This is a genomic window from Lysobacter antibioticus, from assembly GCF_001442535.1.
GTDB lineage: Bacteria > Pseudomonadota > Gammaproteobacteria > Xanthomonadales > Xanthomonadaceae > Lysobacter > Lysobacter antibioticus.
In genome coordinates this window covers 2825574-2883244 of the sequence record NZ_CP013141.1, presented here as the reverse complement: position 1 = coordinate 2883244, position 57671 = coordinate 2825574, and the positions used below count along the sequence as shown (strand labels likewise).

Annotated in this window: 51 protein-coding genes (1 of these 51 only partly in view); 15 read left to right on the top strand and 36 right to left on the bottom strand. The window is 63.2% G+C overall.

All coding sequences use genetic code 11. The features are described from left to right. A protein-coding gene (locus GLA29479_RS11650; protein ID WP_057916493.1) for a class I SAM-dependent methyltransferase crosses the window boundary here: on the top strand, positions 1–489 show its 3' portion. It extends 189 nt beyond the left edge of the window; 489 of the gene's 678 nt are visible here — the last part of the coding sequence; its start codon lies beyond the left edge, outside the window; its stop codon occupies positions 487–489. Between the two features lie 28 nt (positions 490–517). Here GLA29479_RS11650 and GLA29479_RS11645 read toward each other — a convergent pair whose 3' ends face one another. The 5 genes from GLA29479_RS11645 to GLA29479_RS11625 all read right to left on the bottom strand — a co-directional run bounded on the left by GLA29479_RS11645 (position 518) and on the right by GLA29479_RS11625 (position 4737). Continuing rightward, positions 518–910: an acyl-CoA thioesterase gene (locus tag GLA29479_RS11645; RefSeq protein WP_211265058.1), complete on the bottom strand. Its 393-nt coding sequence runs from the start codon at positions 908–910 to the stop codon at positions 518–520. 173 nt (positions 911–1083) lie between these two features. Next, positions 1084–1809, bottom strand: coding sequence for a LytR/AlgR family response regulator transcription factor (locus GLA29479_RS11640; RefSeq protein WP_057971678.1), 726 nt, complete (start codon positions 1807–1809; stop codon positions 1084–1086). Next, the gene (locus GLA29479_RS11635) at positions 1806–2945 is read right to left on the bottom strand and encodes a sensor histidine kinase (protein ID WP_144436475.1); all 1140 of its coding nucleotides are present in this window, start codon (positions 2943–2945) and stop codon (positions 1806–1808) included. Before GLA29479_RS11635 ends, GLA29479_RS11640 begins: the two co-directional genes overlap by 4 nt. Positions 2946–3316: 371 nt before the next feature. Next, positions 3317–3946 carry an outer membrane beta-barrel protein gene (locus tag GLA29479_RS11630; protein ID WP_057971676.1) on the bottom strand — a complete coding sequence of 210 codons (630 nt, stop codon included), beginning with the start codon at positions 3944–3946 and terminating at the stop codon, positions 3317–3319. A gap of 281 nt (positions 3947–4227) precedes the next feature. After that, positions 4228–4737 (bottom strand): lipocalin-like domain-containing protein, encoded by a 510-nt coding sequence (locus GLA29479_RS11625; RefSeq protein WP_057971675.1) that lies wholly within the window; start codon positions 4735–4737, stop codon positions 4228–4230. A gap of 375 nt (positions 4738–5112) precedes the next feature. On the opposite strand from GLA29479_RS11625, the gene GLA29479_RS11620 reads away from it, so the two are divergent. Both GLA29479_RS11620 and GLA29479_RS11615 read left to right on the top strand, forming a co-directional pair. Continuing rightward, positions 5113–5508 (top strand): nuclear transport factor 2 family protein, encoded by a 396-nt coding sequence (locus tag GLA29479_RS11620; RefSeq protein WP_057916487.1) that lies wholly within the window; start codon positions 5113–5115, stop codon positions 5506–5508. 121 nt (positions 5509–5629) lie between these two features. After that, positions 5630–6592: an NmrA family NAD(P)-binding protein gene (locus GLA29479_RS11615; RefSeq protein ID WP_211265057.1), complete on the top strand. Its 963-nt coding sequence runs from the start codon at positions 5630–5632 to the stop codon at positions 6590–6592. Between the two features lie 92 nt (positions 6593–6684). Here GLA29479_RS11615 and GLA29479_RS11610 read toward each other — a convergent pair whose 3' ends face one another. Continuing rightward, positions 6685–8148 (bottom strand): HD domain-containing phosphohydrolase, encoded by a 1464-nt coding sequence (locus tag GLA29479_RS11610; RefSeq protein ID WP_248842836.1) that lies wholly within the window; start codon positions 8146–8148, stop codon positions 6685–6687. Here GLA29479_RS11610 and GLA29479_RS11605 point away from each other — a divergent pair, their 5' ends adjacent. Then, positions 8149–9093 (top strand): alpha/beta hydrolase, encoded by a 945-nt coding sequence (locus tag GLA29479_RS11605; RefSeq protein ID WP_248842835.1) that lies wholly within the window; start codon positions 8149–8151, stop codon positions 9091–9093. It abuts the gene before it with no gap. 117 nt (positions 9094–9210) lie between these two features. Here GLA29479_RS11605 and GLA29479_RS11600 read toward each other — a convergent pair whose 3' ends face one another. The 6 genes from GLA29479_RS11600 to GLA29479_RS11575 form a co-directional block, all read right to left on the bottom strand. Next, positions 9211–9591 carry a VOC family protein gene (locus GLA29479_RS11600; RefSeq protein WP_057971673.1) on the bottom strand — a complete coding sequence of 127 codons (381 nt, stop codon included), beginning with the start codon at positions 9589–9591 and terminating at the stop codon, positions 9211–9213. Between the two features lie 347 nt (positions 9592–9938). Continuing rightward, positions 9939–10409 carry an HAD family hydrolase gene (locus GLA29479_RS11595; RefSeq protein ID WP_057916484.1) on the bottom strand — a complete coding sequence of 157 codons (471 nt, stop codon included), beginning with the start codon at positions 10407–10409 and terminating at the stop codon, positions 9939–9941. Positions 10410–10591: 182 nt separating this feature from the next. Then, positions 10592–11206: a hypothetical protein gene (locus tag GLA29479_RS11590; protein ID WP_057971671.1), complete on the bottom strand. Its 615-nt coding sequence runs from the start codon at positions 11204–11206 to the stop codon at positions 10592–10594. Further along, entirely contained in the window at positions 11203–11634 is a 432-nt protein-coding gene (locus tag GLA29479_RS11585) for a hypothetical protein (protein ID WP_057916482.1), read from the bottom strand. Before GLA29479_RS11585 ends, GLA29479_RS11590 begins: the two co-directional genes overlap by 4 nt. 67 nt (positions 11635–11701) lie before the next feature. Further along, positions 11702–11998 carry a hypothetical protein gene (locus GLA29479_RS11580; RefSeq protein ID WP_057916481.1) on the bottom strand — a complete coding sequence of 99 codons (297 nt, stop codon included), beginning with the start codon at positions 11996–11998 and terminating at the stop codon, positions 11702–11704. Between the two features lie 21 nt (positions 11999–12019). Continuing rightward, positions 12020–12328 carry a hypothetical protein gene (locus tag GLA29479_RS11575; protein ID WP_057916480.1) on the bottom strand — a complete coding sequence of 103 codons (309 nt, stop codon included), beginning with the start codon at positions 12326–12328 and terminating at the stop codon, positions 12020–12022. Between the two features lie 374 nt (positions 12329–12702). Here GLA29479_RS11575 and GLA29479_RS11570 point away from each other — a divergent pair, with 374 nt between their 5' ends. Then, positions 12703–13182 carry a VOC family protein gene (locus GLA29479_RS11570; protein WP_057971670.1) on the top strand — a complete coding sequence of 160 codons (480 nt, stop codon included), beginning with the start codon at positions 12703–12705 and terminating at the stop codon, positions 13180–13182. A gap of 101 nt (positions 13183–13283) precedes the next feature. On the opposite strand, the gene GLA29479_RS11565 is transcribed toward GLA29479_RS11570, so the two are convergent. Beyond that, positions 13284–14360 (bottom strand): TolB-like translocation protein, encoded by a 1077-nt coding sequence (locus GLA29479_RS11565; protein ID WP_082638567.1) that lies wholly within the window; start codon positions 14358–14360, stop codon positions 13284–13286. 51 nt (positions 14361–14411) lie between these two features. Beyond that, positions 14412–14825 carry a nuclear transport factor 2 family protein gene (locus GLA29479_RS11560; protein WP_425478918.1) on the bottom strand — a complete coding sequence of 138 codons (414 nt, stop codon included), beginning with the start codon at positions 14823–14825 and terminating at the stop codon, positions 14412–14414. A 199-nt stretch (positions 14826–15024) separates the two neighbouring features. Between GLA29479_RS11560 and GLA29479_RS11555 the strand changes: the two genes are divergently transcribed. Both GLA29479_RS11555 and GLA29479_RS11550 read left to right on the top strand, forming a co-directional pair. Continuing rightward, positions 15025–16107 carry a sensor histidine kinase gene (locus GLA29479_RS11555; protein ID WP_057971668.1) on the top strand — a complete coding sequence of 361 codons (1083 nt, stop codon included), beginning with the start codon at positions 15025–15027 and terminating at the stop codon, positions 16105–16107. Positions 16108–16123: 16 nt separating this feature from the next. Next, complete coding sequence (locus tag GLA29479_RS11550) at positions 16124–16921, top strand: LytR/AlgR family response regulator transcription factor (RefSeq protein ID WP_057973170.1); 798 nt, start codon at positions 16124–16126, stop codon at positions 16919–16921. 283 nt (positions 16922–17204) lie between these two features. Here the strand turns inward: GLA29479_RS11550 and GLA29479_RS11545 are convergent, their stop codons facing one another. From GLA29479_RS11545 to GLA29479_RS25255, 4 genes are all read right to left on the bottom strand, one after another. Next, positions 17205–18215 carry a hypothetical protein gene (locus GLA29479_RS11545; protein WP_144436474.1) on the bottom strand — a complete coding sequence of 337 codons (1011 nt, stop codon included), beginning with the start codon at positions 18213–18215 and terminating at the stop codon, positions 17205–17207. 23 nt (positions 18216–18238) lie between these two features. After that, positions 18239–18973 carry an SEL1-like repeat protein gene (locus tag GLA29479_RS11540; protein WP_057971666.1) on the bottom strand — a complete coding sequence of 245 codons (735 nt, stop codon included), beginning with the start codon at positions 18971–18973 and terminating at the stop codon, positions 18239–18241. A 466-nt stretch (positions 18974–19439) separates the two neighbouring features. Continuing rightward, positions 19440–20204: a hypothetical protein gene (locus GLA29479_RS11535; RefSeq protein WP_211265056.1), complete on the bottom strand. Its 765-nt coding sequence runs from the start codon at positions 20202–20204 to the stop codon at positions 19440–19442. Positions 20205–20320: 116 nt separating this feature from the next. Next, the gene (locus GLA29479_RS25255) at positions 20321–20482 is read right to left on the bottom strand and encodes a hypothetical protein (RefSeq protein ID WP_169795648.1); all 162 of its coding nucleotides are present in this window, start codon (positions 20480–20482) and stop codon (positions 20321–20323) included. A 221-nt stretch (positions 20483–20703) separates the two neighbouring features. Here GLA29479_RS25255 and GLA29479_RS11530 point away from each other — a divergent pair, with 221 nt between their 5' ends. Continuing rightward, positions 20704–21045, top strand: a complete 342-nt coding sequence (locus GLA29479_RS11530; RefSeq protein ID WP_057971665.1) for a hypothetical protein — start codon at positions 20704–20706, stop codon at positions 21043–21045. Positions 21046–21929: 884 nt separating this feature from the next. Here GLA29479_RS11530 and GLA29479_RS11520 read toward each other — a convergent pair. From GLA29479_RS11520 to GLA29479_RS26235, 5 genes are all read right to left on the bottom strand, one after another. Next, positions 21930–23690, bottom strand: a complete 1761-nt coding sequence (locus GLA29479_RS11520) for a putative bifunctional diguanylate cyclase/phosphodiesterase (RefSeq protein ID WP_144436473.1) — start codon at positions 23688–23690, stop codon at positions 21930–21932. 599 nt (positions 23691–24289) lie between these two features. After that, a complete protein-coding gene (locus GLA29479_RS11515; protein ID WP_057916470.1) occupies positions 24290–24502 on the bottom strand; it encodes a DUF6289 family protein in 213 nt (70 codons plus the stop codon). Positions 24503–24927: 425 nt separating this feature from the next. Further along, positions 24928–25308, bottom strand: a complete 381-nt coding sequence (locus GLA29479_RS11510) for a hypothetical protein (RefSeq protein WP_057971662.1) — start codon at positions 25306–25308, stop codon at positions 24928–24930. Positions 25309–25401: 93 nt separating this feature from the next. Then, positions 25402–26037, bottom strand: coding sequence for a dioxygenase family protein (locus GLA29479_RS11505; protein WP_144436472.1), 636 nt, complete (start codon positions 26035–26037; stop codon positions 25402–25404). A gap of 67 nt (positions 26038–26104) precedes the next feature. Beyond that, positions 26105–26506 carry a YbbD-related protein gene (locus GLA29479_RS26235; RefSeq protein WP_486624444.1) on the bottom strand — a complete coding sequence of 134 codons (402 nt, stop codon included), beginning with the start codon at positions 26504–26506 and terminating at the stop codon, positions 26105–26107. A 430-nt stretch (positions 26507–26936) separates the two neighbouring features. Between GLA29479_RS26235 and GLA29479_RS11495 the strand changes: the two genes are divergently transcribed. From GLA29479_RS11495 to GLA29479_RS11475, 5 genes are all read left to right on the top strand, one after another. Further along, complete coding sequence (locus GLA29479_RS11495; protein ID WP_057916466.1) at positions 26937–27347, top strand: SRPBCC family protein; 411 nt, start codon at positions 26937–26939, stop codon at positions 27345–27347. Positions 27348–27643: 296 nt separating this feature from the next. Next, complete coding sequence (locus tag GLA29479_RS11490) at positions 27644–27958, top strand: winged helix-turn-helix domain-containing protein (protein WP_057971659.1); 315 nt, start codon at positions 27644–27646, stop codon at positions 27956–27958. A 367-nt stretch (positions 27959–28325) separates the two neighbouring features. Next, complete coding sequence (locus tag GLA29479_RS11485) at positions 28326–30449, top strand: M13 family metallopeptidase (RefSeq protein ID WP_082638563.1); 2124 nt, start codon at positions 28326–28328, stop codon at positions 30447–30449. 63 nt (positions 30450–30512) lie between these two features. Continuing rightward, positions 30513–30764 carry a hypothetical protein gene (locus tag GLA29479_RS11480; protein WP_057971658.1) on the top strand — a complete coding sequence of 84 codons (252 nt, stop codon included), beginning with the start codon at positions 30513–30515 and terminating at the stop codon, positions 30762–30764. Positions 30765–31392: 628 nt separating this feature from the next. After that, on the top strand, positions 31393–36135 hold the full coding sequence (locus tag GLA29479_RS11475; RefSeq protein WP_082638561.1) for an ATP-binding protein: 4743 nt from the start codon (positions 31393–31395) through the stop codon (positions 36133–36135). Between the two features lie 147 nt (positions 36136–36282). Here GLA29479_RS11475 and GLA29479_RS11470 read toward each other — a convergent pair whose 3' ends face one another. From GLA29479_RS11470 to GLA29479_RS24520, 4 genes are all read right to left on the bottom strand, one after another. Beyond that, entirely contained in the window at positions 36283–36738 is a 456-nt protein-coding gene (locus tag GLA29479_RS11470; protein ID WP_144436471.1) for a hypothetical protein, read from the bottom strand. 276 nt (positions 36739–37014) lie between these two features. Continuing rightward, positions 37015–39234: a hypothetical protein gene (locus GLA29479_RS11465; RefSeq protein WP_144436470.1), complete on the bottom strand. Its 2220-nt coding sequence runs from the start codon at positions 39232–39234 to the stop codon at positions 37015–37017. Positions 39235–39571: 337 nt separating this feature from the next. Continuing rightward, complete coding sequence (locus GLA29479_RS11460) at positions 39572–42136, bottom strand: M9 family metallopeptidase (RefSeq protein ID WP_169795647.1); 2565 nt, start codon at positions 42134–42136, stop codon at positions 39572–39574. Between the two features lie 639 nt (positions 42137–42775). Continuing rightward, positions 42776–43063, bottom strand: coding sequence for a hypothetical protein (locus tag GLA29479_RS24520; protein ID WP_144436469.1), 288 nt, complete (start codon positions 43061–43063; stop codon positions 42776–42778). Between the two features lie 23 nt (positions 43064–43086). Here GLA29479_RS24520 and GLA29479_RS11455 point away from each other — a divergent pair, with 23 nt between their 5' ends. Then, a complete protein-coding gene (locus GLA29479_RS11455; protein ID WP_082638559.1) occupies positions 43087–44757 on the top strand; it encodes a S8 family peptidase in 1671 nt (556 codons plus the stop codon). Positions 44758–45471: 714 nt separating this feature from the next. Here GLA29479_RS11455 and GLA29479_RS11450 read toward each other — a convergent pair. The 6 genes from GLA29479_RS11450 to GLA29479_RS11425 form a co-directional block, all read right to left on the bottom strand. Then, positions 45472–45978, bottom strand: coding sequence for an SgcJ/EcaC family oxidoreductase (locus GLA29479_RS11450; RefSeq protein WP_057971653.1), 507 nt, complete (start codon positions 45976–45978; stop codon positions 45472–45474). 260 nt (positions 45979–46238) lie between these two features. Further along, positions 46239–46847: a superoxide dismutase family protein gene (locus GLA29479_RS11445; RefSeq protein ID WP_248842834.1), complete on the bottom strand. Its 609-nt coding sequence runs from the start codon at positions 46845–46847 to the stop codon at positions 46239–46241. 2 nt (positions 46848–46849) lie between these two features. Then, entirely contained in the window at positions 46850–47218 is a 369-nt protein-coding gene (locus GLA29479_RS11440) for a YcgJ family protein (RefSeq protein WP_057916458.1), read from the bottom strand. Between the two features lie 484 nt (positions 47219–47702). Next, on the bottom strand, positions 47703–48293 hold the full coding sequence (locus tag GLA29479_RS11435; RefSeq protein ID WP_057916457.1) for an ankyrin repeat domain-containing protein: 591 nt from the start codon (positions 48291–48293) through the stop codon (positions 47703–47705). Between the two features lie 46 nt (positions 48294–48339). Beyond that, positions 48340–49863: a catalase gene (locus GLA29479_RS11430; RefSeq protein WP_057971652.1), complete on the bottom strand. Its 1524-nt coding sequence runs from the start codon at positions 49861–49863 to the stop codon at positions 48340–48342. Between the two features lie 252 nt (positions 49864–50115). Next, complete coding sequence (locus GLA29479_RS11425) at positions 50116–51081, bottom strand: LysR family transcriptional regulator (RefSeq protein WP_169795646.1); 966 nt, start codon at positions 51079–51081, stop codon at positions 50116–50118. Between the two features lie 960 nt (positions 51082–52041). Here GLA29479_RS11425 and GLA29479_RS11420 point away from each other — a divergent pair. Then, positions 52042–52689 carry a response regulator transcription factor gene (locus GLA29479_RS11420; RefSeq protein WP_057971650.1) on the top strand — a complete coding sequence of 216 codons (648 nt, stop codon included), beginning with the start codon at positions 52042–52044 and terminating at the stop codon, positions 52687–52689. Positions 52690–52805: 116 nt separating this feature from the next. Here the strand turns inward: GLA29479_RS11420 and GLA29479_RS11415 are convergent, their stop codons facing one another. The 3 genes from GLA29479_RS11415 to GLA29479_RS11405 all read right to left on the bottom strand — a co-directional run bounded on the left by GLA29479_RS11415 (position 52806) and on the right by GLA29479_RS11405 (position 57628). Continuing rightward, positions 52806–53204, bottom strand: a complete 399-nt coding sequence (locus GLA29479_RS11415; RefSeq protein ID WP_057971649.1) for a transposase — start codon at positions 53202–53204, stop codon at positions 52806–52808. A 182-nt stretch (positions 53205–53386) separates the two neighbouring features. Then, the gene (locus GLA29479_RS11410; protein WP_057971648.1) at positions 53387–56956 is read right to left on the bottom strand and encodes a BamA/TamA family outer membrane protein; all 3570 of its coding nucleotides are present in this window, start codon (positions 56954–56956) and stop codon (positions 53387–53389) included. Between the two features lie 168 nt (positions 56957–57124). Then, positions 57125–57628: an OmpA family protein gene (locus GLA29479_RS11405; protein ID WP_425599982.1), complete on the bottom strand. Its 504-nt coding sequence runs from the start codon at positions 57626–57628 to the stop codon at positions 57125–57127. Positions 57629–57671: the final 43 nt, after the last annotated feature.

Here is a 57671-nt window from a genome sequence, read left to right as displayed (position 1 = left end):
CCCGAGTGGCGTTTCGTCGGCGTGGACCCGTCGGCCGAGATGCTGAAACTCGCGAGCGCCACCTTGGGTCCGCTCGCACCGCGCGTCGAACTCGTCGAGGGTTACATCGACACCGCGTCGGAGGGACCTTACGACGGCGCCACCTGCCTGCTGACCTTGCATTTTCTGCCCGCCGAACAACGCCTGCATACCTTGACCGAGCTCAGGCGACGCCTGAAACCCGGCGCTCCACTGATCGTGGCCCACCACAGCTTTCCCCAAGGCGAACAGCAAAAGGCGCGTTGGCTGAATCGCTACGCGGCCTTCGCGGTAGCGTCCGGCATTCCCGCCGCGGATGCCGGCAACGCCATCGCCGCGATCGGCAGCCGACTGCCGGCGCTTTCACCCGAACAGGACCTGGCCTTGCTGCGAGAGGCGGGGTTCGACGAGGTCGAGTTGTTCTATGCCGGTTTTACCTTCAAGGGCTGGGTTGCGTACAACCCGTCCTGATGGCGTCATCCGGCTGACACGGGACCCGTCAGCCGTCGCGCGTCCCGTCGAGCGCGGCCCTCAGTTCCGCAGGCAGCGGTACCGGCCATCGCGTCTCGGGCGATATCGTGACCTGCGTGATGGTCGCGCGGAAGCAGTTGTCGCCGGCGGCATTGAACGCGCTGACCAGCAGAGCGAACGAGTGCTCGCCGACCTTGTCGACCGAGACCTCGATATCGATCGCATCGTCCCAGGCCATCGGATGCAGAAACTCGATCGAAAGGGCGCGCGCGGGCGGCAGGATGCCCATGGCGAACAAACGCCTGGCTGCGGGTCCGCCGAGCGCATGCGACAGAAAATCGAGCCCCGCTTCGACGACGAAGTGAGCGATACGCGGCGTGTACACGACCCCACCCGGGTCGCAGTCGCCGAACAGGATCACTCGGCGCATTCGGAAGGCCATCGGCAGTCCTCCATGGAGGGGTATGACAGCGCCAAAAAAATTTATGCGTGTCCGTACACCTTATCCCAGCCAGCGCCATGGCACGAACGATACGCGCAGGTGCCCACTCGTAAGCTCGACCGGCTTCTGCAGGCGGACTTCCTGGGCTCGCGCTATGCCAGCAGCTCGTCTACCTTGCTGCGGAACTGGCGCCCGGAGAACAGATGCTGACCGGAATCGAGCACGATCCGGAACCTGGCCGAACCGGCAGGAACGATCTGGCGAATAGCCGCGATGCGTACAACGGCAGACCGGTGCAGCCGGGCGAACTCGGCGCAGCCGAGGCGCGAATGAAAATCCGTCAAGGTTTCACGCACGGTATAGACGGCCCCGTCCGCGTGAACTTCAAGATAATTCCCTATCGAAACGACAAGATCGATCTTGTTCCTTTGCACAAGATGAACCCGGCTTCCGACCTTCAGCGGAATGCGATCGGCGTCGCTGACGGCTTCGTTGACCACGCCATCTTTCGTCCGAGCCCCACTCAGTCTTTCGAGCGTATCCCGCAAACGCTCGCCCGAAACCGGCTTGATCAAATAATCGACGGCACGCACGTCGAAGGCCCGGGCGCCGTGCTGCGGGTACGCCGTCACGAACACCACGTGCGGCCGGGGCCCTGGCCATCGAGCCAGAGCCTGGAATCCATCTCCACCTGGCATCTCGATATCCAGAAAGAGAACGTCAATGTCCAAATTCGCCGCAACGGCCGATAGCTCTCCGATGTCGACACACTCGGCCACGACGGATACCAGGTCCCGACCTACTCTCTCCAACAGACGACGCAGCCTGGCACGCGCCATCGGCTCGTCATCGATGATCGCAGCGCGCAGCGAGGTCATGCCGGAGACTCACCGGGAAGACTGGCAGCCCCATACTTTCCCGTCGGAACGGTTATTCGAACGAGGTATCTCCCGGATTCCGTCGAGCATTGCCGGATGGTCGCCCGCCCCCCGTACAAGAGCTGCAGGCGGCTGCGCGCACTTCCCAAGCCGATGCCCGAACCATGAGGCGCCGCCCCATCGGGAGACACACAATTAGACACTTCGACGACCAAGGTCTCGCCACGCAATTCACAGCCGATGCCTAACACGCTCGGAGCTCGCCGTCGCGAAATACCGTGCACCACGGCATTTTCGACCAAGGGTTGCAGAATCAGCGCCGGCACCGAAACATCCAGAGCTGCCGTTTCGACGCTCCATTCGACCTTTAGCCGATCGCTCAAACGAACCTTCTCGATCATCAAGTAGCTGTTGATTAGCTCGATCTCCTCGCGGAGCGGCCGGAATTGAACTCTATCGACGGATAGCCCCTCCTGAAGCAGGAGCGAAAGCGAAACCAGCATCCGATCAGCCAGCTCCGGATCCCGATGCACCATTTCGGCGACGGAGTTGAGCGCATTGAAAAGGAAATGAGGGTTCATTTGTGCACGCAATGCTTCCAGCTTTGCCGTGGTGAGGCCCTCTTGCAGCCTCGCGATCTGCCTGCCCCTGTCCATGCTCCTGTGATAGAAAACGAGCGCGTGCGCCATTCCAATCACGACCCAGGCAAGCATCAGGTTGTAACTCAGGCTACCGGTCAGAACCTCCATGAATCCCGGACGAGGATGATGACCGAACCAATGGAAGACGGAGCTTGTCGCATAGACATAGGCCGCCCGGAGCAACACCGTCAGAAGGGAGGCACCGAGCAGGATCGCCAAAGAACGCAGTATCCGGCCGCGCTCGATCGGACTGCGCCGCACCAGCCAGTACAGCCCCAAGGTCACCGGCACCCACATCATCCAACTGCCGAAGCCGAAGTGAAGCGCCTGTGGCCAAGACATCGACATGCCTTCCGGGCCGCTCATGCGAACGATCTGGGCGGCAAACACAATTGCGTAGCCCGTCCACCAGATGATGACCATCCAGAAGACCGCTGGTATTCGCTTCAGAACCGCTCCCGCAGTGACGAGCATATTGAGTGTCTGGCGGAACAATTGCCTCCAAGGCAGCGAGCACTTTGTACAGTGCTCGCACCATCGGCATCCTACCGGCAGGCACTATCCACCAGAACCCCCAGTACCGGCGATACCAGCAGGACCCGGCTTCACCGCGGCCGGTGACCGCAACGGACAAGCTCTCCGGCAGCCCCCTGCCACACGATTGCGCTGATCGCAGCCGGGAAGATGGCGCAAGGAATAATGAGCTCCCGGCCCCGGCTACTCGCTCAAGCGTCCGCCTCCGGACGAACGCCTGAGCCTTGAGCAGATATCAACGATCCCAACCGCAAGACTGGCCCGCTGCTTCCTGAATAGGCCAAGACAGCTGGGGCACCGCTTGGATACTCGTCCAGCATTGAAGGCCTGGCTCAGAAAGAAGCGCGAACCCCGAGCGTGTACTGGCGATTGCCCGCGCCCGCCCCGGCTTCGGCGGTCAAGCCCCACAGCTCGTTGAACTTCAGCAAAGCGCCTACCGCGCCGCTGACCTCGCCGTCGTAGGTATCGCCGTCGGTGTACCTGAGCTTGCCCCAGGCCTCCAGGCGTTCGCTCAGGTTGCCGCGCAGGCCGACCGATGCGCGGGCATCGTCGCCATCCTGTTTCTCGGTGAACGCCAGGGCGCGGTTCTCGTACTCGAAGCGGGCGTTGAGATAACCCAGCTCCGCGGTCCAATCGAGGCGCTCGTTGATCTCGTAGTGGTAGCCCAGGCCGAGCGCGACTTGCTGCACGTCCACGTCCAAGCGGGTCAGCACCTGCGATCCGGAGCTCACGTCGACATCGCCATTGCCCCGGTGGAAGGCGCCGGTCAGAAACATCCCGCGCCCCAGCTCGACCGAGCCGCCGACATAGCCGCCGTCGGCATCGATATCGCCCAGGCGCAGCAAGGGATCGGAGTCGGCCGACTCGATCGTCTGCTTTCCATAGCCCGCATCCAGATAGGTGTAGCTGCGCGATGCGGCAAGCGCCGTGACCGGAGACAGTGCCGCTGCCGCGAGGAGCATTGCAAAACAGTGATTTTTCATGGTGCTTACTACGCTTTACTTCTTGACAGTGGAGGGGAGTGCGCTGCGTCGATGCAGGATCGATGCGGAAGCAAACAGCGCATACGTTGCCCCGTGCGCACGGCTTTGGCAACCGGGACCGGCCTTGCCCATGCCCCCTACCCCATCGAATGCCGGCGCCGTCGGCAAAGCGCGCAGGCAATCACGAATCGGCATGCACGACTCGGCGCGAAGCCCGCATTCGCTGCAGGGATGGCGACAGAGCCGACCGGGCCTGCGACTTACTTGACTCTGCGGAACCGCCGGTAGAAACCGCCTTCCTGGGTTTTCCCTTCGATGATCAGCTCATCCCCGCTGAGCTTGAATGGACGGGGTTGGTCGGTGCCGGTGTAGCTCGGCATCAGGCTGCCCTGCACCTCATGAATCACCTTGCTCTGCGCTTCATCGACCCGGTAGGTGCCGAAGTAGGCCACATAGCCGTCGTAAGCGGCCCGGACTTCCCGCTCGCTGCCCTTCTGATCGCCCTCGGCGAACGGCGGCGTCGCCGGCGTCCGCATGAGCTGCACATGCAGATGACCGGTCGGGTCGTAGACGATGTATCCCGTGGGGCGCTCGCCATAAGGATGCTGAATCTTTCCGGCGGGGTCGGTGTCGACCACCTCCATGACTTGCCAGGTACCCACGAGCCGGGAACGCAAGGGTTCCGCCTCGCCCTTGGCGGCCGGCGGCGCTGCGACGGCGCAGCCGATCGACAGGCCGGTCAAGGCCAGAAATAAAATACCGGTTTTCATCAGGATCTCCTCTGCTGGACGTCGAAGGCTGCGGCAGGTCGCCCGCCCGGGTTCATCCGAAGATCCGCATGCCCAAGCCGCAACACCAGTTCCATCCGTCATGCCTGGCGCATGATAGGCCGTGCAGCGACTCGGCCTGGCTGCAATAGCGACGTTCGCACCACACCGCTCGCACCGTCCTGCGCCATAAGCCGGCCAGAAACGTGACGACCCTCGGGTTTGGCGGCGCCCGGAGCGGCGCATTCATTGTTCGCAGCCAGCAAGCCGCAATGCGGTTGGAACGAATTGTTATACGACGACCGCATCCCTCTCACGACGGGATAACGCGTTCGCACTTATCCCTGTGCACTCCTGGCCCGACTAGGGAGCAATGCCATGAGCACGACGAAACAGAAAGGCGAGATCGAGCGACTGGAAAAAGCGTTCTGGCAGTCGATACTGGAGGGATCGCCGCAAGTGGCCACCGAAATGCTGACCGAGCCCGCCCTCATGGTCAGCGGACATGGTGCGCACAAGTTCGACCATGCCACCTACACCAAGATGGCGAACGACGACCGAGTCAAGCTGCTCGACTACAAGATATCCGCGATGGACGTCCTGCTGCCGACGGACGATGTGGCCGTCGCCAGCTATCGCGTGTTGCAGAAGGTGGCGATGGAAGGCAAGACCACGGAGATGGACGTCTACGACACCTCGACCTGGGTCAAGGTGGGCGATCAGTGGCGTTGCGTGATGCACACGGAAAGTCCGGCGGATTCGAAGAAGCACTGACGAAGAAGCGCTGACCGCTTCGGCTTGCGGCCGCATCGTCGGCAAGCAATCTTCATCCAGGCCATGCGGCCGCCCGGTCGGCCGGAATCTCCAGGCACGAGCGCGCGCCTGGAGAAGGCCATTGCGACTGCGCGATCCGGCTCTGAGATCTCATCCCCGGCGACCGCAGGCAGGCCGCCGCAATCATCGGCGCGCAGGCGCCAGGGAGGAACGCCGCGTGTACGTCATCATGGGCGGTACCGGACATGCAGGGTCGGCCACGGCCGACTGCCTGCTCGCACGCGGAGAATCGGTCACCATCGTGACCCGCTCTGCCGCGCGTGCCGATGAGTGGCGCGCGAAGGGCGCCGGGATCGCCGAGGCGGACGTAGAGGACGTGGCGTCCTTGCGCGCGGCGCTGCGCCTCGGGCGCCGCGCTTTCCTGCTCAACCCACCCGCGGACACGAGCACCGATACCGATGCGGTCGAACGGCGCACGGTCGCCAATATTCTCGCCGCGCTCGATGGCTCGCGGCTGGAGAAAGTGGTCGCCGAATCCACCGGCGGCGCGCAGCCCGGCGAGCGCATCGGCGACCTCAATGTCTTGTGGGAACTCGAACAAGGCCTGCGCGGCGGACCGATTCCCGCCGCCATCAACCGTGCGGCTTACTACATGAGCAACTGGGACGGGCAGCTCGATGCCATCCGCAGCACCGGCGAGCTGTCCACCCTGTTTCCGGCCGATCTCGCCCTTCCGATGGTCGCACCGCGCGACTTGGGCGAAGCGGCCGCGGCGAGGCTGTTGTCGCCACTGGACGACACCGGCGTGCGTTACGTGGAAGGCCCACGCCTGTATTCCTCGAACGATGTCGCCGAGGCCTTCTCGAAAGCGCTCGGCCAGCCGGTAAAGGTGAAGGTCACGCCGCGCGACCAGTGGAAGCAGGCCTTCCTGGGCCTCGGCTTTTCCGAAGCCGCTGCCGATTCCTATGCGCGAATGACCGCCGTCAGCATCGACGACGGCTTCGACCTATCCGACGACCCGCTGCGGGGCACGACGACGCTCGACGACTACATCAGCGACCTGGTGGCCAGGCAGGACGACTAGCGACCAGCGTTTTTTGTCGGTCCGGACCGATCGCCGAACGCCGTCGGCTTTGCTTCGGGCCCATCGCGAGTGCTGTTTCGCCGGGCCAGGCATTACAACAAGCCCAGTTGCGTCGCCTTCAATGTCGCTGCCGCGCGCGTCGAGCATTCCAGCTTGCGGAACGCGTTCTCCACGTGAGTGCGCACGGTGCTGGGACTGATCGCCAGCTTCTGAGCCACGACCTTGTTGCTCGCCCCAAGGCTGATCCAGCGCAGCACATCGCGTTCGCGATCCGTGAGGAGACCCGACGACAGCGCCACCGGCGGTCGAATCGCCGCAGGTCGCCGCCTGTCCATAAGGGCTTCAACGACATCGGGGTCGTAGCGTCCTGCGGTAGCATCGGCCAACAGAACGGCGGTTGCCGCGTCCTCTGCGAACGCGTCGCGCCATGGGCGCGGACAACGTAGCGCCACCCACGCAGCCGCGGCCGCGAGGATCCGGCCCTCGATCGGAATCATCTCCGTCTTGAACTCTCGGTAATAGCCGGACCCATCTTGTCGTTCATAGGCATACGAAGCGATCTCCGCTTCGCTTGCCAAGGAACCTATCTGTCGCGCCGCGCGGTTGGTCCAGTACGGAACCAGCCGGACTCGTTCCCAGGCCGATTCGGCGAGCCTCCCGGGCGTATCCCAGATCATGTTCGGAACCGCGGCGCGTCCCATTCCGTGGATTAGCCCCGCGCGATAGACCTTTTGCTGACTGGCCGAATCCAGGCCGAGCCCCGACGCTGCATTGCGCGCCAGTTGCGCGACTTGCAAGGAGTAGCCAGTCATCCAAGGCAACTTCAGGTCGACGACATGCGCGAGTATCTCCAAGGGCGTAAAGCGCTCCGAGAACGACTTGGCTAACGAGCATCGGCCCGACAACGCAGGGTCGTCGTCGAGCGCTGCCAGCCATTGCGAAGCTTGAGCCACGAGCAGCTTGGCCAAGTGACCAGGATAGAGAACGTCCGCGCGTTGACCGACGAGCTTGCATGCCTGCTCCAGGCCATACAGCCGATTGAAGATATCGAGGTCGCCCGCCAGCGAAGCCATATAGACCGATTGCGGGACCTGCGCACCCTGCAGCCCATCCGGAGCGCCCGAGCCGTCGTAGCTTTCGAACAAGTGGCGAAGTGCGAACTGGGTCGCGTCGTCCAAACCCAGCTGTGACGCAATGTCTCCGGAGACCTCGCAATGGATGCGCGACAACGAGAGGAACGCAGATCCCTTTTTGCGCGTACCGGCCCGAAACCCACTGCCGGAGGATGGAGTGGCGAGCAATGCTTTCCGCCCGCCGACGTCGTCGCCGAACAACTGCGCGAATTCGGGCGCGTTGGCGGTGCAGCCCGACCAGCGCAACAGCGCGACGGCCGAAGCCTGCGCGCAGGCGGCGTCATCGGCGCCGCTGGCCCTCGCCAGCTCCCCTGCCATCCAAGCGGCTCGCGGCGAGTGGTCGGTGGGCTGCCCCATCGACAGATCGCCCACGAATGCGAGCGAGCGCATGACATCCAGCAGGGCTACGGAAGCGAGGTCCACTTGAACAGATCCCTGTGCAGAGGCGGGAAGTCTAATGCCGCCGCCCTCGCTCCGGCCTCGGTCATTCAACCGATGGTGCGTCTAGAACCGGCCGCGCAAGCTATGTCTCACGGATGGGCCGACCCATCCGCCTCCCAAGTGATGCAGGTCCCTACCCTCTGGAGAACCATCATGAACCTCAAGACTCTCGCCCTCGCTACGACCGCCGCCCTGTCCCTCGCCTCGACGGCCGACGCCGCCTCGGCCAAGAACGCCCCTCAGGAAGTGAAGAACGTCGTGCTCGTGCACGGCGGTTTCGTCGACGGATCCGGCTGGCAAAAAGTCCACGACCTGCTGAAGAAGGATGGCTACCGCGTCACCATCGTCCAGAACCCGACCACGTCGCTCGCCGACGATGTCGCCTTCACCAAGCGCGCCATCGCACAGCAGGACGGGTCGGTCGTTCTGGTCGGCCACTCCTACGGCGGCGTGGTGATCTCGGAAGCCGGCATGGACCCCAAGGTGCAGCGCCTCGTCTACATCGCCGCCTTCGCTCCCGACCAGGGCGAGTCGGTGCAGACCTTGATCGCCAACCCGCCCCCGGGCGCGGCGGTCCCGCCGATTCTGCCGCCGCAGGATGGCTTCCTGTTCCTCGACCGCGAGAAGTTCGCCGCCTCGTTCGCCGGCGACGTTTCGGCCGAAGAAGCGGAGTTTATGGCGGCTTCGCAGGTGCCGTGGGGCGTCGGTGCGTTGGGCGGCGCGGTCACCGTACCGGCATGGAAGTCGAAGCCGAGCTGGTACTTGGTCGCGACCGACGATCGCATGATTCCGCCCCCGGCTCAGCAAATGATGGCCAAGCGCGCGGGCGCCACCGTGGTCGAGACAGCGGGCAGCCATGCGATCTACGTCTCCAAGCCGGAAGCGGTCGCGAAGATCATTCAACAAGCCGCGCGCGGGAACAAGTAATCGCGCGATGGCGCGGGGCGCTCGGATGGAGCGCTCCGCATCCATCGCAAACTGCCGGCGGACCATTCCAGATGAATTTGAAGTTGCCACCGAGGACGACCGGGAGGCGGCACTTCCTCAGAGCTCGCTGACCATAACGTAATAGCCGTCGGGGTCGCGCAGCGCGAATTCCTGCGTCCCGGTGCTGGGATTGAAACCAGGCTCTTCCTCCAGCTTCGTCACGAGCGTGCGTGCCCGGGCCAAGGCCTGCTCGAAATCATCGACACGGAAAAACAACAGCAGGCCGTTACCGGGCTGGGCGTGCTCGGGACTGGCCAGGGACGGATGGTCGTGCGCGCCCCATTGATGGAAGCAGATCAACACGGTTCCATCCGTATCCAGGATTTGCCCGAAGAAATCGTGCGCGGGCGCGGTTTTGGCCTGACCGAACAAGGATTGATACCAGCCGAAGCTGCGAGCGACGTCGGCGACGCCGATGATGGTCCAGGTGCGTTTCATAGGATGCTCCTGCGATTCGAGGATTGATTAAGCCGAACCTCGAAGCGGCCCGGCTCGAGTTAATCATCAGACCCGCTCGCCCCTAAAGCCCAATGGCCAAGACCCCGCCCGCGACCTATAGCCTATGCGCCATATCGAAAACCCTTCTGTCAGCGCAGGAACGATTCTGGCTAGGCCTTTCTGGAACGAAGGCGGATTATAAAACGCCGGGTTACACACGACCAAGGCCAGAATCCTGACCAGAGCAATCATGCCAATAAGCAAGGAAAGCGCACTGAATATGGCCCCACTCGCAGGCAATGAAGAAACCGAAACAGGATAAACGCTTCGGGCAAGCCACCAAACGGCTATGCCTTGATTGAATCACCAGTCGGGACTTGGCAGGCCGCCTTTACCTTACAGGCCCAGTGCGGATCCCCGGAGTCAACAACAAGAACGCAGAACCCGTGCATCTCGCCCTCCAGCATCACCCCCTCGGAATCATCGACAAGCAGGTCTATGCCGAAAGCCGGAGGAAATTTGGATGGGGCTAAGGGTTTCCCGCGCAAAGCGCTTGAATGAGAAACTCCATTGACCACGCCGCCCAAACGGATACCTGCGAAGAACAGCCAAAGGTGAAGGTAGGCTTTCGACCTAAGCGAAGAGGTATAGATCCATAGTTCATGACCATCGGCTTGTAACTCGCGCATCAACTCGATAGCGCCTTCTCGCAACGGCTCCCGAAAGAACAAGTTCATCGGGAACCTCAGCACCGCCGAAGGGAATTGCGCTTTACCCAACGGCGTCAAGGTGCCATCCATGTCGAAAGCGATTCGCATCTTAAGTCCCGTCTGGGTCCTGCCGAGGCCTGGGGCGAGCCTACCGTAATGCGCATGTTATTGCTGCAGACCACAGCAGAGATGGGTTGGTCTAACCGCGATTGCCATGAAGTCGTCCGCCAAGGGCTTTACGTCGACTGACCGCTCGCGAAGCGGCTTCGAGCCGAACGATCTATCGGACCTTATTGCCGGAGTTTGTGCGCCTGCCACGGAAAGCTCCTGGTATGCGGCGCGAAGTATCCGGTCGGCAGCTCCAGACCGATGCTATGGAGTCCGGCGCGGAGCGCGTCGACGGGCGGCTCTACGATGTGAGGGATGGTGTTTGTGAGCACGATCGATTCCTCAGGCCCATACACGAGGGAATACTCGTGTTCGATGTCGCCGCCCCACATCGCACATCCGTAGTAGAAAACCGGTTGTCGCAGCCCGGCCGCAAGCGTCGCGACGGCCCTGCGCAGCTGCAAGGGCGGCACCGACTCTTCGTCAAGATACTCCGACAGGCACTGTGTAACTTCCGTATCCAGCAGCTCTTCGGCGGCCGACTCACATGGCAGCCCGGTCCAGTCGAGTACCTCGGTGTGGTGCCAGTCGCTCCAGTGCGATGACTTGCCGCACACAGGACGGATGACAAGCAACCCACCATCGGGAAGGCCGTGCCGAAGCTCCTTCCGATGCCATACGTGCCCAGCGAGTGAGCGGATGTGATAGGCGAACGGCGCCAACCACGGCGAGGCAGCGACCGATTCCAAAGCCTCGTCACTGGCGCGAAGGACGATTTCGTCTGCGTACCAGGTCATGGGCGATGAGCAGCCTGGACTTGGTTCGAGCCGGGCTCCGAACCGACTTCGGCTTGAGCGAATCGCTCGGACGCATCCGACGGTTGCACATGGCCGACGCCGACTTGGAACAACAAATACTGCCCGGGTTGGGCCAGCTCGGGCGTATGGGCGCGCCACCAGTCGGCGGCTTCCCGACTGGATTGAGCGAGCAAGTCGAACGCGGGGAGAGACTCGACCAAGTATCCGGTCTCGGTGCGGGCCCGGCCGAAGAAGCGAGCCAGGTACTGGCCGATCCGAGTCTTGGGAGTGCTAAGCACCCCGAAGGTGGGCAGCGTCACCGGCGCTTCGCAACCGTCGGGCAGCGGCAAAGCGAGCCCCACCCAATGCTGCCGCACCCAATCCGGCGCTTCGCCCGGGGGCACGGAGGTGATCTTGAGCTTGGCCATGCGGTTTTCGGCGCCCCCAACGCCAGGTTAAAGCCAACAGCGGAACGGCTGCGGCTCGAATGAATCGCTAGGCCCCAGCCTGGACGCGCTCGACCCATCGCAGCGCAATGTAGCCGGCAAGCGTAGCGCAGGCCAGCGCAAGTCCCGCGTCGGCAGCGAAATGAGCGGGATGAAAGCCGTAGCTGTCGCAGACCGATACGCCGCAGTCCCCTCCGACCTTGCGGAACAGAAAAGGAAAGCCGGCCACTTCCTGGCCATCGCGTTGATAGGCCTGACGAGTGAGGAGATAGGGAACCGCATTGGCCAGGAACGCGATGAAGATCGTCGCAAGGAAGGCGGTGGAGAATGCTGTCTTGGCACGCATGGTCAGAGCCTGGAGCGGGACTTACAGCGACAACCAAGGCCAGACGCAGAACGCCAGCACCGCCCACCCTGCCGCCTGGAGCCACAAGCCGCGACCGCCTTCGCGCACCCGCTCAGCGTTGCGCTTGCTGGTCGCCAACCACGTCGAGACCAGGGTCGAATGCAGCAGCAAGCCGCCCACCACCCACGCCGCGAGGTACAGCATCACGCCGAGGGGATCGGGGCCCTGGCCGTCGTGAGCCCCGGGCGAGCGATAGCCCAGGTGGGCGTAAACCCAAGTCCCCAGGCATAGCAGACTGATGACGACACTGATCCGGTGATAAAGCTTCATCGCATTCCTCCTTGAAGGGCGACAGGGCAATGAAAAAGACAAGCAAACGAGGCGCTCATGCTAGTGCCTCGGAGGGCCGACGCAACGACTCCATGCTTTTTTAACGAACGCTTCAGAACAGCGGAATATCCCCGGATCGATCATTGGCGCCCGACCAACGCGCCCCACAAGAGTAGGATCCTCGAACGGCCGCCCGGGCCGTACCCTGCCCGGTCCCCAGAAGTGCGCATCGCCCCTGAGCCCGGCGCAGCGCAGATTCGATTCCATGGAATCGGCGCCGCGCGACGATCCCGTGCACCCCTGGCCGGCAAGACAACGACGCAGCTCGACTTCCCGCGCAACCCGATGCGCGCCACTGAACGAGGAGAATCGGAATGGTCAGCAAAAACACGATCTGCCTGTGGTACGACGGCACCGCACTGGACGCCGCGAAGTTCTATGCCGAGACGTTTCCCGACAGCGCGGTCGGGGCCGTGCATCACGCGCCCGGCGACTTTCCCTCGGGTAGACAGGGCGATGTCCTGACCGTCGAATTCACGGTGCTGGGCATCCCCTGTCTCGGCTTGAACGGCGGGCCGGCCTTCAAGCACAACGAGGCCTTCTCGTTTCAGGTGGCGACCGACGACCAAGCCGAGACGGACCGTCTATGGAACGCGATCGTCGACAACGGCGGCCAGACCAGCGCTTGCGGTTGGTGCAAGGACAAGTGGGGGCTGTCGTGGCAGATCACGCCGCGCGCCCTGACCGCGGCGATCACCGATCCCGACCCGGCCGCCGCCAAGCGCGCCTTCGACGCGATGATGGAGATGACCAAGATCGACATCGCGACGATCGAGGCGGCTCGGCGCGGCTGAGGCAGCACAAAGTAAGCTGGCCTCGCGGTGGCGGCCCCGGGGCTCGCTTGCGTTGGCGGCAACGACGGCACCGGGTCGAAACCGATCCGGTAATGCGCTGCTCATGACCGGTCTCCTGCCCCGATAGGCCGTACTGCTGCGGAAGATTCGCGCGCGACCGTGGGGCTGCAGCCGCCCTTGCTCCGCTCTCCGGCGAGTGCCTGAGTCACCAATGCCGTCGGGACCACATAGATATTCGCTTGCCCGTTCAACACCTGAGCGGCATCGTCGGCGTGCGCCGAGGTGCGCATGCTGGCGAAACGCAATTCCTTGCCGTCGGCGGTGAGGGACGGGGTGAAGTCCATGCCGGCTGCGTTGATCGGTGGCGGCAAGCGCACCGCCGCCGACCAGCCGTCGTCCGTTCGACAGGCGGCGAACAGATTCGCATCCGGGGAGCCGCTGCGCTGGCTCCAGAATACGGCCAGACCGCCATCCGACGAGAGGGTGAAGTCGCCTTGAATCGCGCCGTCGTTGAACGGCGCGCCCAATGGCTGCGGCGCATCGAAGCCACCACCGTTCACGCGCGCCCGGTAGATCGCCAGTTTCGCCGGCCCGCCCTTGCGCGAGCTGTTGAAGTACAACCAACCATCGTGCAATTCCGGACCGAGTTCCTCGCCATCGCTGGCCAGCGCATCGAGGTGCTCGGGCACACCGAAACGCCCGTCCTCCAGGCCGACGCGCCAGATATCCAGGCTGGAGCTCGGCGCCTCGCCGCTGAGCGGACGGTTGGAAACGAAATAGAGCGTTCGGCCGTCAGGCGCCAACCAGGGATCGGAGTCGCGATAGCGCGGATCGGTGAATGACGCCTCGGCAGCCTCGCCCCAACCGCTTCCGTCCCGTCGTACAAACCAGATCCGGCTGTCCTTGAAGTTCGCCGCCGAACGTGCGAACACCATCGCGTGCTGCCCGGAATCGGTGCTGAGGTTGTAATCGTTGCGCGTGCCCGACAACCAGCCAGCACCCAGCAGTCGTGCGGCATCGGCTTGCGGCGAAGCCAACTGGCGCTCGCCGCCAAGCGCGGCACCCGGCGTCTGCACGGACACCGGTGGCTTGAGCGAGGCTGCCGCTGGCTCGGCAGGATTCATCGGCGTGCAAGCCGGCGCCAGCACGCAGAGCGCCACCAGGACAACACGTCTCATTACATACCCCGTATGGATTTCGCGACCACGGCCTTATCGACGACGCGCGACTCACTTCGGCTTGCTGTACCACAAGGCATTGACGATGATCCATTTGCCGTCGAATTTCCCCATGTGGAAATAGTCGACGAACCACGGGGTTTCCAGGCGCACCGACGCGGCATTGCCGACCACGTCGAGCACGCGGCAGCTGCGGTCCCACTGTTCCTTCGACGTCTTCAGCGCCCCCTGCTTGGTCAGCGCCACCAGTTCTTCCTTGGACATGCGCCGCAAGCCGAGCCGCTCGTAAGGCGTGTCCCCGATCACCGCGCGCTTGGCCAGGTCCGGGTGCAATGCGCGCGCGACGCGGTCCGGGGCCGCCTCGAGCTGACCGTCCACATAATCGAAGCAGGTCGCCTCGATGGCGGCGACCGTCGCCGGATCGACGTTCGCCGGGGCTGGGGCCGCCGCGCCTGCCGCCGCCATGATCAAGGAGAATGTCAGCATAGTTATCTTTGTCGCCGAGTCGGATCGATCCGCTCATTAGGCAGGACCCGGAAGCGGAAGTCTGCAGATCGTGCGGCAGACCGTGGCTGAGATGCGACGAGGCGTTGAGCCCAAGGAATCGTCTTCACAGTGGGTAGCGAGTAATTCATAGTGGCCGCCTGCCATGAAGAATCTCCATATGAGTTCCATCGTCTTGACCGATTCGATGTCGGCAGCCTCGAAGCGTCTGTTCTGGCCCTTGCAGAGCATCGGCTGGTTCGGCTATTTCATCCTCCACTTCACCACCGCGATGGGCGACGGCAAGCCGCTGCACTATGTCTCCGTCTCGCTTTCCGTAGCCGCCTGCGGCTTCGCCGTCACCAGCCTGCTGCGCCTGGGCTATCGGCGCCTATGGGGCCTGTCGGTGCCGCAGATGACCGCCGCCGCGATCGCGCTGCTCGTGCTGGCCACGCTGGTGCAGATGAAGCTTTACGTGACCATCGCCTTCAGCTACTGCGACGATTGCCGGATCCGCAGCATTTTCGGCTATCTGTGGTACTTCACTTCGACGCTCTACATCCTGTTGTCGTGGAGCGGGCTGTACTTCGGAATCAAGTTCGCGCTGCAGTTGCAGCAGCAGAAAGAGGCGGCGCTGCGCGCGCAGAACGCCGCGCACGCCGCGCAGATCAAGATGCTGCGCTACCAGCTCAATCCGCACTTTCTCTTCAACACGCTCAACGCCATCTCCACCTTGGTCCTCGACGACAAACGGGACACGGCCTACCGCATGGTCGCAAGCCTGTCGGCGTTCCTGCGTCGCTCGCTCGATTCCGACCCCGAGCAGCCGGTCGCGCTGGCGCAGGAGGTCGAAGCGCTCAATCTTTACCTGGGCATCGAACAGGTGCGTTTCGGCGATCGCCTGCAGATGATCGTGGACATCGAACCTGCGGCGCGCGATGCGCTGGTACCGAGTCTGATCCTGCAGCCGCTGATCGAGAATGCGATCAAGTACGCGGTGTCCAAGCGAGAAGAAGGCGGATGCATCGAACTCATCGGGCGGCTCGACGGCGACATGCTCGATCTGCATCTGCGCGACGACGGCCCCGGCTTCGCCGAAGCCGAGCCGACGGCCGACGGGCATGCCCCCGTTGGCCTGGCCAATACCCGCGAGCGCCTGCGCATACTGTACGGCGAGCGCCAGCAGCTGAACATCCGCAACCGCGAGTCTGGCGGCGTGGACGTGCATATCCGGCTGCCGTTCGCAACCGCGCGGAAGGCCTGAGGTGAAGAGGCCCGAGATGAAAAAGATCCGCACATTGATCGTCGACGACGAAGCCTTGGCGCGGCGAGGCCTGGAACTGCGGCTGGGCCGCCACGAGGATATCGAAATCGTCGGCGAAGCCGGCAATGGCCGCGAAGCTTTCCACGCCATTTCCGCCCTGCGTCCGCAGTTGATGTTCCTCGACGTGCAAATGCCAGGGATCGACGGCTTCGAGCTGTTGCGCATGCTGCCGGCGGCGCAGATCCCTTTGACGGTTTTCGTTACCGCCTACGACCACTACGCCATCGCCGCGTTCGCCGCGAGCGCGCTCGACTACCTGCTCAAGCCGGTCGACGACGCGCGCCTGGACGAGTCGGTCGAGCGCGCGCGTTCGCGCCTGGCCGCGCGCAAGACCGAGGATCACTACGAACGCCTGCTCAAGTTCATTGCGACCCTGCCCGGAACGCATCGATCGAAGGTCGACGGCCTATTGGGCGACGAGGATCCGCGCGCCGGCTCCAAACTGACGATCAAGGACGGCCATCGTCTGCTGCGCATCGACGCCGACTCGGTCCGCTGGATCGATGCAGCCGGCGACTACATGTGCATCCACGCCAACGACGAAACCCACGTCCTGCGCGGCACGATGCAGCAACTGGAACGACGCCTCGATCCGCATAAATTCGCGCGTATCCACCGCTCGGCCATCGTCAACCTCGGCCGGGTCAAGGAGATGCGCCCCCACCTCAATGGCGAGTATTTTCTTCTGCTCGACTCCGGACACGAGTTGAAGCTGTCGCGCAGTTATCGCGACAAGATCAAGCTGCTGACCTGACCTGACCTGACCTGATCTGACCAGGCCCAGCTCCGCTGCGGGTCGGCGGCCTCGCACCGAGCGCAGGTATTCGGGCAACGACCGAAGCGAGCGCTCGCTTCCGCCGCCTCGTTCATCGAGAGGGTTCTCGCCGCCCATGAAAACCAGCGTGTTCCGCTCGGCCTCGGCGGCCTTCGCAACGAGCCTGCTTGTCGCCTTCGCAGCAACGGCCGCGCCGCCGACCGTAAACAAGGCAAGCTTATCCGCGCCCGTTATCGACAGTCCCGGCGCACTCCTGCAGCGGTTACTCGGCCTTGCGCAACGGCGGCGACGGCGCACCCTTCGGCCCCACCGGGCGCGATTCGTAGTGAGCCTTGAAAATCGCCCGCCCTTGCGCCTCAATCGCGTCCCATTGCTGCGACGACAGGTCGCCGAAGCGAGTCGGGCCATTCGCCCACAGCGCCTCGAACCCGGAACCGCGGCGGCCCCGGACCAGGTCGCGGGCATAGCCATACGCCAGTTCCTGCACTCGGTCGCGTGGGAATAACGCGCCGCTCCTGGCGTACGCATCGATGTAGATATCCAAAGCGCGGTCCTCGCCGGCGGCCAGGCCTTGAGCCAGCCATTCGCGCGCCAAGGTCCGCTGCTGCGCCGCGCGCTCGATGTCGGCGATCAATCCATCGCGGTCGCTACCCGCCTGTTCGGACCAGGTGGCCACATAGGCGAGCCTGGCGTCCTTCGCATCGCCCCGGCCGGCACGCTCCAGCCACAGCAAAGATTCGTCCAGGGCGGCCTGGCCCACCCGCGAACAGGCTTCGTACTGCGCAAGTTCCCGGGCGAATCGTTCGTGGACGGTTGCCATGCGCGCTTGTGCATATTCGGCGTCCACCGGGGACTCCATCTCCTCTTCCAGCTGGGCCAGCAATTTGTCCGGCGTGCTTTCCATCACCGTCTTGCGGCATTGGGCCGATCGGCCCCCCAAAACGGAGGCGGCCTCGACGTCGCCCCGTTCCGCCGCTGCGCGCAGCTCGGCATAGACTTCGTCGAGCGGCGGGAGCCACCACTTACCGTATGGATTCTTGCTCCATATCTGCTCCAGGAAACGCTTGCTGGCGGCGCGATTCGCGGCCGATTCTTGCGGCAGTTGCGACAGACGTTGCCGAAGCGCGGCGGCGGCGTCTTGCCCAGCCGGCACTGCGCGCTTCTCGGACGTCTTCGCTTCGGCGATCACGGCCTGTGTCGTGGCGCCGCTCTGCGTCGACGTGTTTCGGCCGGTATAAAACCATGCGGCCAAGCCGCCCAGGGCCAACGTCAACACTCCCCATCCGAGCCCTCGTTTCATAGCGGCGCCTTCCTTTGCTGAAATGCCTGCAGGATTTCGAGCGAGCGGCGCTCGGAATCGCGCACCTGCTGGGGGTTCGCATGCTCCAGCAATTGCGCTTCCATCATCCTCGCAACCCCTTGCGGCAGCCGGCTGCCTTCGCCCGTCCGTCGATACGCCTTCCAGTAAGCGAGCGCGTCGGTCATGTTGCGGCCCAGATACGCTCTATGCCCATGGCTCGCGGCCAAGGCCAGCAGCGACTCGGGCTCGCCCGCCTCGAACGCACGGCGCAGGTAACCACGGGCCCGCTCACGTCGTGCGAGCACCTCCGCGGCGTTGTCCAGCAGGTCCGCATCGGAGGGAAATTCCTCGAACGCGAAAGCGGCATAGTCGACCATCGCTTTCGCATGGCCGCCTTCGGCGGCCAATTCGAACCAGGCGCGCGCATCGCCCTTGCGCACCGAGGCCGGCAAGTCCCCTACCTCGCCGCAGATCGCATCCATTCTGTCTTTGCCGTACAGCAAGGTATCCAGAAGGTCCGGATCGTCCATTCTGCGCCCGCCCAAGCTCATGCTGCTGCCGGCCTTGGCGATCGCTTGCGCCAACATCTCGGTAAAGGCGCCACCGGGAATCGGCCGGTACTCACGACATCGGCTGATGATCTGGCCGAGGCGATAGGCCGCCCGCGCGTCGCCTGCGCGTGCGCGGACTTCGAGCTCTTTGTGGGTCTCCAGAAACGAGCCTTGGGGCAACGGCGCCCCGGCAGGTAAGGAATCCGGTGTCGATGCATCGGCCCCCGCTACTTGCGGAGCCGACCGGCGCTCCTCGTCCGTAAGCCGGTCGCGACCCAATCCCCACCAGACTGCCCCCCCGACCACGAGCGATACCAAGCTTCCAATCAGGACCTTGCCTCTCCAGCCATCCCTTGCGCGTCGCTCCATACCCATCCAGGCCTCTCGCAATCCGCGGCGTCACCCGCAACCGGTTTCGCTTGCCGTACGGTCGTCGCTCGAAGGCGCAGGCAGCATGGCCGACCGAGTTTGCCATAGCCGCGAGCCGCGATGGCGCGCTTGGGTCTGTCGCGCGACACCGCAACCGCAACCGGAACCGGAACCGGAACCGGAACCGGAACCGGCCAACGATGTCGCGCGTCGCTGGATGAGTCGCCAGCGAACGCAGCGCGCAATGCAATCCGCAGCGCGAACCAGGTCGGTCCGCCTATTTCGTCACCACGAAGCTGGTTTGATCGACACCCGTGTTGCCGGTCTTCGGGTCGTAGGCATAGACGGTGATGTGATAGTTCCCCGGGGCATCGGGCTTCAACAGCGCCTGGAAGGTATTCATCGTTGCCTGCATATGCAGCGGTATTGTTTCATAGGGACGGCCGTCCTTCTCGACGATCGCGGCCACTTCCATAGTCTTGCCGTCCCAGGTGCCGCCTTCGGTCAGGATGCAGCCGCACATCATGACCACGTTCGCTTTGAGCTCGTAAGGCGCTTGGCTGAGCGGCGTGTACAGGTGGGTGCCCGGGCTCAGTATGTCGACGATCATGCCCGGCACTTCGACGATCAAGCCGTCGCCAACCACAGGCTTTCCGGGGACGAGCCAGAGTTGCGTCTGCGATACGGTCCTGGCCTGCTTCTTGATGTAAGGCGCCAGCACTTCGACGGTCGCAAACACCGGCCTGTCGAGTAACAGCCTGGCCTTGAATGCGGCTGCGTTCCCCGCTATCGCGCCGTAACGCGTTCGGGGCGTACTCATGATGGTCTCGGTGTCGCCGGTGCCGCCTTCGGTCAAGCCCTCCGCCAGCACTTTGTCGCTGTCCGCGTCCTTGATGCGGACCCAGGCGCCTCCGATCGACGAGCCGATGAACTTTCCGTCCCGTGCCTTCGCCCTGACGACGATGTCCGTCGCGATCGATTCCGCCTTCGCACTACCGACAGCAAGCAACACCAGTACTGCCGTACACATCAGGTAACGCATGGTTTCCCCTTGTCTAGCTCAAGCGAGCGAAGCGACGAAACGCCGTTTGATACCGCCGCGGCCGGCGAAGCGCCATCGGCTCGAATAATTGTCGGGCAAGGCGCCCAAGCAAGACGCTAGCGTCCGGACATGCCATCAAGGAAGCCAGCGAAGAACCGGCTGATGTTTGACGCCTGCGCCCACACCAACCAGAACGAAAGCAGAAAACACACGATGCGGACCTGTGCGCCGTTGGCACGGATATGCCCAAGGACTTTGTCGCGAAGAGTGAGACTCATATCCAAACCTCCTGTCGAGATAGTTCGCCCGATGCCCGACCATGGCCGAGCCGCGATGCGGCTTCGTCTTGCCCCAACGAGAGAGCCATCTCGCACCGGGCAGGCGAAGTCTATCGCCCGTCTAGACGGCCGGCCAGAGAACCACCCCCGAAAATCGAACCAGGGCATCGAACTGCTATCGTTCGGCCATCAGATCGCCGACGCCCCAGGGCCTTAGAAGCATGACGTTAGACGAGTACAACCGACTGAGGGCGCCGTCCGATACCACCCCGCTGTTTTCCTGTGGCGCCATCGCCTTCGGGCTCCTCGGCTTCTTTGCGCCCTCGACCACGGTCGCTGTCGCTACGATATCCGCTTCGGCCCTCATCCTGATCATCTTGGGAGTGCGAACGGTCAAGCGGCTCGGCAAAGCCGATCAGTTCCGTTGCCCGTCCTGCGCGAAGATCCCACATCAGTGGGTGGCGGCCGGCCCGTCGGACGATCGCGCTCACACCGACTATCGAACCGATTTCTGTCTTCACTGCCGGTTCGATCTTCGCCGGCCGGAAGATCCGAATGCATGACGGCCCCCGCGCGTTCGGCCTTCCGGCTTCCGCTAACGGCAAGGCTGCGTAGAAGCCTCAGCTGCGTTCGCTCACGGCCGCATCGAGGCGCCCGGAAATGCGCGGACATCGTGCAGTTCCGGATGTCGAAGACTCAGGGCATCGGGTAGAGAGCGGCCAGTGGCCGGCCGCTCTTATTGCACGACACAGGCCAGCCTTCCCGAGGGCCAGGCCGCGCCGCTGCAGATCAACGCCGCTTCATCCAGCCGCCCAGGTGAAAGCACAGCCCAATGCTCGAACTCCACCGGTACCGGCACCTGCGCACCGACTGACGAGCCGCCCTGTGCTAGCGTCGTTTCAATAGGAATTCCGGAGGCCGCCGCCGCTTCCGGGGCGCTCGCGTCGTCGCGATGGGCCGTGCTTGCAGCCACTGCCCAAACCCAGATAGGAATCAAGCGAGGCGGCTTTCAATGGAGGAACACCGCATGAAGAGATGGATTGCCAAAGGAGCCGCGCTCGCTCTTTTCGCCGGCGTGCTGGGCTCGGCTGCGCCGGTCGCAGCCGAACCGACCTACGCCTGCACCGTGGAACGGGAGGGCGAGCTATTCCAGGTGGCGTACGATCATCCGTACGATCCCGGCTCCCTGTATCAGTGCCGCGGCGCCGCATGGCGTTTGATCGGACTGTGCACCCCGGACAGGGGTTGCCCACCGGCGCCGGATCCGGGTGGACCAATCGTGGAGATGTAGGGATTCGCAGCGGCCCACGGACGATGCGATTCGAGGCGGGGCCCTGCACGGGTCCCGCTTTTTCATTTCCGCAGCCGACATCATTAGACCGTGCCGACAGGTGGCCCGCTCAGGACCGGACACGGATTGAGCGCGGCGCCTGATCGGCAACGCCTCTCAGACCTCGGCAGCCGGCTTATGCGATGTGCCCGAGAATCCGGGAGCTCTGGTCGCGAAATGGATCTCAGCCGCCTCGGCAGAGACCGGCCGCCCCATCAGATAGCCCTGCAGTTCATCGCATCCGAGGTCGCGCAGAAAAACCGCCTGCTCGGCGGTCTCCACGCCTTCGGCCGCGACCCGTAGTCCGAGATCGCGCCCCAGGGTCAGAACCGCGCGGGATATCGACGCGTCCAGAACGCTGAGTGGCAGGCCCTGCACGAAGGTCTGGTCGATCTTCAGCTTGTCCAGGACGAAATGTTTCAGATAGGCCAGGCTCGAATGTCCCGTACCGAAATCGTCCAGGGCCAGCAGAGTTCCCAAGGCCTTGAGCTTGCCCAGTTCGTCCTGCACCCGCCCCAGGTTCTCCAGCACGGTGCTTTCCGTCAACTCTATTTCGAGCATCTCGCCGGGCACGCAGAACTCAGCCAATGCGCCGCCGACCACGTGATGCAGGCCCGGTCGCCGCAATTGCTGCGGCGATACGTTGACCGCGATCGTGAAGCCCGAATGGCCGGCATCCAACCAAACGCGTATTTGCCGGCAGGCTTCGCGTATCACCCAGTTGCCGATTTCCAGCATCAAGCCCAAGCCCTCGGCGATCGGGATGAATCTTTCCGGCGCAACCTCGCCGAGCTGCGGGTTGCTCCATCGCAACAGCGACTCGAAACCGGTCAGCCGCATGTCCGAAGCCGCGAATTGCGGCTGGTACAGCAGCGTCAACTCCCCGGCCTGCACCGCCTCGCGCAACAAGCCGCCCATGACGATGCGATCCTCGATATCCTGCATGTCCACGGTCTGGAACGGGCAAACGCAATCGCGGCCCAGAATCTTCCCGCGCTCCGTGGCGGCTTGCGCACGGCGCAGAAGATCCAGGGCGACGTGCCCGTGCGCCGGGGCGCAACTCATGCCTACCGTCGCGGTCAACAGCACCCGGTAGTGGTCACTCTCGAACGGCAAGCTCAGCAGATTGCGAATGCTCTCGGCGAGCCGCGCGGCGGCCGGCTCATCGCCTCCTTGCTGGACGATCACGAACTCGTCGCTCGCGAAATGGCATACCGCGATCTGTTGGCTGGCGAGCGCCTGCAGGCGCACACCGACGGCCCGCAATACTTCATCGCCGTAGCAGTGCCCGATGGCTTCGTTGATCCCATGGAAGCGATCCAGGTCGACGAAAATCACCGTTGCGAACGTTGTCTCGTCCGCGAGCGCTCGGATCAGGCGGGGCTCGAGTATGGAGTAGCGGTCCAGGCCGGTTACGACATCATGCCGGGCATGGTCGGCCACCGCAGCGCTCAGCCGGTGCTGTTCGGTGAGATCGCGGATGAAGGCGGTGAAATACGGCGTCGCCCCACCCTCGCTCCGCGTCACGGTCAGCTCGATAGGGAACCTCTCGCCGCCTGCACGGATGGCGACCAGCTCCAGCCTCCGGTCCAGGAGGGTTGCGACCCCGGTCATCAGATGACGACGAAATCCCTGCCGATGACGGGCGCGCACCTCCGTCGGGATGACGACTTCGGCGACATCGAGTCCCATGACTTGCTCGCGCCTCCAGCGGAACACCCGCTCGGCGGCCGGATTGAATTCCTTGATGTGACCGAGCTCGTCGATAACGATGATCGCATCGAGAGCCGACTGCACTACGGCTCGATATCTCGCGCCGCTCCCTGGCGGATCGGCGACGTCATGGATCGTTGCGTCGTGGATCGTTGCGTCGTGCATCGAACGCCCCCTCTTAGGGGCGAAGCTCCCCGCGATGCCAAGCACCGCTGCGACCACGTATACGCCGAAGCGGGTGACGGCAGGCGAATCGGACGATGATCTGCACGCGGCGGTTCACCGTAATGCCTGCTTCTGCGCTGCAATCGCCTTCGGACCGACAAAGGCAGGGAGAATCCCATCGCACTTACCGGCGCGGATTCCGGACCAGAGGCAACAAGAGCCACCATGCCTTCACGGAACCGTTCGTCGGGGGTGCCAAAGAACGGCCGCCCGGTTCACACAACTGTCGGGAAACGACGACCAGCGCGCCGGCATTCGCTTGCCGACCAGGCTGCGCTCAAGCCAGATCCACGCCGTCGCTCGTCTTATCCCGACCGCTGCAACAGCAGGACATTCGACCCACTCCGGCCCCGAATGGGGAACCCGCGCTGTCCAAGACGGGCTTCGACCACTCGCCCGCGACGATCTGGTGCAGGACGATTGGGTGCAGGACGGCTTGACGCTGGACGGCTCGACGCACGACGGCGAGCGCTCGCCTCGAGGGATGCGAAGCCGCCCGCGGGCGCTGGGCGGCTTCGCAGTATCGCGAGCGCTGCGCGCTACATGATGCAGCCCGCGTAGGCCTTCGACCGGATCGTCATGATGCCCCAGCCCGGATCTCCGCATCCGGCCGGCTGCCGTATGCCGACCACGGTACCGGCTGCGTCGTAGTAAACGACGGAGCAATAACAGCCGGCGGAAGCGGTTGCCGCGCCGGTGCCGGCGGAGACCGCCAGCAGGGCTCCCAATACGATCAACTTGATGTTGCGCATCGTCATCCTCTCCTTGGCTTGCGACAGATTGTCGCAGGGGCAAGATACGCCGAGGGCTGCGGCGGGCCGTGTCCAGCATCGCGAATTCGAAACCGCGAGTCCGTCGATTCGCTGTTGAAACATGCAGCGGCCTTGCCGTGGAGCGACCGCGTTCCTTGGCGCGCGCAAGCGTTGGGGCGAAGGCGAAACCCACGATGACGACGACAACGGGACCTTGCACTAGCGCGTCGACGACGATTCCTGCTTTCCGCAGATCCAACCCGACCCGCCGCGACAATCCACTCATAACCTGGCCTTCGCCTGCCCTTGAGCAGCGCCAGTGCGATCAAGCGCCCGGCCCTCGCAAGCGCAAGCAGACTGACGGGTCCGTGCCGCCTGTGGAGCCCGCGATTGATCAGACCGCCTGCGGGAGGAGTCCTCAATGGTCAGGCGGCACTTGCGGCAGTCAATGCCGCCACAGCCGCCAACGCAACCCAGCCTGGGTGCCGCCCTTTCGTGCCGACGAGCACGAGAACCGCTCCGCCAAGATAGGCGAACACGATCGCGCTGATAGCGAGCTGTGCGGACATCGGGCGGCCGAGCGCCAACTGCAACAGAACGCCCGCGAACGCCCAGCCGAACAAGGTGGCGAGGTGCCACGTGGCCCAGATGATTCTGACGTTGCGCACACGCAGCGGTGGTGCAGCCAATGCCGGCACCAGGCTGCCATTGCGGAGATGTCGAAAGATGAGAATTTCACCCAGCACCGAGTGCGTCAGACCGGTTACTACCGCAAGAATTGCTGCGATCAAGTACGGGATCTGCATACGAATCATCCTTGAAGGTAGGCGTTAAGTTCGGCGTTCCGGCCAGCGCCCGAATCAGGTCGAGCCGGGACGCGGTTCGGCTTGAATGGACGGTCAGGCCTCACGGCCGCTGCGACACAATTGGTAACCCGGAATATTCTGACCGAGATGGATGTCGCGCGTGATGTGCCAGACGCCTTTGTGGCGCAACGGCGTGCCGATGCCGGCTCCGCCGCGCTTGGGCCTGCTGGCGACCTCCGCCCTGGTCAGAAGCGGGTCGTCCAGAAACATGATGTCATCGATGTAGTAGGTCGAGCAGCCACGCTCGAGCACATGCATGTGGATATGCTGCGGAGTGTCCCTGCTTGGATAGCTGCCGGGACGGATAGTGTCGAATGCGTAGCGGCCTTTCGCGTCGCTTTGCGCCCAGGCACGCAGCGCACCGTGCCGATGCGAGACGCGAGCGCCCGATGGCTCCGGGTAGACCCCGTCGCTGTTGGTCTGATAGGCGTAAACAATGACGCCGGGCCGCGGCTTGCCCCCTTGATCGAGCACGCGGCCTGTTACCAGCATCGGCTGGCCCGACTCCGGGAGCGGCGCGATACGAGCGCGTGAACCGAACTCATCAGGCAGCCCATCGAAGACCGCATCGCAGCCCTCGCAAGGCAGGCCAACGATCGGCTCACGCGCCTGTGCAGACGCGGAAGCGGCAGCAAGGCATAAGAAGAGAGCGAGACACAAGCTGCGCATGATGGTCTCCTGCAGGCTGATGCCCGAGTTAAGCCGAGCGCGAGGCGGCATCGGCCTGGATGAATCGCTAGCGGGGAAACACGCGCCAGTGCAGCACATGAGTCCCCTCCCTTTGCACAGCAACGGCCTCCAGCATGGGCCCACCCAGGCCGGGCGGACACTCATAGAAGTCATAGGCCGCGGTGAGGTCCTGCCCGGAGGGAATCCAGGGACGATCGAACGCGGGCGCCGAAAACTCGCCACCTTCCGTCGGTCGACACGGCGCCGGCGGTCGCCACCCAGAGCGTTCCAGGGTGAACGAAAGCGCGCTTTGGTTCGTGTCCACGTCATGGACTTCTTGGAGGTTCTTGGCCGTGGCCGGCACCCACGCAGGAACCCAGCCCCTCCTTACCGCGCCACTCGCTACGGCATCCGAGGTCGCCGGGTAACCGGCATCCCTTACGTCATCGGTGCAGCCCGCCAGCAGCATGCCGACCAGGACCCACGTTGCCGGACGCAAAACGCTTTCCATGCTCGCCAGCTCCGTAATTAAGCCGAGGCACGAAGCGGCTTCGGCTCGAATAAGCAGTAGCGCCCATGCTACTCGACTGAGATCGCGGCGGTATCCGCCAGCCCACGGCCGGCGAGGCAGGGCAGTACCGGATCCAAGTCAGGCAGACGTCCGCCGTTGCCCGGGCGGATACCCCTCGATGGCTGAGTGGACCGAATCCGGAAGCGGCCTGCATTGGGATAAACCATCACGCGCCTCAGGACATCAAGCCGACAGGGCTCACCCCTGGAACGACACGTCAGGGCCTGCCTCATCGAGACTGAAAAAAATTTTCGGGAGAATGTCGTTTTGACCCTCCCCCGTTCGACGTAGTAATGAAAGCCCACCCCGGGCATCAAAGGAGAATGCAATGAAGATCACCATCGAGACGGTCGTCAACGCCAAGCTGGACAAGGTCTGGACCGCCTGGAACACCCCCGAAGACATCAAGCAGTGGAATACCGCGCAAGACGACTGGCATACCACGCGCAGCACCGTCGACCTGCGCGAAGGCGGTCGATTCCTGTCGCGCATGGAAGCCAAGGATGGCAGTTTCGGCTTCGACTTCGAGGGCACCTACACCCGTATCGAGCCTTACCGGGCCATCGCCTATCGCATGGACGACGGGCGCGAAGTCCAGTCCGAGTTCATCGATGGCCCCGACGGCGTCCGGGTGAAATCCACGTTCGATGCGGAGTCGGAGAACCCGGCCGAGATGCAACGCGCCGGCTGGCAGGCCATCCTCGACAACTTCGGACGCTACGTCGAAGCGAAGGCCTGAGGTCTGCGCTGGAGCGCAGCGCCGCCTCTTCGGGCAGGTAGTCCGAAGAACAAGGCCACCACCGCCGTAGCCGCCGAACTTCCGCGGCTACGCCATCGCGCGGATGGAACCCGCGCGGTGCCGGCAGTGACACCGCCCGGCCGCCGCTGATGCACTCGCCGCGGTGATGGCATCCGCGGGCTTCCAGGCGGCGGCTCAAGCCACTCGGTCCTGAGTTCGCACCTAGCAAGAGGGCGCCCATATGCGCCCTCCCCTCCATCATTCAACCCCGGGCCGATCGCGACCAGGAGGTCCCCATGCCTACGAGAGAAGAACTGGTCGAGCATCTTTGGCGGGAGATCATCAATCCGTTCGAAGACCCTTCCACGCTCGACAACATCATCGCCAACTGCAGGCGTCGACCCGACGCCACCTTCGCCGAGGCCGGCCCGGCCATCGAGCGGGCGCTGGCCGCCGGCGTTTCCGCCGCCGATCTGTGTTTGCTCTATCGCAGCGCCACCTACGAAGCGGTCTTCGGAACGCTGTACGCCATCGGCGATCCGGGCGTCGACGACAACGACGTCTTCGGGCTATACGAAGACCTGAGCTCTGCGCCGAATGCCAGATGGTAGTGGAGTCGTGGCCTGAATCGGATTCACCCGCCCGGGCTCGACCAGGCGCGTAGAGCTCTGTGCAAGCCCGGCGACGAAGCGAGCTCACGCACCCGGCGTACGGACTCATCGCCCGCATACGGCGATGGCGCGATCGAGTGAAACCTCATCAGGGGCCTCAGCTCGCTTATGAATATCCGTGCACTTCCAAGCCGAGGACATGCTGAAGCACAATGGGGCGCTATTCGAAGGCCGCCGGCTGTCGATCCCGGATCGCTGCTCGACCGTGAGCCGATCGCCGGTCGGAACCTGCCGCCCCGCAAGCGGCGAACAAGGTTCCGGCGATGACGTCGGCCATCCCTCCAAGCTTCCGCCTCGGAAAACGACGATGCCCTACCGACCGAACCTTCTGTGCCTCGGATTGACCCTCGCGCTGGCCGCCGGCCTGACCGCGTGCAAGCCGGCTCCGACCGACACCGCTTCCACTCCCACCCAGGCGAAGACCGCCGCGGCACCGAAATCCGGCATCGACCTGGCCGGCCTGGACAAGGCGGTGAGGCCCGGCGACGACTTCGAAGCGTTCGCCAACGGCGGTTGGCGCAAGACCTTCGAGATCCCCGCGGACCGCTCCAACTATGGCGCCTTCACCGTGCTGTTGGAGACCGCCGAACGACGCAACGCCGCGCTGATCGCAGAGCTCGCCGCCGGCAAACCGGCGCCCGGCAGCGACGCCCGCCGCATCGCCGATTTCCACACCGCCTACCTGGACGAGGCCGGCATCGAGAAGCACGGCCTGCAGGCGCTGCAACCGCAGTTGGATGCGGTCGGGGCGATCGCCTCGCCCGGCGACCTGTCGCGTGTGCTCGGCGCCAGCGTGCGCGCCGATACCGACCCGCTCAACGCCACCAACTTCCACACCGCCAATCTGTTCGGCGTGTTCGTCGCCCAGGGCCTGCAGGAGCGGGCTTATGTCGCCACCCTGATGCAGGGTGGCCTGGGCATGCCCGACCGCGAGTACTACCTGTCCGCCGACAAGGAGATGGCGGACGCGCGCAAGGCCTACGAAACCTACGTGGCCGCGTTGTTGAAGCAGGCCGGCATCGCCGATGCCGAGACCAAGGCCAAGTCGATCCTCGCCCTGGAAACCAAGATCGCGAAGGCGCATGCGCCGGTGGTCGATTCGCAGAACGTGCACAAAGCCAACAATGTCTGGGAAACGTCCGCATTCGCGGAACGCGCCCCCGGCATGGATTGGAACGCGTTCTTCGCCGCGGCCGGACTGGCCGCGCAGCCGAAGATCGTCGCCTGGCAGCCGGGCGCGATCGCCGGCATCGCCGCCCTGGTAGGCAGCGAACCCCTACCCGTATGGAAGGACTACCTCGCGTTCCACGCGCTCAACCATGCCGCCTGGAACGAGGCCCTGCGCGGCCCCGGCGAACTGCCTAAGGCTTACATCGACCTCGCTTTCGGCTTCCACGGCACCACCCTCGCCGGCACGCCTCAGGCGCGGGCGCGCGCCAAGCGCGCGCTCGACGCGACCAGCCACTCGCTCGGCGACGCGGTCGGCAAGCTGTATGCCGAGAAATATTTCCCGGCTTCGTCGAAGGCGAAGGTCGAGGAGATGGTGAACAACATCCTCGCCGCATTCGACGAACGGGTGGACTCGCTCGCCTGGATGACGCCGCAGACCAAGGCCAAGGCTCGCGAGAAGGCGAAGTCGATGCGCGTGAGCGTCGGCTACCCGGAGCGTTGGCGCGACTACGCCAAGCTCGAGATCCGCCCCGACGATGCCCTGGGTAACCGCCTGCGCGCAGAGCTGCACGAATACCGGCACCAACTCGGCAAGCTCGGCCAGCCGGTCGACAGCGGCGAATGGTGGATGACGCCGCAAACGGTCAACGCGGTGCAGTTGCCGTTGCAGAACGCGATGAACTTCCCCGCGGCGATCCTCGACAAGCCGTTCTTCGATCCCGAGGCGGACCCGGCCGCGAACTACGGCTCGATCGGCGCGGTCATCGGCCACGAGATCAGCCACGGATTCGACGACACCGGCGCGGAGTTCGACGCGCAGGGCCGCCTGGCCAACTGGTGGACCCCGTCGGACACGCAACATTTCCAGGAAGCGACCAAGAAGCTCGCCGCCCAGTACAGCGCCTACGAGCCGCTGCCGGGCCTGCACGTCAACGGCAAGCAGACCTCGGGCGAAAACATCGCCGACGTGTCGGGCCTGACCATCGCCTACATGGCCTACCGCAAGTCGCTCGGCGACAAGCCGGCGCCGGTCATCGACGGCCTGAGCGGCGACCAGCGCTTCTTCCTCGCCTATGCCCAGACCTGGCGCGGCAAGATCCGCGATGCCGCGTTGCGCCAGCGCCTGCTCACCGACGGCCACGCACCGGCGGCGCAGCGCGCACAGACCGTGCGCAATATCGACGCATGGTACGACGCCTGGGATGCGAAGCCGGGCGAGAAGCTGTACCTGGCGCCGGCCGAGCGCATCAAGATCTGGTAACGGTCGCCATACGGCCTTCGTGCACTTTCGGACTTAGGAAGTGCACGAAGCTCGCCGATCTCGATGCGTCCGGTTAAGCCGGCCGCTCGTGGAGCCTTCCGCGCGGCCGCGACCGTTCGCGACCCGATTCCGAAGATTTCGCTTCGCGCTTGCCGCATCGCTATCGGGCATCTCGCCGCTCGCAATTACGAAGACGCCGGAGCCGAAGTCAACGGCCGCGTCTGCCGGTTCGCGCAGGGCATCGAGAAGACGCTGAAGGGCCGACTGGCCATCGCCATCCAGTGCAAGCGGTCGCTCCACCCGCTGCGGCAATAGCCAATGCGAGATGGCTGAAGCGAGTAATGCCAAGACGCGATTGCACCGCTGCGCCGCGATCCGAGCCGCACGCAGCGGGCGAGGCGACGCTTCGCGACCCGGCAGATCATGGGGCCGCCACGAAGTTCCCGACGAGCGGCGCCTTTCGTGCCATCTGACGCATTCGTAAAGCGATAGAGCGTTCGCGCAGTTCGCGATAAGCGCTCGGCTAGCGCGCATGCGGCCATATCGGCTTTCCATGCCCCTCGAAGGTTCCGAACAGCCCAACACCCAGGATCTCGCGGCGGAGGGGCAGGTCCTCGCTTCGATCCCATCGACGTCGAAACCTGTCGCCCCTCCCTTCGTTGGCCGGATCGCCGGTGCCGCACCGAACCGGTCGGCCAGCCGCCGGGTCTCGCCGGCCACCCGCTTGGCCCCGCTTCGATCCAACGCCACCGCGGGCAACTTCCCGAGCCGCGACGAACAGCCAGAAAACGCCTTAAAATCAAGGCATGTTCGTGCCTTTCACCTTGACATCGGCGCGAGCCACCCCGCAATCTGGCAACGACGATGCGAGCCCAGGACGGCTCACTCGAACTAGCGAACAGACGACGTGGAGCGGGTCGCCCGCGTTGCCTTGGAAGGTTGAATGCGACGGTTCCTGCTCGGTCCGATCATCGCGCTGTGCATGGCAGGGGCAATGCCCGGCCTTGGCCTGGCGTCGGGCAGCGCACCGCTCCCTCCAGTCAAGATGGTGTCGGCCGGCGAACCGGAGTTCGAATACTTCGACCGCACCCACGGCCTTCAGAGCACGCAGCTGTTCGACATACGCAGCGATCCGCACGGCTTCATCTGGCTCGGAGGCGATCGCGGCATTCATCGCTTCGACGGTCACACCTTCTTCGATCTCGATAGGGACCCCACTCGTCCGGATACTCTCGAGAGTCGCTTCAACTACCTGTTGGCGCCCTCCAACGATGCGGTCTGGATCGTTGCGCCCAACACGACGCTGCAAGTTCTCGATGCGAGCACCGGCAAGCTGACCAAGCTCGCCGTGCGCGGCGCCCGGTTGAACGACATCGAATGGCTGGAGGCCGACGCGCAAGGCCGATTCTGGTATCTCAACCCGGATGGGGTTGTGCGCGTGGAGCGCAGCGGCGCCGCCACGCGCGTCGGACCGCCCGGCCTGGCGATGACGCTCAGTCCCGAGCGATCGCGAGTGTTCGTGATCTACCCCGAGCGCGCGATCGCGATCGACACGGCGGCCCCTTCGAAGATCGCGCAGTCGCTCGCGCTCCCCAAACAGTTCCAAGGCCCGGTCAATGCGATGACCGCCGACGCGGACGGCCTGTGGGTCGCGGTCGACCGGGGCATTTGGCGCATCCATTGGGCATCGGGCTCCGCCCAGTTCGTGCAGATGCCGGTACCGATGTCCCTCACCACCGGGCTGGTCCGCGCGAACGACGGCGCACTCTGGTTCGGCGGCTATGACAGCGGACTGTATCGGTACGATCCGGAGCGAGGCACGCTGTCGGTCGCGCACCACGACCCGAACGACCTGCGCAGCCTGCGCCCGGGCTCGATCACCGGAATCACCCTGGATCGAAGCAACAACCTGTGGGTGGCCATGGGTGGCGCCGGGCTGGCACGCCTGCGCCTGAGCCAGACGCCTCCGGCCCACTACCGCATCAAGGGCGGCCTGAAGATCTGCTCGCTGGGCGAGATCGACCGGCGCAGATTAGTCATGGGGCTTTGCCCGGGAGGCATCGTCGAAGTCGACCGGCAAACCGGAGAGCAACGGCCGCTGGCGGCTTCGATCCCGTTGCCGGACCGGTCGCGCGCCATCATCAGCGACAAGGAAGGCGGTTTGTGGATCAGCAGCCTTCGCGAAGGACTGCTGCATTGGCGCCCCGATGGATCCACCAGCCGGTACTTTCTCAAGGGCAGGGAGAACCGCCACCTGTTTATCAGCGGCATCTATGTCGATGATCGCAAACGCGTCTGGGTGTCGCATCTGCGCGGCCTCGCACTACTCGACCGCGAAGCGCAGGAGCTGCGCAGTGTCGGAGGCGACCGGTTCTACATCGTCAACGACGTTTCGGGAGGGCCGAATGGGTCGCTCTGGCTCGGCACCGTCAACGGCCTGGTCAACTTCCACCCCGATACGGGTCGGATACGCCGCTTCGAGCACAAGCCCAACGACCCCACCACGCTGTCGGACAACGATGTGGTGCAGGCCTATACCGACAAGGACGGGCGCTTGTGGGTCGCGACTCGCGCGGGTCTGAATCGGCTGTTCACCGGCCGCGACGGCCGCCCGGCGTTCAAGCGTTACGGCCTCACCGAAGGGTTGCCCGACATCACCGCCTCGGCGGTCGCCAACGACGCTCAAGGCGGGCTATGGGTCGGCACCTATCGCGGCATCGCGCGCTGGGACCCGCAGACCGATCGCTTTCAGAGCTACCTGCCCGCGGACGGCATTCCCGACAGCGACATCTATCCGAAAGCGATGCTGCGCAGTGCGGATGGAAGCCTGTACCTGGGCACCTGGACCGGCCTGTGGCGGATCGACCCGCAGACGATACGCCTTGCGGCCCCCGTGCCGGTGGTGCTGAGCAGCTACGAAGTGGGGGGCCGCGCAACCATCAATCTTCAAGGCAGGAACCTGTCGCCGATCAAGGCCCAGTACAGCGACAGCCATGTGGCCTTCCGCATCGCCGTACTGGGCGATGCGCGTCGTCTGTCTTATCGCCTCGATGGCCTCGAGGACGGCTGGCACGACATGCCCAGCGACCTAAGAGTCAGCTTTTACCGACTTCCGCCGGGCCACTATAGGCTGCAGATCCGCCAGTTGCAGCGAGACGGCCGCTGGGGTCGGCCCGAACTCTCGCTGCCGATCGAAATCACTCCGCCGCTATGGCGCACGCGATGGGCCTACCTGCTCTATTCCATCGCGGCCATCGCGCTGCTGGTCGGCATCGGGCGCGCGTTCGTCGCATGGCGGCACCGCGCCTTGCGCGAGCAACTCAAGGAAAGCAATGCCCGCCTGTCCGTCGCCCTGCATGCGGCCGGTTTCGGGACCTGGGCCTGGGACGTAAGCACGGACGACACTGAACTCGATGTGCACGCGTCGAAGATCCTGGGCGTCCCGGCCGGCGCCCAACCGGCCGAGAACGTGTTTGCGCGCATACATCCGGACGATTTGGACCACATCCGCGATGTCATCGCCGGCGCATTGCGCGACGATGTCCCTGTCGCCTTCGAGTTCCGCCTGGCCGATGCCGACTACGACCAGCAATGCCGCTGGATAGAAGGCCATGCCGTTCCCTACCGGCGCCCGGGAAAATCCGCATATGTGATCGGCGTGAACCGCGACGCGACACAACGAAAGCGCGAACTGCTCGAGCTGGAGCAGTCCAAGCACGACGCCCAACTCGCGACCGAAGCGAAGGGCCGCTTCCTGGCGATGATGAGCCACGAGATCCGCACGCCCATCAACGGCGTGATCGGCATGGTCGAGCTGCTGTTCGAAACCCCGTTGAACCAGGAGCAGCAGCAGTTGCTGGGGGTATGCAAGGATTCCGCCTATGTGCTGCTGACCATCATCAACGACATTCTCGACTTCTCGAAGATCGAGGCGGACAAGCTCCAGCTCGATTACACCCCGCTGTCGTTGCGCCGCCTCACCGAATCCGTGGCCGAATCGCTGCGAGGCCAAGCCGCCCAGAAAGGCACCGATCTCGACGTATTCGTCGCCGCGGACGTGCCGCGCCGAGTACTCGGCGATCGCGTACGCGTCCGCCAGATCCTCACCAACCTGATCGGCAACGCGGTGAAGTTCACCGAGAAGGGAGGCGTGCGGGTGTATGTAAGCGCCTCGCACGCCGGCAACGGAAACGATGGGCGCCACCCGATCCGCTTCGACATCATCGACACCGGTATCGGCATGGACCGCCGCACGCTGGACAGTTTGTTCCAGCCCTTCCAGCAAGCCGATGCGAGCACGACCCGCCACTTCGGCGGCACCGGCCTGGGTCTGACGATCGTGCAACACCTGGCGACGTTGATGGGCGGCAGGATCGAATGCGACAGCGCGGTCGCATCGGGCAGCCGCTTCAGCGTCATCATTCCGATGGAATCGATCGGGTTTGCCGAAAGAAAAGAACACCCGTTGCCGGACGCGTACGCGCTGGCCTTGTGCGAATCGGCCGAGCGCGCGACGTTGCTGCGCGACCTGTGCGCCGATATAGGCGTTCCGATCGAGGTCTTCGCTTCGCTCGAGGAATTGCTTGGCCGGATAGATCTGGCGGAAAACACCGGGGCCGGATCCGCTCAACGTCGCTTGATCCTGCTCGATAAGGGCTACGTCGAAGACCTCGACGCCCTGCTGCGTCCGCTGCGCCGGCAGTCCACGGCGGCGCGCCTGCCGCTCATCGTGGTGCGGGCCGATTTTCAGCGAAAGATGCCTATCGACGAGCCAGGGATTACCGTGGTTTCCGGCAGTCCGCTGACCAGTGGCGCGTTGTTGCGCGGCATGCAGGAGGCGTTGGGCCTGGCCAGCCCGATCGTGCCTGCCGTCGCGGCCGAGCCCAGCGCGGACATGGCAGCACCCGGCAACCGCCAAGCCGAAGCGCAGATCCTCCTCGCCGAGGACAATGCCACCAACCGCGACGTGATCACCCGCCAGCTGCAGCGCCTGGGCTACGGCTGCGACGTGGCGACCGACGGCGAACAAGCCTGGGAACTCCTCCAGGCCCAGCCCGACCGCTATCGACTGTTGCTGACCGACTGCCACATGCCGCGCCTGGACGGCTATGACCTGACCGAACGCATCCGCCGCGCCGAAGCCGCCAGCGGACGTCCGCCCTTGAACATCGTCGCGATCACCGCGAACGCCCTGCTCGGCGAAGGCGAACGCTGCCTGGCCCTGGGCATGAATGCCTACCTCGCCAAGCCGCTGCAGATGCCGGACCTGAAACGGATACTCGAACGCATGCTGCCTCAGGTCGGAGCGCCGGCACCGGCGGCTCCCTCATCTCAATCGCCCCGGACCGGAGCGGACTTTGCCGCACTCGCACAGCTCGTCGGCAACGACGAGGCGAAGCTGCAGCGCCTACTCGGCGTTTTCGCCGACAGCACGCTGGCGGATCTCGAGCATTGGCACCGAGCCCGGGATAGCGGCGATCTCGACACCCTGCGCAAACTCGCGCACAAGCTGAAGTCGGGATACCGGCAACTCGGCGAGGACACGGCGGCCTCCGCTCTAGAAGCGCTGGAACAGCATTCCGGCGCCGCCACCGAATTCCACGCCCGGGCCGACTACGCGCTGCTCGAAATGCAACGCACGCTGGAGCGCGTGCAGGCGTATCGAAGTCGCGTAGCGTCGGAGTAGTCACGGCATAGCATTCGGCCTCCATGCCGTTGCGCTCAGCGTTCGCACGAGAAGGATGGCGTCATGCGTTTATGAGCCGCTTTGCGCGGTCGCAACGCCCGCCAAAGGCCTCGCATCGATTCGATGCCTGGGCATAGCGGCCGTAAACTACAACAACTCGAAGCGCATACCGTTCCATCGGGCACGAACGGTGCGCGCAACCATTTGCGTATTCGAGAACATGCCGGCCCGATAGTAGTAGCTCGCTGTCAGCATGCCATCGTTGAGAACGATCGTCGGCTGGGTGATGTTCCCACCCAAAAAAAGCGACTGGCCGCCGACAAAGCGCCCATCCGATTGAAGCGCGGCACCGAGGTAGTATCGCGAGCCCTTGTCGGCCGACTCCAGGCCGAGCAGGAGGACGGCATCTTCGTCGCCGTCCTTATCCAAGTCTTTCGCCCAAGGACCGGCCAGCACTCGAATCCGATCTGCGCCCAGGACCTTTCTGCTGGCGGTGGAAAGCAGGCCCGTCCCCCGATTCAGCACCATGGCTTCTCCGTCGATCGAAAAGGTCGAATCTTCCGGATCCAAGGCGCCCGCACCGGGCGATGGCGATGCGTCCATTTCGGCATCCGCTTGCTTATCGGCTGCTTCTTTCGAGGCAGTTGGCGGTTCGCGAGTACAGGCCTGCGCAGACAAAACTGCCAGAACAATGATCGGCCATCTGCACATATGACTCATAAGCTTCAACACAACTTCAAGTTAAGTCGACTCCAGGGCTTGCCATGAGCGGCCAGACCTAAGGCGACGTCATTGACCGAAAGCCTCGAAGCCGTGCCCGCTCACTCATCAAGCGCTGAATGAGCGGGCACTTTCGAAGCAACTATCGAACGCCAATCGCTATTTGAGTTCCTTAGCCTGCGTCAGTGTCGACATATTGCGACGATCGCTGCTCGGATAAGCCGTTACGACCATGCCATTGTCGCCGACCACGATGATGACGTTCGTTACGAGATAGGTCCTTAAACCATGATTGAACGAAACAGAGCCATAGTTACGGCGCTGTCTGTCGGGCCGGCTGGGATCCCTCGTAATCGTGACCGGGCCGCGACTCATAGTCGCCGACATAATGAGGTTGGTCAGCATCTCGGCCGAGGTTACCCCAAGAGAAGTCCAGTCGTTCTGATGACCGCCTTCACGGGTCGTCCAGATATGCTGCAACCCATACCTGAATCTATCCGCATCGCTGCGTTGCCCGGCCACGTTCGGCAAATAGACGATCGACAGATTCTGTCCCGGGGGCGCTCCATCGCGACCAATGGCCGCAATATAGCCGGCGCCGCTATTGAACTGAGCGTTTGTAATGCCTGGCGGCAGGGTAATGCGGTTATTCGTAACGGCGCGTGTGAGCTGGCCGTAGCCGGAGTCGCCTGGCCTGTAGTAGCGCCCGGCATCCGTTATTCGAGCGGGCACGCTGATGACATCTGCCTGCTCCGCCGCCGGCCTTCTCTTACGCACACCTTGCTTCGCACATTGGAAGCCATCGTCCGCGTCCACGGTCTTGGTGGTGCAAGATGCGGATCCGACCCCTTTTCTCTTCTTCTTCCCCCTTGCCGAGTCGACTCTCGGCGCGAGTGGTGCGCTTGGGGTTTGATGCGCCCCCGAATGATATCCAATACGCGCTGCGTGATTGAGCAGAGACAGGGCTCGATCGGGGTTAGCGGCAATGATGGCGTTCAGCGCCGGACTGGAAGTGGTCGGCAACTGGACGGCTGTCGCTCCGCCGAGTGCGGTCACGTTCAGATAGGTGTCGATCGCAATTGCCGCGTTCTGAGCTTCCGTCAACGAAAGCTCGGCCATCGACGTAAGCTCATCGCGCTCTTCCGTCGAGCACTGCCCCTCGTCCACTTCTTCGGTGCTTAGGCGATCCAAGCAAACCTGATAGTTCATCGCCGCCGCAAATGAGTCGTCATTGGCAATGGCGCTGGTATGACTATCCCCCAGCGCCAACAGAGGACTGGCGGAGGGCTGCGTTTCAATCACCTGAATATGATCGGAGCCCGCCGCGGACTGCTCAGACGTCGGGCAAGCGACTTGCCGCGTGTCGTGCTCGTAGTTCCACTCACGCCCACCACGGAAAAGCCTTCCGAGCGAATACATTGCGCCGTCGTACCAATGATGAACGATCTCCCAGCATCTCTTTACCCGATGAGGTTCCTGCAAGGACGCGCTGGTTTCAACCACTGGAATTTCGACATTCTCAATGAAAGCCAGCGGGCTGCTCGATACGTCCGGATAGTTATGAGGAGCGCGCCAGGCACCTGTATACGTCAAACCGAAACGACCGGCGTCGGTCGTCGCCCCCTGAAGGACATCGAGCGGCCCCGCGAATGAGAAATTGGCTTTGGACCAATGATCCATCATCACCACATCGAGGTTCAGTCTGGGAGGCGACTCTGGCGTAACTTCGGCGCCAAGCAGTATGCGGCCATTGGCGATCTCGGCCTCATGTGCAGTCAAGGCCAGCATGCCGCCATATTCGAATTCTTTATCCCAGTACGAGGGAGGATCACCGCCCGGCGCGAGATACATTGTCACCATCGTGTATGTCGAGCCAATTTCCCGAGTCAATGGGATCAACGCATTGGTTTGGAAAACCGCATTTTCCAAATCGTAAGTGAACCAATTCCAAGGTTCACCCACGGACCCTTTCGGCACGCGCCAATCTTTCGTTCGCAGACTGATCGAAAGAGTTTTTCTATCCACGAATTCTATGTTGAACAGATTCCTTTTTGCCAATGGCACTTCCCCGGACGCGCTTTCCGCCGCGAGGATATGGAAGTCCGCGGTTTTCACCAGCACCGACACTTTGCGGGCAATCTTCTTCGAGTAGTCGGATCCTGGCGTACTTTCCTCTAAGTTTGACCCTGCCCATAGAAGATTGGAGATATTACTACCGGGACGCCACGGGAAATGACTTTGGTTGTATACCTGCTTGCCTTCTACAGCGCCGGAGATTTCCGTTTTATCCAAGAATACCAGGCCATCAATTGTCTGAGCCCGGGACTGCGGAATCCAAGTCGCCATTGCGAGTGCGCACACGATCAATTTCTTCTTCATCATCCTGCCTTGCTGCATATCGAAATATTATTTAAAGACAACGAATAGGTACTGGAACCGATTGCCCCAGCGAGCAAGCAGCGTTCATCGAACCGCCGGGCAGACTCCGAGCACACAGAAAATGCTCGGTGCTGTACGAGCAAGCCTACGCAGGGGTAGTGCTTTTCCGCTCCTGGAAAGCCAGATCTCGGCCGAGCGATCGGATGAGCTCCGGCCGAATCCGCCGCCGAACGCAATCTGTGCAGCGGGTATATCGGCAGATGCCCGCCCACCCGCATCTCGACATTCGAAAAAAAGGGGCGGACCGCGGCCCGCCCCTTCTTCCGCTCCCTTGCGATCAATAGGTAACAGTCAAACGCACACCGCTGAAGTCCTGCTCTCCATAGAGGCTGATGTAGACGTACTGCCCACCCGGCGGGTTGTTCACCACGATCGACTCTTCGTTACCGGCATTCATCGACCAGTAGTTGTGGCGGGTCTTGTAGGCCCACGGATCAGAGCCGCCCAAGGTATTGACGAACAGGTCGGCGTTGCCGTTTCCGCCGGTTGCGGTGACCCGCATGCTGGCGGTTCCGGCCGGAACCAGGATGTAGAAGTGAGCGTGATTGCCGCGCGTTTGCGAGATGTTGCTGCGGGCGCAGTTTCTGTCGAGCTGACGCGTGTCCGGCGCGGTGCACTCCGGAGCCTGCTGGCAGGCCGTACCGTCGGCAACGCAGGTCAGCCAGTTGTTGAAATCCGCGTCGTAGCTCGTACCGATGGCCGCGATGCGATTCTTATACTCGGCGTAGTTCCCTGGCCGCAGGTAGGACAGGATCGTGTTCACATCGTTGGCACGCTTCTCGAACATGTAGCGTACGGCCAAGTACCCGCCTTGATAGACCCGCGACTGATCACCGTATTCGTTCTTGAACAACTGACTCAGCGTCCAGGGTTTGCGCGCGGCTTGTTCGCGAGCCCGGGCGTTGTCCTGATTCAAGTAGGACCACGAAATGTACTCCGCCAGTCCTTCCGTCCACCAAACGGTGCCTTGGCTGAAGCCCGCCATGAAGTCGCCGTACAGGTTGTAGCGCCCGTCGAGGTAATGCACGAACTCGTGTTCCAGGTTCCAGATCTGGAACGTCGGACGGATCCATTCGGCCTCGTAGGCGATGAAGCGGGGCTGATTGCCGACTACCGCGGGATTGCCCTCGAGATAGATGCCGCCGTTGTTGGAATCATTGCCGTAGATCGCGCTGGAGTATCTGCCGTAGTCGGACGAACTATCGAAGATTACCATTTCCAACGAGGCGTTGTTGTCGTTTGCGACCGCCTGGTTGCCGGTGGCCAGGACTCGGTGGAAGTAGGTCTGCTCGCCGGCGACGGAATCGCAGGTCCTGCGAAGCTCGTCGCCCGAGATGCTCTGCGCGCGAATGCTGATGGTCGGGCTGCAGGCATGTTGGATCGGCAGGACGGCCGCACGCAGCTCCTCCTTGTAATTACACAGACCGTATTTCTGGCAGTTTTCGCGATCGTAGGTTTCGACGTACTGCCCGAAGATCGTACGCAGCGGCGCGGTCGAGTTGTTGAATGCCGTCAGGTCCGCCAGTTCGTCGACTTTGGTACTGGCATAGTTCTTGATGGTTGCCGGATAGCGCATCTGGCGGGAGAGCTCGCGCGCCGCGTTGAGTACAAGATACTCTTTTGCGCCGCCGAGCTTGCCGATATTGCTGCGGATGAAGCCCGAGAGAGTATCGGCCAGAGTGGCGGCGACCTGACTCGTAAAATCGGGCAGCTCGACCCCCTGGTTGAACAGGACGTGGAAGCAGTTGTTGATCGCCCGCTCCATGAAGGACAGATTGTCGTAAGCAGCGTCGTAGTTGACGAGCAAGGTACGGATCTTGGAAAGAAACCGGGTGTTCTCGCGAGCGGAGTCGATCAGGATCACGGCTTCCGCGAGGATTTCGCCGTGCGCATCGTTCTCTAAAGCCATGGTCACGTTGTTGCCGAAGAACGCATCAAGCCCGGCGCGCACGGACTGGCCGACCGCCGCATTGAACGCCCCAAGGCCCTGATCCCGATACTTGAACTGGTTGTAATATCCGGCTCGCACGAAGAGGATCAACTGCAGGATGTCCTGGTCGTTGTCGCCATCGTAGGTCTGGGCGAGCCGGGCGATTTCGTCGGCGACGGTGACCATCTTCTCGTTGGTGAAGGTGCGCAGCGCGTCGTCCCTGGAGAGATTGAACTGGGAATTCGCGCAGGCCGTATCGGCATGCTTCAGCTTGTCCAGCAGATCTGCGCCGACCGCATCGCCGAATGCGCAGCCTGCGTGTCCGGCGGCCCCCTGCTGCGGGCTGCTTCCCGCGGCGCCGTGCAGCGCACTGGGCTCTCCGCCTGCACGCTTCGCCTGCGCTTTCTGAGACGGACGCTTGCGATCGAACTCTTCTATCGCTTTTTGTTCCTCGCCGATCTTGACCCGATAGGCTTGCGGGTCGCGACTCGGCGGCACCATGGCCGGTTCCAGCGGCAGAGACTGAACATGGGCGCCGCCGAACATCGCTTCGCTCATCGAGGCCGCAGGACCCGGACGAGAGCGCATGCCCGCAGGATGATGTGAGTACCCCGAGCGAGTGTACTCACCGCCCCGTCCATTGGCCGCATACAAATCGCGCGCTTGCAATGGAGCGCCACCGGGGCTGATAAGTGCGTAGCCCGCACTTTGCGCCGTGGCGCGAACCGATTTTTCCGCGCCGAGCAACTTCGTCAGCCAAGCATCCGCGGCAGCGACAGGACCGGCCGCCCCTTCGCGGACTCCGGACACAGAGCTTCCCTCGCCCTCGCTGGATACACCGACCAGAACGAAACTTAGCAGTGCCGCGCCTACCGCGGCAAAGCCTACTTTCTTCTTTGAACGCTGCAACATCGTAAAACTCCCTTTACCAGTTCCGGCGTCACGGACTGCCGTCCATACCGATCGGGCATACAGCAGACGCGGCCGGTGCGTCATCAGAGGCAGCTATCAATCACTGCCGGCTTATAGCCACTGGAAGCTCGATCGAGGGGATTTGCCATCGAACCGATGACTTTGCCGGGACTTGCCCCAACACCCACAAGATGCAGATGCGACTCCATGGCCTGGAAGCATTTAGGCACGCGACCAAGGGGAAAAATATTGGGAATAATCTTATTTTCAGCGTCGTTCTGTGACACGGAAACAATCTCAGACTTAGGAATGTTCCTAGTCCTAAGAACATTCTTAGGCTTAGGAATATTCTTAGTACAGAAATATTCTTAAGCCGACGCGCCGCCTAAAACGACGTTATCGAACGCGCCAGGAAGGCCCTATTACGCCTGTGCGAAGGCGCATTGCATCGGATGAACCGGAAGGGAGTCGAACGACGTCTCCGAGTTCCTGTCGGCCCACGCCTCTGTCAGCGTGGGCCGCCGCACATGCGAACCCGACAGGAACGCGATCGTTGATTCGATGGCACCGACGACGGCTTACCGATCGGCCGTTCCATCGCGCCGAGTCCGCGCTGATTCGCGCGAAGCCGGCAAATAATTAAGCATTATTCGCGCGGTCAAGATCGTGCAACCGCATAAGATCGAGGCCACTCGCGATCACACGGCGCCACGGCGGATCACCGCGCGCCCGTCGATCATCGCTCCGGATCGGCTCAATCGAACGCCGCGACGAAATCATTTCGCCGATCGCACCGGCATCTTCGCGCCGGCGTGCGTCAACGAATCCATCGCGTTCGTAAATGGCCGATGAACCAGCCCGGCGTCCTAAGAGTTTTGCCAATTTCAGCGCGCTCCGCCACAGGAGCACCGTTGCCGTGCTGTACATACCACCCAACTCAGGAGATTCACATGCTCGGATTAAGCAAGTTCAGCCACACCCGTCTGTCCTCCCTCATTGCTGTCGCGCTGCTCAGCGCGCCCTGTTCGGCCTTGGCCGGGCAGGTGGTCACCTCGGGTCTGGAAAGCGGAGAACGCTACGACAGTTTCATCGTCAAGTATCGAACCGGCAGTCCGCAACGTTCGGACGTCGGCAAGCTCAAGAGCTCGCTCGCCCAGGCGGGAAAGAACGCGATCGGCGCCGCTTCGCCGGCGCTCAGCCACAGCCGTCGACTGGCGATCGGGGCGGACGTGCTGAAAGCTTCCAACAAGCTCGACCGGGTCCAAGCCGAAACGCTCATGCGCCAGCTGGCCTCCAACCCCGATGTGGAGTACGTGCAGGTCAACGCCCGTGCGTATCCCACCCTGATCCCTAACGACACCGACTTTGGCCGCCAATGGGGATTCTCGGGCGCGAACGGCATACGCGCCCAACGCGCATGGGATCGGGCGACGGGACAAGGCGCCGTGGTCGCGGTTCTGGACACCGGCATTACCAATCATCCGGACTTGAACGGCAACGTCCTTCCCGGCTACGACTTCGTCAGCGATGCCGCGGCCGCGCGCGACGGCAATGGGCGTGACGCGGATCCCGCCGACCAGGGTAATTGGAACGACGATGCGAATTTCTGCCGTATCAGCAACTCCGACTGGCACGGCACGCACGTGGCCGGCACCGTCGCGGCCACGACCAACAATGCGGCCGGCGTTGCCGGAACCGCATTCAATGCGAGGGTCGTTCCAATTCGCGTGCTGGCCCGCTGCGGCGGCACCACCGCGGATATCGCCGATGCCATCATCTGGGCCTCGGGCGGCGATGTTCCAGGCGTGCCGGCCAACCAGAATCCGGCCGACGTGATCAACATGAGCTTGCGCGGCTTCGGCGCCTGCTCTCGCGCCTACCAGGACGCGATCAACAGCGCGGTCGGACGCGGCACTACGGTTGTCGTAGCGGCCGGCAACGACTCGGTGGATGTCGCCGGCATTCAACCCGCAAGCTGTGCGAACGTCATCACCGTCGGTGCCACGGGCGAGGCTGGAACCGCCGCCGGGTTCTCCAATTTCGGCGCGGGCGTGGATATTGCCGCCCCGGGGGTCGACATCTATTCGACGCTCAACAACGGCGTAACCCTGCCCGGAGCGGCAAGCTATGCCTCCTATAACGGGACCTCGATGGCGGCGCCGCACGTTGCCGGCGTGGTGGCCCTGGCCCAGTCGGTGGCGGGCAATAACGCCCGGACTCCCGCGCAGATCGAAGCCCTGATTACGGGCAATGCAACGCCCTTCGCGGTCGCCCCGAACAATCGCATCGGCTCGGGCATCGTCAACGCCGAGGCCGTCGTCAATGCGGTAGCGCCGCAGCCGCAACAGCAGTGGTATCTCTACCGCAACACGCTGGTATCCGTCGATGGCGCCGGCCAGGCCACTTGCATTACCACGCAGGGCAGACCCGCGGACTGCTATCAGCTGCCGCGCACGGATCGCGAGTACCTGCTTCAGGTGGTGGCGAGCGCCACCGCCGCGGGCCGTACGGTGGTTTGCGGCAGCCCGACTTACGTTGCCGCCTGGGGTCCCGTGCCCACGGATCTGAACCACTGGTGCAACGCATTCCCGCGTGAGCGGCCGGCGCTGCAGCCGTTGTAAGGGGCCAACCTCGCTCCAAGGCCACCCCCTCGCCGGGGTGGCCGCTAACCAAGCAGCGAACGCGCACGGGGGCTGCGCAACGCATACCGTGCGCAGCCGCTCACGACAACCGATGGCAGACACTGCATTCAGGACGTTCGCAGCAGCCCCGCTGCTGCTCGCTGGCTCGACCGCTTGCGGGACGGAGCAGCCCGCCCCTCCAGGTCCGGCACCCGCGCTGCCGCCCCACGCCCGGCATGCGGCGCCGGGGGAAGACCCCGGGAGCTCGACTCATACCGTCGACGGCCGGCCCGAGTCCGACGTGCCTTCGCTCGAAGACTCCGACATGACATCGTCCGTGAGCGTTTTTCTCACGCAAGGCAGAATGATCGCCATGATGCTCGTGCCGTCTCCGCCTAAGCCATGGTCTATGGCAGCAAAATACCTGCCAAAGCCCGGGCGATTCAGAGTCCGAGCGAGCTTCGCCAATCATCTTCGACGCTTCGTTTCCCCCACGGGCCCTTAGCGCTTACGAGCCCCATAGCAGCGCCGCTGAAAATTCGTCGGAACCAGCGATCGCCTGGCGATCGACAACGGCTCCAAACACCCGCAAGAATGGCGGTTCGAGCCGAGCAACACCGCGGCCTTCCTATTGAAAGCCGGCACACCCGGCATCCTTCCGGGCCTATCACGCATCCATTCGGATCGACGCGCCGGCGTTGGCGATAGCCGCGGTCATCGACGCGGTTTAGTCCCGCCCGCGCCACCCACCGGCTCCGGCATGGCCGAGGAATGATGGTGCGCGATCAGCCACTTGCCGTTGCGCCACTCGTACACATAGGTATAGCGGGCATGCACGGTCCTTCCGTCGGCGAACTTGAACGCGTAAGTGCCCAGGTCCTGGGCCACGTTGCAGCCGATCTTGATGACCCGTTTGTCGATCGTTCCCTGCGGCTCGGACTTCAGGAACTTGACGAAATAGTCGCGCATGGCGGCGCGGCTGGTACGCGGCTCGTTCGACAGTGTCGCCAGCAGCACGCCGTCCTCGGCGTAGTTGGCAAGGACTTTGTCCGGATCGCCCGTGCGTAGCGAATCGTTCCAGCGGTTGAACAACGCCGCCACCTGAAGCTCGGTGACCTGGGCACAAGCCGCCCCCTTGGGTGCGCGCGCTCCAGCCGGCATCGAAGCCGGCAAGAGCGCCATCGCAGCGACGACCAGAGAAGTAGTTAGAACGGTATTCATTGAGGAATCGCTCATTCGAAGGTTGACTGGGGAACACAGAGAATTCGACTGGATCGTCATGCGAGCGCTTCCATGGGCGCTCCTTACTGGGTTTGTTCGAAGGGCAAGCGGCCGTAGCCTGCGTAATCGTTAGCGGCATGGTCGGCCGTAAGACCTGATGAGCGGCAGCTCCGCGGCCGCTGTAATCGGCGCGACCTATGCAATCGCGGGTCGGCTCTCGAGTCGTTGCGTGGGCGACCTGGCCTGTTTTAAAGCGCCTGTTATCGCGATGCCGGATTCCTGGCTCCGACCTGCGCCATCTCCAGCACTCCGCAAGCTATCCGCTTGCCGGCTTTGCCGCTGGGCTGGCTGGCGTAGTCGTCCGGCATCGCGTGAATAACCAAAGCTCGCCCGTTGATGTCGTTCACGCCACCGCCACCGACACTGGCCCCATGTACGAGCGCCCTGACGATGGCCTCTCCCTTGTCGTTAGCGACGATATTCTCCATGTCGCCCACATGGTGCTCGCCATTCTTCGCGCTGCCATGCTGATGGCCGTACGGGTTGAAGTGATCCCCGGCGCTGCTGGCGTCGTCCGCACTGCAGTCGCCTTTCTCATGGATGTGGATCGCATGCACGCCGCTGGCAGTCAAACCGGTGACGGTTCCGATCACGGCCATCGCCTGTCCCTTAGGAAGAACGGAAAGGCGCCCCTTGACGCTACTGCCCGAGGCGGGCCGCAGCGATACCCTAGCGAGCATCTCCTCGTCATCTCCAACGCCCGACCGCGATGGTCTCCCGACATTGCTGCACGCAGAGATCGCCAGGCCTACTGCAAGGGCCATGCCGATGCTCGCATATCTACGCTCTGCCGCCTTGATGCTGCTCATAATCATAGCCTCGACGAGTCACGCTTTCCGAACAGGAACTCCGTGTATTCCACGGACACCGCGCTGCGCTGCCCGTTCGGCCCGTAGTAGCGATCCTTGCGGCACAGCTTTTCCTTCACATCGCAGAAAATTCCGTTAGCGAAAGTGAACTCGGATGTATCCATATCCTTATCGGCGAATGCATTCATCGCCGTTCTCATACCGTTATGCTTCTCGGTCAGCACATGCGAAAGCCCTTTTTTGTTTGCGCATATGTAGCGATCGCAAAGCACGCCCGGCTCGGCCGAACGCACTGCGTTCTTGCCCTCGGCTTGCGCCGACGTCGCAATGGAGACGATCAACAGAAAGGTCGTGAACTCTATTTTCTTCATGTCTTGGTTCTCACTCGAATCGGAAGGTGTCCTGGCACACCGGATCCCCTGTTTGTTTAGCCACTGTTCGTTGTTTCGCTTCGGCGCAGGCCGTGCCTCTGCCGATCTGAGGTACTCAACCAATCGGAGTTTCCGTACGCCGCGGCAAGCGAGCCTGCGCCGCTCCGGGTAAGCGGCCCTCGTTCGGTACGGCAGTGGCCATCGGTAGCGGACACCGGGATCGGCTCTCGTCGCTGCGCAGCGACTACGAAACCACGGCTCTCCGCTTCCTCCTCCCAGCCGATTCGCCGAACTCTCCAGGGGCGAGCTGGTCGATGACCCCGCCCCGACCGAGGAACGATTCGACGCTTTCGCGCCCGTCGCCCCCCGTGTTGCGGCGCCCCCCTGCGGGGCGCCGTTCGGGCTATCTGTCTTGCCCCTCATACGGTCACCGAACTCCGTGTGGGCTTGCGTCCTTGCGACACCAGGCTTTGGGAGATGCCGATCATCGCTGCGCGGACTCCTCTACGGACCGCCCCTCCTTGACCAAGCCGGATAAACGTTCGGCAAGCTCGTTCCGGCCTTGCCGACGAGCCAATTGCTCGGCATCGGCGCCGGAGTCGTCCTGCAAACTAAAATCCGCACCTCGCTTAGCCAAGGCGTCCAGCCATTGGTCGCGCGAGAACAGGGCGGCATACATAGCCGCGGTCTGACCGGCGCTATTGCGTTGATTGACCTGCGTACGGGGATCGTCCAACAACCGGCGAACCGCGTCGTCCACGCCTCTGAACAGAGCGCCCATCAACGCCGTATTACCACGCTCGCCATCGGCCACATTGGGGGAGGCTCCCGCTTGCAACAGCGCTTGAACCGCGGCATCTCGCCCGTGGTAGGTCGCCAGGATCAGGGGCGTAAACCCCTTTTCGTTCCGAGCATCGAGATCCACACCGCTCTTCGCGAGGGTACGAATCAGATCGGCGTCTCCGACTCGCGCCGCTTCGAACAGATACTCCGTGAGTTCCTGCCTGGACTTCCTTACCGTGTCGGCAGACTCCGCTGCGAATGCGAGCGCCGGCAGAGCCAGCAGGAGCATCATTGCCCATAAAATTCGACGCATAGCATGCTCCACTTAAGACCGGGCTTTATTCACTCAGGGCATCGGCGAGGGACTTCACGCGGCCGGCGTCGGCCTTCATCGCCTTGGCGAGCGCTTGGCCGTAGTCGGCGTCGGCCTTGTAAAAATAGGAGAGCATCGTGTAGCGCGCGACGTCGTCGCTTACGCGCCCGAGATCCCCAGCCAGATTCGCGACCAAGTTGCCCTTATCCGTCGCGGAGAGCGACCGATAAAACTCTCCTGCCTGGCGAAAATTGAGCGTCTTGCCGATCCGCTTTTGCTGAGTGGTCCCGGACAGAGGCAGCTCGCTGTATTTGTTCTTGCTGTCCTGCGGTTTCGGCGCGAGACGCGAGGGCTCGTAGTTCACGCTTCCGGTGCGCGTTCCGGCATTCGATTCGCCGTCTTGGTTGTTGCTGTTGATCTGCAGTTTGGGGGCATTGATCGGCAGCTGAGCCACGTTGGTCCCGACGCGATGCAACTGAGTATCGGCATAGGCGAACAAGCGCCCCTGGAGCAATCGATCTTCGGACGGCTCGATGCCGGGAACCAGGTTGGAGGGCGCGAAGGCCGACTGCTCGGTCTCCTGGAAGATGTTCGCCGGGTTCCGGTCCAGCACCATCGTTCCGACCTTGACCTCGGGGACGCCGGACCAGACTTTGGTCGGGTCGAGCGGATCGAAGTCGAAATCGTCCAGCTGGTCGGGCGTGAGAACCTGCATATACAGGTCCCATCGCGGATGCTCGCCGCGCTTGATCGACGAGATCAGATCGTTGGTGGCGTGATTGAAGTCCCGGCCCTGAACCTGCTCCGCCTGCTTCGCCGTCAGATTGTGCTCGCCTTGACGGCTATCCCAGCGCAACTTGGCATAGACGTACTCGCCGCGCTCGTTGACCAGCTTGTAGGCGTGGACGCTGCTGCCGTCCATCTCGCGATAGCTGCGCGGGGTTCCATAGTCGGAATAGGCCCGGGTCAGCATATGCGTGGCCTCGGGCACATGCGAGAAGAAATCGAAGAACCGGTTCGGATCCTGCAGGTTGGTGTCCGGGCTCGGCTTCAGCGAATGCACCATGTCCGGAAACTTGATCGCGTCGCGGATGAAGAACACCGGAAGATTGTTTCCGACCAGGTCCCAATTGCCTTCCTTGGTGTAGAACTTCGTCGCGAACCCGCGCGGGTCGCGCAGCGTTTCCGGCGAGTGATTGCCGTGGATCACGGTCGAGAAGCGGACGAACACTGGAGTAACCGCGCCCGGCTGCAACACCTTGGCCTTGGTGTACTTGCTGACGTCGCCGGTGACCTCGAACCGTCCATGAGCGCCCGTTCCCCTCGCATGGACGACACGCTCCGGAATGCGCTCGCGATCGAATCGTTGCAGCTTCTGGATCAGGTGCACGTCTTGAAGCAGAACCGGCCCGTCCGGCCCAGCCGTCTGCGAGTTCTGGTTGTCGCCGACCGGAGCGCCGTTGTCCTGAGTCAGAGCGGCCTGGGCGAGCGCCTGTCCGATGAAAAATTGGGCGGCGACAATTAGGAAAATCGAACTTCGCTTGTGCATCTGGTTACTCGCTTAGTGAAAGATCTGGAGATAGCCTTTCCTAGGCGCCCGCCCTCGTCCAATACATTTACGCGATAGGTTCAATTCATAGGAATGATTGCCTTGGCACTCGTTGTGCGTACAGCAACGATTGAATTCGCCGAAAGCAATCTGGTCGCCACCGATTGCGAAAAAAAAGCCGCACGGGTGCCGCGCGGCTTTTACGGAGAAATCAGCTATGGTCGGTTTCATGGAACCGGCAATGACATGCGCCTATCGCTTCGGACTTAAGCCCTGCCTCTCCGGCTTCGTCGGCGCATCGCAACCATCGGCGGCCTCGGCGCTCACGTGAGCACGAGTGTCCTGGCTCAGCGCACCCTGCATTCGCTCGGCAAGGTACTCGACCAGGAGCCGCACCTTTTGCGAGGCCTTGCGACTGACCGGATAGACGAGCGAGATGGGATCCGGAGGCGGCGAGCATTGCGGAAGCAAAGCCACCAGCTCTCCGTTCCGCAATGCATCTGCCACCAGATAGTCCGGCAACTGCACTATGCCTAGATCGGCCTTCGCCGCTTCAATGAGGTGGAATACGCATTCGCTTCGCATCCGCTCGGGAATCCGAAAGGATCGCAACTGAGCGCCGTCGCGCAGTAACCAGTACGTGCCGACGTGCCCGCGCGCATGCATGAGTCCCTCATGGTCCTTCAACATATCGGCGGATGTCGGGGTTCCGTTCATCTCGAGATAGGCTGGACTGGCGCACAAGGTGTGGGTGCTATGCCCGATCACGCGCGCCGCCATGCTCGAGTCCACCGACTGGTCGTTTCGAATGGCGATATCGAATCGAGCCTCCCGGACCGAAGAGTCTCGCTCTTCGATATCGACCTTCAGCTTGATATCGCTGTAGGCGCGCGCGAACTCCGCAATCGACCGGGTCACCGCAGGCACGCATAGCGAAGAAGAGACGCAGACTACGATCGTCCCGCGCAAACCGCTGTTCCAGCTTGCAATCTGGTGATTGGCCTCTTCTATCGCTTCCAGAATACTCAGGCACTTGAGATAGTAAGCCGACCCGGCCTCGGTCGGACCGACGCGGGCGCTGCTGCGATCTATCAGGCGCATCCCGATCCGGCTCTCGATACCGCTTATGCGCCGGCTGACCACGGATTTCGACACGCCCAGCGATTGCGCCGCCCGGGTGAAGCTGCTCGCGCCGACGACGGCCACGAATGCGGTCATGCCCACAACATCTACGAGGACATCTCCCCGCGACGAGAGTCCGTAGCTCTCTTCATCCAACCTCATGACCTACGCTCGATGATCGTCTATCCACACATGAGAGGTCGCGGTGAGCGCACGTATTGAACTCGCCATTTGAGTACGCTTGGCCAGACTATGCTCGACATCGACGCATGGAAATTGGGAATTGTCTTAGGCAGCTGCGCGCGGCACAGAAGAATCGCCGTAGACGCCTGCCCGACTTCGTTTCCGAGTCCGAAGGACACGCTCGACCGAATAGATTGATATGCGCCGGGTCTAAGCTTCCTTGCCTGGCGCCGACAACACCGAATCCGAACGCTGCCTGTTCATTCGAACGTCGGGCGATCCGTCGGTGCCGATCGAAGCCCTACTCGCGATTGCTCTCGGAATAACCTGCACGGGTCCGTCTATCGACGCCATCTCGAAGAAGAACCGCACCGGTCATTCGCCGACTTCGCCAGAACGTGACGTGATGCTGGCTTTAACGCGCAGCGATCATCTTCATGCGATTGCAGCAACCAGCGTCCGCAGCTACAAGTTCCTTATTGCCACGAGCACTGCCTCTGGCGCAAATCGGGGCTCAGGTCGAACGCATCACCCGCTACCACATCTCAGCACACGATCCCATCATCCGGTTCGCTGGAGCGCTTGATCCCTGACTTGTTGGTGCAACCGTCCCCATAGTCGGTTTGTATTATCCGATGGGGCAGTCGCCATGGTGGCCAGCTAGTAGAATTGGCCCCCTTATTGGATGCGTCTTGCCGAACGGGCCAGTCCTGTCGGCACCGAGCTGATCGCTGGCACATAGGCGGCGCTCAAGGGTTCATCTGGCCGACTGCACAGCACCGACTCGCTAGGGTGGAGGTGAGTGACAAGAAAAATGGAGACAAGTTCCGTGTTTAATGATAGCCACGTTTCGGCTGCCGCCGGGCTGCCCCGGTGAGTACCCAGCAGCCCCCGGCCAAGGTACTCATCGCAGACGATCACCCGGTCATCGTCGCCGCGCTTTCCGAAATGCTCGGCAGCGCTTTGGATATGGACAGCATCCGCATCGACTCGGTTTCGGATGGCGATCGTCTACTGCAGGCGCTCGATGACAACCTCTTCGATTATCTGGTCATGGACTTGCACATGCCCGGAAGACTCCAGAGCGTATCGCTGCTGCGCGCCGTATTGGAGAAACAGCCTCGCCTCCAAGTGGTCATCTACACAGGCACGGAACTTCCTTCGCTTGCGTTGACCACGCTGGAAAGCGGAGCTTGCGCCTTCGTCTCGAAATCGAGCCACCCGAGCACGATAATCGAGGCGGTCCTTGCGGTTATGCGCGGCAACACCTACACCGACCCTGCGATCGATATCGCCTCGGCGAAGACTCACCCATGGCGTCAACTCAGTTCAGCGGAGCAAACGGTCGTCCTGGCCTTGGCTCGCGGCGAGAATCTTCAGGCGATCGCGTTGGACAGCAACCGTAGCTACAAGACCGTCACGACCCATAAGTACAACGCCTTGCGAAAACTGGGCCTGAAGTCGAATGACGAGCTGTTTCGCTATCTCGAGAAGCATGGGCTAGGCCACCTGCTTCAGTGACGCTCCGGCATCGGGTCTGCGGGCTGCGGCTCGATTCCCTGGCTTTTGCAACAGCGCCCGGGCTCTTCGGCGCGCCCCGGCCGAATCGCGATCGACGATTCCATTCGATCGCGCGGCTACTGCTCGAAACCGATCCTTTCGGGAACGCCGCGAGCGCTGCGCAGACTTCGCTTTTGCTGGGAATACTGCTGCTGCCCCAGCAGCGAGCCTAGTGCATGAGCCACCACCGCCTTTTCATGGCCGATCGATTTTTCCACTATCTTCCACACCCCGGCTTTGCACCAGCGCATGTAGCGCACGTAGATGGGCCGCCAAGCGCCGTACATCTCCGGAATCTCGGACCAGAAGGCCTTGTTGCAGGCCACCCACAGCACCGCCTCGACGAAGCCGCGATATTTGGCCTTCTGATTTCTTGCCCTGGCGGCCAGGTTCGACGGAAGCGCCTCATTGATCCGGCGCCACTCCAAGTCGCTCAGTATGGTGATGCCACGTTCCACCGATGATTCTTCGTTCATAGCAAGCTCTCAAAGACTCCACTCAAGTAAGCCAGCGCCATTATTCGATGGCGCGCCGTGAGATCTTCTCGAGCTCGGTGTCCAGGTCGTGCCTGGAACGACAGGGGAAGCCATGCCGACGCGCCTTCGTGGTGCCGCCTCCTGTTCCTCGGAGGCGGCGTAGAACAGATAGTCGTTTACGATCAGTACGTGCCGACCATGTTCAAGAACCACCCCTTGTGGTCGTAGTCGAAGTTGGTCAGGTCGTCGCTGAACTCGGTGAAGTTGTAGCCCACACCGACGCGGAAGTTGCGGCCGATGTCGCGGTCGACGCCGATCAGGAAGCCTTGGCGATCGCCGCCGTCCTTCACGCCCAGCCAGCGGTACTCGGCCAGCGCATGCCAGGTTTCGGCGAACTCGTAGCGGGTCTGCACCGCGGCGAAGGTGGTCGCCGAATCGGCCCACTGCCCCTCGAGACGGCCGTAACGCACTTCGCCTTCGCGACGCGCCAGCTTGCCGGCGAATTCCCAGTGGTGGTTCGGGTTGTAGATGCCTTCCAGCGACAGGATCTGGCTGCGCTGATCGTAGAACGCCACGTTGTCGCCGATCTGCGGCAGCGCCGACACGTCGTACAGATACGTGTACTTGCCCAGCAGCGCGTACTTGGTGCTGTTCCACGGCCGCCAGGCGAAACCGACGTTGCCTTCGATGAACTTGGCGCCGGCCTCGGCGTTGATCTGGTCGGTGGTCTTGGAGTAGTTGAAGCGTGCCGCGATACGGAAGCTTTCGTTGATCTTGTGGGTCAGGTTGTTGGTCGTGACCCACTGCTCGCGACGCTCCGCACCGGTGTCCTCGCGCCATTCCAGCTTGCTCTGCCACTGCGTCGCGGCCGAGGTGTGGCCGCCGCTGAGGCTGACCGCACGGCGATCGACTTCGCCGATCTCCTTGTCCAGGCGTGCGCTCTGCAAGGTGAAGCCCAGGTTCCAGCCCTGGCTCGGATAGAAATCCATGCCGTAGGTGTGGGCCAGACCGGATTCGTTCGGCGCCTTCAGGAATTGGCTCTCGTTGTACATGCTGACCTGGTTCGACAAGCGCCAGCGCTGGCCGAGGGTCCAACCCGAGTTGAGGCGGTTGTTGAACAGCGGGTCGAAATCGGTGCGATCGGTCGAGTAGGTGTAGCTGCCGTAGACCGTGTGGTCGGGCTGGATGCGGTACTCGGCGTTGATCTGCGCCGCGTCGCCGCGGTCGCCGGTGGTCAGCTCGGCGCCGACGCTCGACAGGTTGCCGAACACGTACTTGCCGCCCAGGGTGAAGGCGTCGTTGTCGGCGTAGCGGCCGTTGTCGTCGTCCAGAGTGACCTGGGCGGTGCCGTACAGATCGAAGCTGCTGCCGAAGCGGCGCTTGTACTGCAGGGCGCCCAACACGCCGGCGGCGTCGAGGGTGGCGCGGTTTTCTTCGACGCGACGGATTTCCGCGGCCCAGGTGGTCGAGTCGCTGATCCGCCATTCGCCGGTCAACTGCGCCTGGGTCAGCGATTCGCTGCCGCGTTCGGCACGGCTGTAGCGGCCGTAGATGTTGAAGGCCGGATTGAACTGGCCCAGCACCTCGAACCCGTGCTCCTGAACCTCCTGGCCCAGGTCGTAGCGCGAGATCGAGAAGCCCGGATCGACGCGACGCCACCAGGCGCCGGCCGACCAGTCCAGATTCGTCCAGCCCAGCTCCTTGAAGTTGGCGCGCGCTTCCACCGAGCGCGCCGTGCCCTTGCGCTGGTCGAGCCCGGAGTTGATTTCGTTGAAGCTCAGGCCGCCGTTGTCGGAGAAGAAGATCGGCGAACTGGTCGACTCGGTCTGGCTCTGCTCCAGCTTCAGGTAGGTGCCGCGACCGGCCTGCAGGGTCAGGTCCGCCCCCTTCAAGGTGTAGTCGTCGCCGGCGCGGTTTTCGTCGACATAGGTCGCGCCCAGCGCGACATGGTCGCCGAACCAGTGCTTGCCGCGGAAACCGGCGGTGACCGAGTCGGCATCGAAGCCGTTCGGAATGAACTCGTAGTCGACCAGCAGCACCTGGGTGAAGCCGTCCAGGGGCGTGTCGCGGGTCAGGGTCGGGATGTTCTCGCGGGTCACCTGCGCCAGCGGACGGGTCAGCAGGATGCGGCCCTGCATCTCGTCGATCTCGTAGTCGGCGCCGCGCACCAGGTCGACCCGGTTCTCGACTCGGCCGGTCGTCGCATCGCGCACTTCCAGCACGATCTTGTCCGAGCCCGGCAGCACGTCGGTGTGCTTGAGGTAGTACAGGCTGCCGCCGGTGCCGATGAACTCGTTATGCCCGGGCGCGGTCTGCGCCTCGGAACCGAACACCCGCAGTTCGCTGCCCGGCTCGCCGAGCACGGTGCTGCGGCGGCTGCGCCAATTGAGCGCACCGCCGTACAGCGAACGGCTGTACTGGCCGTATTCGGTGCCGGTGATGCCGGTCTCGAAGTTGCCCCACAGCGCCTGGCTCTTGTCCCAGTCGACGCGGACGTACAGCCGGCCCATGGTGTCGACGTCGCGGTAGGTGGTCGAGTCGTCGCCGTAGACCGGGTAGTACAGGTCCGGATCGAGGCGGCGGAAGATGTCCTGCGGGTCGGCCTTCCAGAAGCCGTTGAACAACTGGCTGACCTCGCGTTCGCGCGTGTCGGCCTGGGCGGTGACCAGGTACTTGCCCTTGATCTTGCCCTTCAGATAGAAGCCCAGGCGGCCTTCGAGCAGAAAGCTCTTGTCGAAATGCTCGTCGCCGGCCAACGGCTCGATCGAACCGGAGGTGCTGCCCTTGGACGCGGTCACATCGGCGATCGCGACGGCGAACATGTAGCGCCCGCTGACGTCGATGTCGAGCGTGTGGTTGATCTCGCCGCCCTCGCCCTTCAGGCGCAGGTCGTACTCGTGGCGGCCGATCGGCTCGAGGTATTCGGCGACCAGCTTGCGTTCCAGGTCGACCGGGAAATTGCGCCCGTTGATGGTGACCGAGTAGTTCTCGGGAATGTTGCGGCCCTGGATGCGGATGCGCGAGCCGTAGATGCCGATGTTCTGCTGGCGCAGGGTGCTGCTGCCGAACACGGCTTCGGTCAGGCTGTTGCGTTGCGCCTCTTCGATGCCGAGCGAGGTGCCCTGCTTGCGTTCCATGGCGTTGCGCATGGTCTGCAGGCCGCGTTCGGCCTCTTCCGGCCGCACCAGTTGCATGCGTTGCGGATAGGTCTCGTCGACGCTGCCGTCGGCGCCGTAGGCACGCACCAGGTACAGCAGTTCGTCGCCGGCACGCGCTTCGTAGCCGGCCGGCAGGGTGCCGTCCCATTCGGCCTCGCTGATCGCCCCGACCGGCAACTCGACCTTGGCCAAGGGATCGACCAGGTCGGTGTCGCTGGCGCGGTAGATCAACACTTCGGCGCGCTGGATGAACGAGGAATAGTTGTTGTACGCATAGAAGCGCACCGGCTTGAGCACCTTGGTGCCGTCGAACGAGACCAGGCTGGTGCCGCTGATGTTCATCTCCGGACGGCCGAGGGTGGGATCCTCGGTCGCCCAGATCACCCCGCCGTTGGGCAGGCTGACCGACCACTTGCCGATCGCCACCGCCTTGCCCGGCTGCTCCAGCGCCACCGACACGCGGCGGTCCGGCTGCAGGGCTTCCGACGAGGATTTCGCCGTCGTGCCCTCGGTGACCGGCTTGCTGTAGCTGCGCGTACGCAGCTTGAACAGCAAGCCGTCTTCGCCGCTGCACGCTGCTTCCGTGCACTTCATGGCTTCGGCAGGCCCTCGGCCTGGGCGGCATCGGACCGAGCAGCATCGGACTGAGCTGCGGCGGTCTGTGTGGGCTGCTGCGCGGCCGCCAACGGGGCTGCGCCCGCAACAGGCTGATCAGGGTGTAGTCCAGCAGTTTCATCTTCATCTTCGTCTTCATGATCGCCCTCAATTCCGCTTCACGTCGACAGGGGCGGTCGGATCGTTGCTCGACTCGACTCGCACCTTGGCGCGCACTTCGGGGCTCAGTCGCTGGGCCAACGCGTCGTAGACGGCCTTGGCGCGTCGCATACCGAGCGCAGTGTTGTATTGGTACGAAGCGCGCACGTCGGTGTGGCCGACGATCGCGATGACGCCGCCGTGCATGCGCTCCAGCGCAACCGCGACCTTATCCAGCAGCGGCTCGAACTCCGGCTTGATGGTCTCCTTGTTGGTGTCGAACAACACCGTGCCCAGCAGTGCACCGCCTTCGCCCAGACCGACGATCAGCGAACCCGGGTCGTCGGCGTTGCCGCGCACGCTGACCTTCAGCGCCTGCAGCACGTCGGCCGGCAATTGCTTGACCAACTCGGCCTTGACCGCCGAAGCCCGATCGAACGCCAGCGACTCGCCATCGCCGTTGGCGCTGATCACCACTTCGCCGCCGCGGTGTTGCTTGATCTGCGCGGCCATCTTCTCGATCGCCGGCAGGTACTGCGCACGCACCTCGGCGCTG

Coding starts and splice junctions, on each gene's coding strand:
- GLA29479_RS11535 (WP_211265056.1), bottom strand. CDS start 20,204: ATGCGTTACCTGATGTGTACGGCAGTACTGGTGTTGCTTGCTGTCGGT.
- GLA29479_RS11475 (WP_082638561.1), top strand. CDS start 31,393: ATGCGACGGTTCCTGCTCGGTCCGATCATCGCGCTGTGCATGGCAGGG.
- GLA29479_RS11595 (WP_057916484.1), bottom strand. CDS start 10,409: ATGCGAATCGCTTTCGACATGGATGGCACCTTGACGCCGTTGGGTAAA.
- GLA29479_RS24520 (WP_144436469.1), bottom strand. CDS start 43,063: ATGTACAGCACGGCAACGGTGCTCCTGTGGCGGAGCGCGCTGAAATTG.
- GLA29479_RS11460 (WP_169795647.1), bottom strand. CDS start 42,136: ATGTTGCAGCGTTCAAAGAAGAAAGTAGGCTTTGCCGCGGTAGGCGCG.
- GLA29479_RS11505 (WP_144436472.1), bottom strand. CDS start 26,037: ATGCGCAGCTTGTGTCTCGCTCTCTTCTTATGCCTTGCTGCCGCTTCC.
- GLA29479_RS11470 (WP_144436471.1), bottom strand. CDS start 36,738: ATGGACGCATCGCCATCGCCCGGTGCGGGCGCCTTGGATCCGGAAGAT.
- GLA29479_RS11440 (WP_057916458.1), bottom strand. CDS start 47,218: ATGAAGAAAATAGAGTTCACGACCTTTCTGTTGATCGTCTCCATTGCG.
- GLA29479_RS11600 (WP_057971673.1), bottom strand. CDS start 9,591: ATGAAACGCACCTGGACCATCATCGGCGTCGCCGACGTCGCTCGCAGC.
- GLA29479_RS11640 (WP_057971678.1), bottom strand. CDS start 1,809: ATGACCTCGCTGCGCGCTGCGATCATCGATGACGAGCCGATGGCGCGT.
- GLA29479_RS11495 (WP_057916466.1), top strand. CDS start 26,937: ATGAAGATCACCATCGAGACGGTCGTCAACGCCAAGCTGGACAAGGTC.
- GLA29479_RS11565 (WP_082638567.1), bottom strand. CDS start 14,360: ATGAGACGTGTTGTCCTGGTGGCGCTCTGCGTGCTGGCGCCGGCTTGC.
- GLA29479_RS11570 (WP_057971670.1), top strand. CDS start 12,703: ATGGTCAGCAAAAACACGATCTGCCTGTGGTACGACGGCACCGCACTG.
- GLA29479_RS11555 (WP_057971668.1), top strand. CDS start 15,025: ATGAGTTCCATCGTCTTGACCGATTCGATGTCGGCAGCCTCGAAGCGT.
- GLA29479_RS11490 (WP_057971659.1), top strand. CDS start 27,644: ATGCCTACGAGAGAAGAACTGGTCGAGCATCTTTGGCGGGAGATCATC.
- GLA29479_RS11465 (WP_144436470.1), bottom strand. CDS start 39,234: ATGAAGAAGAAATTGATCGTGTGCGCACTCGCAATGGCGACTTGGATT.
- GLA29479_RS26235 (WP_486624444.1), bottom strand. CDS start 26,506: ATGCTGCTGGCGGGCTGCACCGATGACGTAAGGGATGCCGGTTACCCG.
- GLA29479_RS11450 (WP_057971653.1), bottom strand. CDS start 45,978: ATGAATACCGTTCTAACTACTTCTCTGGTCGTCGCTGCGATGGCGCTC.
- GLA29479_RS11575 (WP_057916480.1), bottom strand. CDS start 12,328: ATGAAGCTTTATCACCGGATCAGTGTCGTCATCAGTCTGCTATGCCTG.
- GLA29479_RS11550 (WP_057973170.1), top strand. CDS start 16,124: ATGAAAAAGATCCGCACATTGATCGTCGACGACGAAGCCTTGGCGCGG.
- GLA29479_RS11455 (WP_082638559.1), top strand. CDS start 43,087: ATGCTCGGATTAAGCAAGTTCAGCCACACCCGTCTGTCCTCCCTCATT.
- GLA29479_RS11520 (WP_144436473.1), bottom strand. CDS start 23,690: ATGCACGACGCAACGATCCACGACGCAACGATCCATGACGTCGCCGAT.
- GLA29479_RS11580 (WP_057916481.1), bottom strand. CDS start 11,998: ATGCGTGCCAAGACAGCATTCTCCACCGCCTTCCTTGCGACGATCTTC.
- GLA29479_RS11620 (WP_057916487.1), top strand. CDS start 5,113: ATGAGCACGACGAAACAGAAAGGCGAGATCGAGCGACTGGAAAAAGCG.
- GLA29479_RS11435 (WP_057916457.1), bottom strand. CDS start 48,293: ATGATGCTCCTGCTGGCTCTGCCGGCGCTCGCATTCGCAGCGGAGTCT.
- GLA29479_RS11410 (WP_057971648.1), bottom strand. CDS start 56,956: ATGAAGTGCACGGAAGCAGCGTGCAGCGGCGAAGACGGCTTGCTGTTC.
- GLA29479_RS25255 (WP_169795648.1), bottom strand. CDS start 20,482: ATGAGTCTCACTCTTCGCGACAAAGTCCTTGGGCATATCCGTGCCAAC.
- GLA29479_RS11425 (WP_169795646.1), bottom strand. CDS start 51,081: ATGACCGCATTCGTGGCCGTCGTCGGCGCGAGCAGCTTCACCCGGGCG.
- GLA29479_RS11560 (WP_425478918.1), bottom strand. CDS start 14,825: ATGGCGGCGGCAGGCGCGGCGGCCCCAGCCCCGGCGAACGTCGATCCG.
- GLA29479_RS11585 (WP_057916482.1), bottom strand. CDS start 11,634: ATGGCCAAGCTCAAGATCACCTCCGTGCCCCCGGGCGAAGCGCCGGAT.
- GLA29479_RS11630 (WP_057971676.1), bottom strand. CDS start 3,946: ATGCTCCTCGCGGCAGCGGCACTGTCTCCGGTCACGGCGCTTGCCGCA.
- GLA29479_RS11530 (WP_057971665.1), top strand. CDS start 20,704: ATGACGTTAGACGAGTACAACCGACTGAGGGCGCCGTCCGATACCACC.
- GLA29479_RS11445 (WP_248842834.1), bottom strand. CDS start 46,847: ATGAGCAGCATCAAGGCGGCAGAGCGTAGATATGCGAGCATCGGCATG.
- GLA29479_RS11415 (WP_057971649.1), bottom strand. CDS start 53,204: ATGAACGAAGAATCATCGGTGGAACGTGGCATCACCATACTGAGCGAC.
- GLA29479_RS11515 (WP_057916470.1), bottom strand. CDS start 24,502: ATGCGCAACATCAAGTTGATCGTATTGGGAGCCCTGCTGGCGGTCTCC.
- GLA29479_RS11430 (WP_057971652.1), bottom strand. CDS start 49,863: ATGCACAAGCGAAGTTCGATTTTCCTAATTGTCGCCGCCCAATTTTTC.
- GLA29479_RS11510 (WP_057971662.1), bottom strand. CDS start 25,308: ATGCAGATCCCGTACTTGATCGCAGCAATTCTTGCGGTAGTAACCGGT.
- GLA29479_RS11485 (WP_082638563.1), top strand. CDS start 28,326: ATGCCCTACCGACCGAACCTTCTGTGCCTCGGATTGACCCTCGCGCTG.
- GLA29479_RS11480 (WP_057971658.1), top strand. CDS start 30,513: ATGCGTCCGGTTAAGCCGGCCGCTCGTGGAGCCTTCCGCGCGGCCGCG.
- GLA29479_RS11590 (WP_057971671.1), bottom strand. CDS start 11,206: ATGACCTGGTACGCAGACGAAATCGTCCTTCGCGCCAGTGACGAGGCT.
- GLA29479_RS11625 (WP_057971675.1), bottom strand. CDS start 4,737: ATGAAAACCGGTATTTTATTTCTGGCCTTGACCGGCCTGTCGATCGGC.
- GLA29479_RS11405 (WP_425599982.1), bottom strand. CDS start 57,628: ATGGCCGCGCAGATCAAGCAACACCGCGGCGGCGAAGTGGTGATCAGC.